The sequence below is a fragment of the Flavobacterium ajazii genome (genome assembly GCF_010614725.1).
GTDB lineage: Bacteria > Bacteroidota > Bacteroidia > Flavobacteriales > Flavobacteriaceae > Flavobacterium > Flavobacterium ajazii.
This window is the reverse complement of sequence record NZ_JAAEHL010000001.1, coordinates 57,672-115,342: the sequence shown is the minus strand read 5'-3', so window position 1 is coordinate 115,342 and position 57,671 is coordinate 57,672. Positions and strand designations below refer to the sequence as shown.

At 33.5% G+C, this 57,671-nt stretch carries 47 protein-coding genes (1 of these 47 only partly in view); 31 read left to right on the top strand and 16 right to left on the bottom strand.

All coding sequences use genetic code 11. The annotated features are described in order from the left end of the window. Positions 1–27: 27 nt before the first annotated feature. From tsaE to GWR14_RS00385, 3 genes are all read left to right on the top strand, one after another. Positions 28–435 carry a tRNA (adenosine(37)-N6)-threonylcarbamoyltransferase complex ATPase subunit type 1 TsaE gene (gene tsaE / locus GWR14_RS00395; protein WP_163406970.1) on the top strand — a complete coding sequence of 136 codons (408 nt, stop codon included), beginning with the start codon at positions 28–30 and terminating at the stop codon, positions 433–435. 124 nt (positions 436–559) lie between these two features. Then, positions 560–1,759: an alanine dehydrogenase gene (locus GWR14_RS00390; protein ID WP_163406969.1), complete on the top strand. Its 1,200-nt coding sequence runs from the start codon at positions 560–562 to the stop codon at positions 1,757–1,759. A 36-nt stretch (positions 1,760–1,795) separates the two neighbouring features. Then, positions 1,796–2,170 (top strand): DUF4258 domain-containing protein, encoded by a 375-nt coding sequence (locus GWR14_RS00385; protein ID WP_163406968.1) that lies wholly within the window; start codon positions 1,796–1,798, stop codon positions 2,168–2,170. 326 nt (positions 2,171–2,496) lie between these two features. Here the strand turns inward: GWR14_RS00385 and ccsA are convergent, their stop codons facing one another. After that, positions 2,497–5,712, bottom strand: coding sequence for a cytochrome c biogenesis protein CcsA (ccsA, locus tag GWR14_RS00380; protein WP_163406967.1), 3,216 nt, complete (start codon positions 5,710–5,712; stop codon positions 2,497–2,499). Positions 5,713–5,963: 251 nt separating this feature from the next. On the opposite strand from ccsA, the gene GWR14_RS00375 reads away from it, so the two are divergent. The 9 genes from GWR14_RS00375 (at position 5,964) to GWR14_RS00335 (ending at position 15,012) form a co-directional block, all read left to right on the top strand. After that, positions 5,964–6,725 carry a Rossmann-like and DUF2520 domain-containing protein gene (locus tag GWR14_RS00375; protein WP_163406966.1) on the top strand — a complete coding sequence of 254 codons (762 nt, stop codon included), beginning with the start codon at positions 5,964–5,966 and terminating at the stop codon, positions 6,723–6,725. After that, a complete protein-coding gene (locus tag GWR14_RS00370) occupies positions 6,709–7,236 on the top strand; it encodes a KdsC family phosphatase (RefSeq protein ID WP_163406965.1) in 528 nt (175 codons plus the stop codon). The genes GWR14_RS00375 and GWR14_RS00370 overlap by 17 nt, the downstream gene beginning before the upstream one ends. An 84-nt stretch (positions 7,237–7,320) precedes the next feature. Next, positions 7,321–8,247 (top strand): geranylgeranylglycerol-phosphate geranylgeranyltransferase, encoded by a 927-nt coding sequence (locus GWR14_RS00365; protein ID WP_163406964.1) that lies wholly within the window; start codon positions 7,321–7,323, stop codon positions 8,245–8,247. Beyond that, positions 8,240–8,824: a Maf-like protein gene (locus GWR14_RS00360; RefSeq protein WP_163406963.1), complete on the top strand. Its 585-nt coding sequence runs from the start codon at positions 8,240–8,242 to the stop codon at positions 8,822–8,824. The genes GWR14_RS00365 and GWR14_RS00360 overlap by 8 nt, the downstream gene beginning before the upstream one ends. Positions 8,825–8,834: 10 nt before the next feature. Beyond that, a complete protein-coding gene (locus tag GWR14_RS00355; protein ID WP_163406962.1) occupies positions 8,835–9,365 on the top strand; it encodes a mechanosensitive ion channel domain-containing protein in 531 nt (176 codons plus the stop codon). A gap of 99 nt (positions 9,366–9,464) precedes the next feature. Further along, the gene (locus GWR14_RS00350) at positions 9,465–10,565 is read left to right on the top strand and encodes an AI-2E family transporter (protein ID WP_163406961.1); all 1,101 of its coding nucleotides are present in this window, start codon (positions 9,465–9,467) and stop codon (positions 10,563–10,565) included. Positions 10,566–10,635: 70 nt separating this feature from the next. Then, positions 10,636–12,465: a BamA/TamA family outer membrane protein gene (locus GWR14_RS00345; protein WP_163406960.1), complete on the top strand. Its 1,830-nt coding sequence runs from the start codon at positions 10,636–10,638 to the stop codon at positions 12,463–12,465. Positions 12,466–12,646: 181 nt separating this feature from the next. Continuing rightward, positions 12,647–13,144 (top strand): hypothetical protein, encoded by a 498-nt coding sequence (locus tag GWR14_RS00340; RefSeq protein ID WP_163406959.1) that lies wholly within the window; start codon positions 12,647–12,649, stop codon positions 13,142–13,144. Between the two features lie 212 nt (positions 13,145–13,356). Further along, a complete protein-coding gene (locus GWR14_RS00335; RefSeq protein WP_163406958.1) occupies positions 13,357–15,012 on the top strand; it encodes an LVIVD repeat-containing protein in 1,656 nt (551 codons plus the stop codon). A 208-nt stretch (positions 15,013–15,220) separates the two neighbouring features. On the opposite strand, the gene GWR14_RS00330 is transcribed toward GWR14_RS00335, so the two are convergent. Beyond that, positions 15,221–16,489, bottom strand: a complete 1,269-nt coding sequence (locus GWR14_RS00330; protein WP_163406957.1) for a tetratricopeptide repeat protein — start codon at positions 16,487–16,489, stop codon at positions 15,221–15,223. A gap of 44 nt (positions 16,490–16,533) precedes the next feature. Beyond that, on the bottom strand, positions 16,534–19,176 hold the full coding sequence (gene gyrA, locus GWR14_RS00325) for a DNA gyrase subunit A (protein WP_163406956.1): 2,643 nt from the start codon (positions 19,174–19,176) through the stop codon (positions 16,534–16,536). A gap of 258 nt (positions 19,177–19,434) precedes the next feature. Here gyrA and GWR14_RS00320 point away from each other — a divergent pair, with 258 nt between their 5' ends. The 3 genes from GWR14_RS00320 (at position 19,435) to GWR14_RS00310 (ending at position 24,091) form a co-directional block, all read left to right on the top strand. Continuing rightward, positions 19,435–21,981 (top strand): ATP-dependent Clp protease ATP-binding subunit, encoded by a 2,547-nt coding sequence (locus GWR14_RS00320; protein ID WP_163406955.1) that lies wholly within the window; start codon positions 19,435–19,437, stop codon positions 21,979–21,981. A gap of 139 nt (positions 21,982–22,120) precedes the next feature. After that, positions 22,121–23,488, top strand: a complete 1,368-nt coding sequence (gene rimK / locus GWR14_RS00315; RefSeq protein ID WP_163406954.1) for a 30S ribosomal protein S6--L-glutamate ligase — start codon at positions 22,121–22,123, stop codon at positions 23,486–23,488. Between the two features lie 87 nt (positions 23,489–23,575). Next, positions 23,576–24,091, top strand: a complete 516-nt coding sequence (locus tag GWR14_RS00310; protein ID WP_163406953.1) for a DUF421 domain-containing protein — start codon at positions 23,576–23,578, stop codon at positions 24,089–24,091. 74 nt (positions 24,092–24,165) lie between these two features. Here the strand turns inward: GWR14_RS00310 and GWR14_RS00305 are convergent, their stop codons facing one another. Further along, positions 24,166–24,615: a hypothetical protein gene (locus GWR14_RS00305; protein ID WP_163406952.1), complete on the bottom strand. Its 450-nt coding sequence runs from the start codon at positions 24,613–24,615 to the stop codon at positions 24,166–24,168. Between the two features lie 224 nt (positions 24,616–24,839). Continuing rightward, the gene (locus GWR14_RS00300; RefSeq protein WP_163406951.1) at positions 24,840–26,189 is read right to left on the bottom strand and encodes a DEAD/DEAH box helicase; all 1,350 of its coding nucleotides are present in this window, start codon (positions 26,187–26,189) and stop codon (positions 24,840–24,842) included. A 218-nt stretch (positions 26,190–26,407) separates the two neighbouring features. Between GWR14_RS00300 and GWR14_RS00295 the strand changes: the two genes are divergently transcribed. Further along, the gene (locus tag GWR14_RS00295) at positions 26,408–27,529 is read left to right on the top strand and encodes a DUF4236 domain-containing protein (protein ID WP_163406950.1); all 1,122 of its coding nucleotides are present in this window, start codon (positions 26,408–26,410) and stop codon (positions 27,527–27,529) included. 121 nt (positions 27,530–27,650) lie between these two features. Here the strand turns inward: GWR14_RS00295 and GWR14_RS00290 are convergent, their stop codons facing one another. After that, positions 27,651–28,055, bottom strand: coding sequence for a helix-turn-helix domain-containing protein (locus GWR14_RS00290; protein ID WP_163406949.1), 405 nt, complete (start codon positions 28,053–28,055; stop codon positions 27,651–27,653). Between the two features lie 184 nt (positions 28,056–28,239). On the opposite strand from GWR14_RS00290, the gene GWR14_RS00285 reads away from it, so the two are divergent. Next, positions 28,240–28,980, top strand: a complete 741-nt coding sequence (locus GWR14_RS00285) for a DUF6882 domain-containing protein (protein WP_163406948.1) — start codon at positions 28,240–28,242, stop codon at positions 28,978–28,980. A 210-nt stretch (positions 28,981–29,190) separates the two neighbouring features. On the opposite strand, the gene GWR14_RS00280 is transcribed toward GWR14_RS00285, so the two are convergent. After that, complete coding sequence (locus GWR14_RS00280; RefSeq protein WP_163406947.1) at positions 29,191–29,814, bottom strand: NUDIX hydrolase; 624 nt, start codon at positions 29,812–29,814, stop codon at positions 29,191–29,193. 7 nt (positions 29,815–29,821) lie between these two features. On the opposite strand from GWR14_RS00280, the gene pyrE reads away from it, so the two are divergent. Together pyrE and GWR14_RS00270 are read left to right on the top strand one after the other, a co-directional pair. After that, the gene (gene pyrE / locus GWR14_RS00275; RefSeq protein ID WP_163406946.1) at positions 29,822–30,466 is read left to right on the top strand and encodes an orotate phosphoribosyltransferase; all 645 of its coding nucleotides are present in this window, start codon (positions 29,822–29,824) and stop codon (positions 30,464–30,466) included. A 77-nt stretch (positions 30,467–30,543) separates the two neighbouring features. Further along, the gene (locus GWR14_RS00270; protein WP_163406945.1) at positions 30,544–30,936 is read left to right on the top strand and encodes an SRPBCC family protein; all 393 of its coding nucleotides are present in this window, start codon (positions 30,544–30,546) and stop codon (positions 30,934–30,936) included. A 120-nt stretch (positions 30,937–31,056) separates the two neighbouring features. On the opposite strand, the gene GWR14_RS00265 is transcribed toward GWR14_RS00270, so the two are convergent. Continuing rightward, complete coding sequence (locus GWR14_RS00265) at positions 31,057–31,785, bottom strand: biotin--[acetyl-CoA-carboxylase] ligase (protein ID WP_163406944.1); 729 nt, start codon at positions 31,783–31,785, stop codon at positions 31,057–31,059. A gap of 93 nt (positions 31,786–31,878) precedes the next feature. Here GWR14_RS00265 and rsfS point away from each other — a divergent pair, with 93 nt between their 5' ends. The 7 genes from rsfS to GWR14_RS00230 all read left to right on the top strand — a co-directional run bounded on the left by rsfS (position 31,879) and on the right by GWR14_RS00230 (position 37,507). Continuing rightward, positions 31,879–32,250, top strand: a complete 372-nt coding sequence (rsfS, locus tag GWR14_RS00260) for a ribosome silencing factor (RefSeq protein WP_007809313.1) — start codon at positions 31,879–31,881, stop codon at positions 32,248–32,250. Positions 32,251–32,270: 20 nt separating this feature from the next. Continuing rightward, the gene (gene ftsH, locus GWR14_RS00255; protein ID WP_163406943.1) at positions 32,271–34,196 is read left to right on the top strand and encodes an ATP-dependent zinc metalloprotease FtsH; all 1,926 of its coding nucleotides are present in this window, start codon (positions 32,271–32,273) and stop codon (positions 34,194–34,196) included. A 114-nt stretch (positions 34,197–34,310) separates the two neighbouring features. Next, positions 34,311–34,916, top strand: a complete 606-nt coding sequence (locus GWR14_RS00250) for a lactate utilization protein B/C (RefSeq protein WP_163406942.1) — start codon at positions 34,311–34,313, stop codon at positions 34,914–34,916. Between the two features lies 1 nt (position 34,917). Further along, positions 34,918–35,808 carry a phosphatidate cytidylyltransferase gene (locus tag GWR14_RS00245; protein WP_163406941.1) on the top strand — a complete coding sequence of 297 codons (891 nt, stop codon included), beginning with the start codon at positions 34,918–34,920 and terminating at the stop codon, positions 35,806–35,808. Continuing rightward, the gene (locus GWR14_RS00240) at positions 35,798–36,451 is read left to right on the top strand and encodes a phosphatidylserine decarboxylase family protein (protein ID WP_163406940.1); all 654 of its coding nucleotides are present in this window, start codon (positions 35,798–35,800) and stop codon (positions 36,449–36,451) included. Before GWR14_RS00245 ends, GWR14_RS00240 begins: the two co-directional genes overlap by 11 nt. Beyond that, positions 36,451–36,717 (top strand): acyl-CoA-binding protein, encoded by a 267-nt coding sequence (locus GWR14_RS00235; protein ID WP_163406939.1) that lies wholly within the window; start codon positions 36,451–36,453, stop codon positions 36,715–36,717. The genes GWR14_RS00240 and GWR14_RS00235 overlap by 1 nt, the downstream gene beginning before the upstream one ends. Before the next feature lie 10 nt (positions 36,718–36,727). Further along, the gene (locus tag GWR14_RS00230; RefSeq protein ID WP_163406938.1) at positions 36,728–37,507 is read left to right on the top strand and encodes a superoxide dismutase; all 780 of its coding nucleotides are present in this window, start codon (positions 36,728–36,730) and stop codon (positions 37,505–37,507) included. A 77-nt stretch (positions 37,508–37,584) separates the two neighbouring features. Here GWR14_RS00230 and glmM read toward each other — a convergent pair whose 3' ends face one another. Then, positions 37,585–38,973: a phosphoglucosamine mutase gene (gene glmM, locus GWR14_RS00225; protein ID WP_163406937.1), complete on the bottom strand. Its 1,389-nt coding sequence runs from the start codon at positions 38,971–38,973 to the stop codon at positions 37,585–37,587. Positions 38,974–39,180: 207 nt separating this feature from the next. On the opposite strand from glmM, the gene GWR14_RS00220 reads away from it, so the two are divergent. From GWR14_RS00220 to uvrA, 5 genes are all read left to right on the top strand, one after another. After that, on the top strand, positions 39,181–39,765 hold the full coding sequence (locus GWR14_RS00220; protein WP_163406936.1) for an acyl carrier protein phosphodiesterase: 585 nt from the start codon (positions 39,181–39,183) through the stop codon (positions 39,763–39,765). A gap of 31 nt (positions 39,766–39,796) precedes the next feature. After that, the gene (gene ggt / locus GWR14_RS00215; protein ID WP_163406935.1) at positions 39,797–41,479 is read left to right on the top strand and encodes a gamma-glutamyltransferase; all 1,683 of its coding nucleotides are present in this window, start codon (positions 39,797–39,799) and stop codon (positions 41,477–41,479) included. Positions 41,480–41,564: 85 nt separating this feature from the next. After that, entirely contained in the window at positions 41,565–43,349 is a 1,785-nt protein-coding gene (locus GWR14_RS00210) for a chloride channel protein (RefSeq protein ID WP_163406934.1), read from the top strand. A gap of 62 nt (positions 43,350–43,411) precedes the next feature. Continuing rightward, on the top strand, positions 43,412–44,365 hold the full coding sequence (locus GWR14_RS00205) for a Fic family protein (protein WP_163406933.1): 954 nt from the start codon (positions 43,412–43,414) through the stop codon (positions 44,363–44,365). Positions 44,366–44,465: 100 nt separating this feature from the next. Then, complete coding sequence (gene uvrA / locus GWR14_RS00200) at positions 44,466–47,297, top strand: excinuclease ABC subunit UvrA (RefSeq protein WP_163406932.1); 2,832 nt, start codon at positions 44,466–44,468, stop codon at positions 47,295–47,297. A gap of 74 nt (positions 47,298–47,371) precedes the next feature. Here the strand turns inward: uvrA and GWR14_RS00195 are convergent, their stop codons facing one another. The 7 genes from GWR14_RS00195 to GWR14_RS00165 form a co-directional block, all read right to left on the bottom strand. Then, a complete protein-coding gene (locus tag GWR14_RS00195; protein ID WP_163406931.1) occupies positions 47,372–49,759 on the bottom strand; it encodes a TonB-dependent receptor in 2,388 nt (795 codons plus the stop codon). A 158-nt stretch (positions 49,760–49,917) separates the two neighbouring features. After that, a complete protein-coding gene (locus GWR14_RS00190; protein ID WP_163406930.1) occupies positions 49,918–50,394 on the bottom strand; it encodes a DinB family protein in 477 nt (158 codons plus the stop codon). Between the two features lie 145 nt (positions 50,395–50,539). Further along, entirely contained in the window at positions 50,540–51,460 is a 921-nt protein-coding gene (locus tag GWR14_RS00185) for a hypothetical protein (protein ID WP_163406929.1), read from the bottom strand. 183 nt (positions 51,461–51,643) lie between these two features. Beyond that, a complete protein-coding gene (locus GWR14_RS00180) occupies positions 51,644–52,234 on the bottom strand; it encodes a hypothetical protein (RefSeq protein ID WP_163406928.1) in 591 nt (196 codons plus the stop codon). 194 nt (positions 52,235–52,428) lie between these two features. Continuing rightward, entirely contained in the window at positions 52,429–52,884 is a 456-nt protein-coding gene (locus GWR14_RS00175) for a hypothetical protein (protein WP_163406927.1), read from the bottom strand. A gap of 426 nt (positions 52,885–53,310) precedes the next feature. Further along, a complete protein-coding gene (locus tag GWR14_RS00170) occupies positions 53,311–55,242 on the bottom strand; it encodes a family 43 glycosylhydrolase (protein WP_163406926.1) in 1,932 nt (643 codons plus the stop codon). Positions 55,243–55,290: 48 nt separating this feature from the next. Continuing rightward, positions 55,291–57,671, bottom strand: the 3' portion of a protein-coding gene (locus GWR14_RS00165) for an alpha-L-arabinofuranosidase C-terminal domain-containing protein (protein WP_163406925.1). The gene runs 193 nt beyond the window's last position; 2,381 of the gene's 2,574 nt are visible here — the last part of the coding sequence; its start codon lies off the right edge, out of view — the gene reads right to left on this strand; it ends in the stop codon at positions 55,291–55,293.

Sequence of the window (57,671 nt, the reverse complement as noted above, 5' to 3'; positions counted from 1 at the left end):
TGATTCAAATTAAAGAAATACAAACCAATGAATATCATTTTTTCATTAGATCAGATTCAGGAAACAGCTGAACAAATTATTACCCAGAAACCAAAAAAAATCATTCTTTTTAACGGAGAAATGGGTGTGGGAAAAACTACTTTAATAAAACAGTTATGCAAAGTTTTAGGAGTTGAAGACGCTACTAGCAGTCCTACTTTTTCTTTAGTTAATGAATATCATACTTCTAACAATCAAACTGTTTATCATTTTGACTTTTATCGTCTAAACAAAGAGACTGAAGCGCTGGATATGGGGGTTGATGATTATTTATATTCCGGAAACTGGTGTTTTATAGAATGGTCGGAGAAAATAGTAAGTTTACTTCCTGACGAAACCTCCACAATTACGATTGAGTTATTAGCAGATGGGAAAAGAAAATTAGATTTAACATAAACACCTGAGCCTCTTTAATCTGTATTATTAAATCTCTGCAAAAATATACCACAGTATTAGCAGAATTTTTACATTGATTTTAAAACTTTTTACGTAATTTGTACTCTTAATTATTTCACACCCCATGTCAATAACCCTAACTCCATTTACGAAACAGCAATTGTTGCCACAAGAAGAAAAACTTGAAATTGGCCGATTTAAAAGAGAGCTTTTCATAGGGATCCCAAAAGAAACAAGCTATCAGGAACGTCGTATTTGTCTGACTCCCGACGCAGTAAACTCTCTGACTTATGAAGGTCACCGCGTTATGATTGAATCAGGGGCAGGAGAAAGTTCTAGTTATACTGACAAGGAATACAGTGATGCAGGAGCAGAAGTTACTAAAGACACTAAAAGAGTTTTCGGCTGTCCGCTATTATTAAAGGTTGAACCACCTACTTTGGCTGAAATTGAGATGATTAATCCGGAAACGACTATAATATCCGCTATTCAGTTAAAAACCAAAAAGAAAGCTTATTTTGAAGCACTGGCCCAGAAAAAAATCACAGCTCTGGCTTTCGAATATATTAAAGACGAAGACGGATCCTATCCTGCGGTAAAATCATTAAGTGAAATTGCTGGTACAGCTTCGATTCTTATTGCTGCCGAACTGATGATTACAGACGAATTTGGAAAAGGACTATTGTTTGGCAATATTACTGGCGTTCCTCCGACAGAAGTTGTAATACTGGGTGCAGGAACAGTTGGCGAATTTGCTGCTAAAACTGCAATTGGTTTAGGTGCAAACGTTAAAGTATTTGACAACTCGATTACCAAGCTTCGTCGTTTACAGAATAATCTTAGCCAACGTATTTTTACTTCAACTATTCAGCAAAAAGCATTATTGAAAGCTTTAAGACGTTGTGATGTTGCGATTGGTGCCATGCGTGGAAAAGAACGTTGCCCAATTGTGGTAACAGAAACTATGGTTGAACACATGAAAAAAGGTGCCGTGATTGTCGATGTGAGCATTGATACCGGTGGCTGTTTTGAAAGTTCTGAAGTAACCACTCACGAAAAACCTACTTTTATAAAAAATAATGTTTTACACTATTGTGTCCCAAACATTCCTTCACGTTATTCTAAAACCGCTTCACTTTCTATAAGCAATATCCTAACCCCTTACCTGCATCAAATAGCCGAAGATGGTGGTTTGGAAAGTGCTATCAGATGCAATAAAGGCTTAAAAAACGGAATTTATCTTTATCATGGAATTTTAACCAACAAAGCGATTGGCGAATGGTTTGATTTACCTGATAACGACATTAATTTACTTGTTTTCTAAAGCAACTTTAGCGTACCTTTGCAAAAAATTTAATTCATGAAATTCGTACATCGTTTTGCTTATTATTTAGTAGGTTTAGTTATGGGATGCTTTTTTGTAGCCCTTGTATTTAGTGGAAAAGACACCCGCTGTAATTACTTTCCGAATGCCAGGGTTTTGAATAATTTAAGAACAAAACCTTTTCAATATTCTGAAAAAGCAATTCAAACGCTGAACGAAAAATGGATTGACACAGCTGATATAAAAAATACACTGCAATTTGGTGATGTAGATTTCGACCAAAGCAATGTTCCTTACAAAAAAGGAAAACTATATGTTATTGAAGGAAAAACAGTCAAAAATCAGGAAATTATCCTAAAAGTAACCAACTACGAAAACAAAGCTGTTTTAGAAGAAATCATAAAAAAATAATGACTTTTTATTAGTTATTGAAAAGGATAGTATTAATGCTATCCTTTTTTTATGTCTAAAAATGATTTAATCGTTTATTAAAAACAAATCTAAAGTTTAGTCAAAAGTTTTAACTAAAAAAGGGCTTCGACTCCGCTCAGCCTGACACATGTTTGTCATTATGAAAACTAAAGCCCTAGCCCTGATGGGAATGGCATCCTTTTGTGGTGGGGTTCACCACAAAAGATATAGTGAACAGCAGGAACAAGCTCCTCATGTCCTACAATCTATTTTATTCAAAAATTAATTCAAAAAAAAGGTTCAACTTTTCAGATGAACCCTCTCTTCTAATTATTTTTTTTCACTTGCTTCTTATAATATTTTTGGTATTTCGGATATGTTATCGCTCCTATTACTGAAATCGTAATTAGTGAATAATATATCCAATCCAGAGATTTTGCCTCACCGCTTGCATAAGAATGCAAACCTACCAAGTGAAAATTCACACCATAATAAGTAAACAAAATCGATACAAAACCAAACATACTCATTAAGTTGAATGTCCATTTTCCACGTAGAGCAGGTACAAAACGAGCGTGAATTATAAAAGCATATACCATAATTGAGATCAATGCCCAGGTTTCTTTTGGATCCCAACCCCAGTAACGTCCCCAGCTTTCATTAGCCCATTGTCCTCCAAGGAAGTTTCCTATTGTCAACATAATCAAACCAATAGTTAATGCCATTTCGTTGATGTATGTAATCTCCTTAATATTCAGGTCCATTTTAGCTTTGTTTTTTGCATTGGTAAAGAAAATCAACACCAATGACACAAAACCTAAAATCATTCCGAGTGCAAATGGCCCATAACTTGCTACAATTACTGCTACGTGAATCATCAACCAGTATGAATTAAGAACAGGCTGTAAATTGGCGATTTCAGGATCGATCCAGTTCATATAGGCTGCAGCTAAAATCATCGCTGTCACAAAAGCAGAGGATGCAACGGTAAGTTTTGATTTTCTGTCAAAAGCCAATCCAAAGAACATTGTAGCCCAAGCTACATAGACAATTGATTCGTAAGCATTACTCCATGGGGCATGTCCTGAAATATACCAGCGGGCAATTAACCCTAAAGTATGCAATCCAAATAAAATTCCGATAATGATATGAAAACCATTTATGGTAATACGAAGCCATTTTTTCTCAAAAAAGATATTTACAATCGTAAAAATCAACATCAAAATGGATGCTCCAAGATACCAAAACGGTAGTTTTTTGAAAACATCGTATTTATTGTATGCGATTTCGGCATCAATTTTTTCTTCACTTGGGCGTACTTTAACACCAAATTTCTTTTGAAAACCATTAATACTTTCTACTAAATCATCAGCAGTTTTAAAATCTTTAGAAATAGAACCATCGTTTAAAGCTCTGAAATATAAAGGTAAAATCTGCTTTGTATAAGTTGCCTCCATTCCTTTTAACCCTGCGTGTTCCAATTCGAGATATGAAATCCATTTATTATTTGGATCATTCGGAACCGGGAATATTTTCAAAATACTTCCGCTTAAAGCAGATTCCATCAGGTTAACTCTTTTATCGGTTTCAATAAAATCTTTTTCAAACTGATTTGGATTTGCTGCTTTATAGGCTGCATCTAAATATGGAGACAATTTGTAGTTTCCGTTTTCATCAAAAAACTTTACAAAAGGTGCTTTTTTAACGTCTTTCTCTACCCCAATAATTTTTCTGATACTATCGTTTCCTGATCTCAAATGAATAAGTGGTACCTGAATCCAAACCTGAGCGTATTGCGTCATCGACAAAAAGACCTGGTCAGAATTCATTCCGTTATACGTATCACTCTGGCTTACTTTTCGCAATAATTCAGAGGAGAAAGTATTAATAGGCTTCATTCTTCCCCCGGCATCCTGAATGATCAAACGACCAAATTTAGCCGCATGAGATTCCGGAGCTTTGAAAATCGTTAATAATGAATCTATTTGCTTTTGGCTTGGCGGACGTGTTACATGATTGGCATGATCATTTGGATCATCTGTATGAGTGTGATTATGTCCCGGTGTATGAACATGAGGTTCTTGCGCAAAACCGTTAAAACTTAACATTAAAACTAAAATAGTAATTAGTTTTGCTTTTTTCTCTTTCACTTTATCAAGTTTACGTTTCAAATCTGTAAAACGGGAATCTTTGGTAAATAAAATTGCCAGCATACCAAAGAATAACATAAAGTATCCTAAATAAGTTATGGATGTTCCCCAGAAATCATGATTTACAGATAATACCGTTCCTTTTTCGTCAGGATCAAACGATGACTGGAAAAATCTATATCCTTTATGATCCAATACATGGTTCATGTAAATTCTGGCATCAAAAGTTTCTGCTGAATCCTGAACGGTAACTTTACTTTCAAAAGCCGAATAACTTTTCTCAGTTCCCGGATATTTTGTAGCAATAAAGTCGTTCAATTTAATTTTGAACGGTGTAATATAGGCCTTACTTCCGTAAAATAAACTGTACTCAATTTTTCCAATTTTAACCGTTTGCGGCTCTCCTACACTTCCTTTAGAACCAAATAGTCTTATTTCTTTTTCCTGACCATCAGCCTTAACTTTCACAATTAATGCATCTTTATGAGATTTGGCTTTATAATCATTATTCGATTCATAATCCACAACTCCTCTTATTGCAGGATCCGGGAATACAATTCGGATATCACCAATACTGTATAAAGAACGCATCATCAAAGGCTGTACATTGTCTTTGGTTACTTTTCCCTGAAGTTTGTCAGCCATTCGCATAAACTCACCCTCAAATGGCGTCTGAATCGTGTATTTTTCGCCAGTAGTATTGATATTGATAGCACCATCCGTTGGTTTATTCAAAGCAAATAAAACATTGTGGATATTTTGAACTTCTCCTTCTTTCAGAAAATGTTCTTCACGTCCACCGGCTCCAGCTTCGACTAATTTAATGTATAAAGTCCCTTTGGGATCTGGTTTTATAATTTCCTTCGCTCCCATTATGTAATTTACATAAGTTACTTCAAAAGGAGTTTCATCAAATTTACCTGAAAGAGTAAAATCATTATTGGTAACAGGCGAAAATAAAAGGCTTTTATCAAAAGTTCTGCGTTTCATTTCTCCCTTATATTCTCCATCTGCAAAAACAGTTAAGAATGTTTTATCTGAAAAAATTTGATTTTCAGCAGCACCTTCACGAATTGGCATCACTCCTTCATAACTGATGTATCGTGTAATGAATGCTCCTAAAAGAATAAAAATAAAGGCAATATGAAGTAATAAAGTTGCCCATTTTTCTTTTTTCAATAATTGATAGCGTTTAATATTTCCGAAGAAGTTTATCAGGAAAAACACCATTATTGCCTCGAACCACCAGGTGTTATAAATTAAAATACGGGCAGTGTCTGTATTGTACTTACTTTCGATAAAAGTTCCTATACCCATTGCAAGTGCAAATGCTAAAAAAAGAACGGCCATTAATCTTGTAGAAAACAAAAAAGAGAATATTTTTTTATCCATTTCGAAGGAATTACTGTGTATAAAAGTGGCACAAAAGTACTTAAAAATGTTGAGTTCTATTATTTGTCTTTTGTTAATTAAAACAAAAAATGACATCCATTTAGATTGAATTCTCAATGTTATCCTACAATATTTGATAATCTATAAATTCTGAACTTATTGTGCACTTTTTACGACAATTTAGATATAAAATGATTTTAATCTGTAAAACCTGAAGCTATCACTTTAAAAAATAATACTAATTTTGCGATATGATTCAAATATGTATAATTGGTTCCGGAAATGTCGCGCAGCATTTGATAAAGGCTTTCTCAAAAAGTGAGAAGGCAGAAATTGTACAAGTATTTTCAAGAAAAAAAGAATCACTGACACACCTCGTTGATTCTGATAAAATTGTAACTGATTTGTCAGATTTAAAGAAAGCCGATCTATATATTATTTCGATAACAGACGATGCGATTTCTGAAATTTCAAAACAATTACCTTTTGAAAATCAATTAGTAGTACACACATCAGGAACGTCTTCAATTGATTTTTTAGATTCAAAAAACCGGAAAGGTGTTTTTTATCCGTTACAGACTTTTTCTAAAGCAAAACCAGTTGATTTTTCGATAATACCGATTTGTCTGGAAGCTGAAAATGAAGCCGATTATCATATTTTGGAAACTATTGCCAAAAGTATTTCAAACGTAGTTTTTCCAATTAGTTCAGAGCAAAGAAAAGCGCTGCATGTTTCGGCTGTTTTTGTGAACAATTTTACAAATCATTTGTATCAGATGGGGCAAAAAATTTGCGAAGAACATAATGTTCCTTTCGAAATTTTAAAACCTCTTATTTTCGAAACTGCAGAAAAAATAAAAACACTTACTCCTGTTGAGGCACAAACAGGTCCGGCAAAACGTAATGATTCGATAACTATTGAAGCGCATCTCAATTACTTAACAGACGAAAATCAAAAAAATATCTACAAACTCTTAACACAATCTATACAAAATAATGGCAAAACACTTTAAAGAAATAATGAATGACATCACAACTTTTGTTTTTGATGTTGATGGCGTACTTACAGACAGCTCGGTTTTTGTAACCAACGAAGGAGAAATGCTTCGTACAATGAATATTAGAGATGGTTACGCTATGAAAGCTGCGATAGAAAGCGGTTTTAACGTTTGCATTATTTCCGGCGGAAGCAATGAAGGTGTTCGCATAAGATTGCGCAATTTAGGTATAAACGACATACATTTAGGATCTCCTGATAAAGTAGAAACTTTTAAAGAATACACCAATATTCACAATATAAAACCTGAAAATGTGTTGTACATGGGTGATGATATTCCTGATTTTCACGTTATGAAACTGGTAGGTTTACCAACTTGCCCTCAAGATGCTAGTCCGGAAATTAAGAACATTTGCCGCTATGTTTCGCACGTAAAAGGCGGAAGAGGTGCTGTTCGTGACGTTATCGAACAGGTTATGAAAGTACAGGGAAAATGGATGGAATACTTTAATGGAAAACATGATTAAAATTATTGGTTATCAGCTAAGCATCTCATTCTAAAAAACACATTTTCAATTAAAAATCTCATTTCAGCCCCAAGGATCTTAAAGATGAAATACCTAAAACTCATTCGCTATCAAAACCTTTTAATGCTTGCCTTTATGCAGCTTTTATTTCGTTATGCATTTTTAAAAGGACAAAACATTCCTTTGGCCTTGTCAGACTGGCAATATGCTTTATTAGTTTTAAGCACTGTTTTACTGGCAGCTGCCGGATATGTAATTAATAACGTTTTTGATACCGAAACTGATATTATTAATAAACCTCAAGATGTTATAATTGGCAAAAGCATTTCAGAAACGTCAGGTTATAACATTTATATAGCCTTAAATATTACTGGCGTTGCGATTGGTTTTTACATTTCAAATGTTATAGAAAGACCAGGATTTGCAACTATTTTTATACTGATGGCTTCTTTGCTTTATTTTTATTCCACAACCTTAAAGCAAATCATGATTTTAGGGAACTTTGTAGTAGCTTTATTGCTTGCAATGAGTGTTCTCATTATTGGTGTTTTTGATATTTTTCCGGCAACAATAGCAGAAAACAAAGCTCAAATGGCCAGTATGTTTTCTATTTTAACTGATTATGCCTTATTTGCGTTTATGATTAATTTTATCCGTGAAATAGTCAAAGACATTGAAGACGTTAACGGAGATTATAATCAGGGAATGAATACACTGCCTATTGCCATTGGAATTAGCAGAACAGCAAAAATTGTATCAATAATTTCCATTATTCCTTTTATTGTATCAATGCTTTACATTAAAAAATATTTTCTGGAAAACAGTCTTTTTATAGCAACTTTGTATTCATTTGCCTTAGTTTTGGCACCGCTTCTTTATTTTATAGTAAAAGTTTTTTCTGCCAAATCGCAAAAGGAATTTCATCATTTAAGCAGTGTATTAAAATTAATTTTACTTTTCGGAATTTTATCAATTGTGGTTATTACCTTAAACATTCATTATAATGCTTAAAGAAAAACTAAAAAAATACAACTTAATTCTTGCTTCGGGTTCGCCGAGAAGACAACAGTTTTTTAAAGATCTGGATTTAGATTTCGAAATCAGATTAAAAGATGTTGAAGAAATCTATCCACCTGAATTAAAAGCTTCAGAAATTACCGATTTTTTAGCGCTGTTAAAAGCAAATGCTTTTGAAGGAGAGCTAAAAGAAAATGAAATTTTAGTAACCAGCGACACTATTGTCTGGCACAATAACAAAGCATTAGGCAAACCCAAAAGCGCAGAAGAAGCTTTTGAAATGATAAAATCAATGTCAGGCACAACACATGACGTAATTACATCTGTTTGTTTTAAGACCAGTTCTTCTTCTACACTTTTAAACGATATCACAAAAGTAACTTTCAATAATTTATCTGACGAAGCTATCTTATATTATATTGAAAACTATAAACCTTATGACAAAGCTGGTGCTTACGGCATTCAGGAATGGTTTGGTTTTATGGCTGTTGCCAGGGTCGAAGGTTCATATACTAATGTTATTGGGCTTCCAACTGCAAAAGTTTACGAATATTTGAGTACATTAGAGTAAAATTTATTTTATGTTTTCATTTAAAGAATATAGCCAGGAAATATTAACGACTATAATTCTCCTAATTGTATTAGTAGCACTGCGAATTATTATTGCACAATTAGTACGCAGATATGCCAGTACAAGTCATTTACTTGAACATCGTACTAATCTGGTTATCAAATACATTCATATCTTAATGAATATTCTGGTAACTATATGCCTAATTGTGATTTGGGGTGTTGATACTAAGGACATTTTTATAACCGTTTCATCAATTGCTACTGTAATTGGTGTTGCGATGTTTGCCCAATGGTCGATTCTAAGCAATATTACTTCCGGAATGATTTTGTTTTTTTCTTTCCCTTTCCGGATTGGTGACACCATAAGAATACACGATAAAGATTTTCCTATTGAAGCAGAAATTGAAGACATTAGTGCTTTTCATGTTAATCTGAGAACAAAAGAAGGAGAGAAAATCATATTTCCGAACAATCTTTTATTACAAAAAGGAATTTCTATCATCCCTCCCACTTATGAAGAAAAGGAGTTCTTTGATTAATGGGAATTTTATAAACTAATAAAAATAAATTAGAACGAAATAATTTGATTTATACAGCAATTTTGTATAACAAATCTTAGTTATCAAAATTCAAAAGAAATGAATGAATCAATAAAATTACCTTTCTATGCAAAGTTAACTTGTATTTTATTAATTCTAATTTGTATTAGTGTAATTATATATATTGGAAGTAATATCATTACACCTGTAATGCTGGCATTTTTATTTACAGTTTTACTATTGCCAATACACACTTTTTTGTATACAAAATTACGTTTTCCCACCTACCTCGCCTCATTTGTAACTGTAGTTATTTTTGTATTAAGTATTGCTACAATTTTAACATTCATTTCTTATCAGATAAATGATATTGCGGATGACTTTGATATTATTAAAAAAAATGCAGTTTCTTTTTTCAATAATGCTCAGTCTTATATTAATGAAAAATTTCAAATCAGCATTTGGGAACAAAAAAAATATATTGAAAAAGTGACCCATGATTCTGTACAAAATGGTACCGGAACAATTGGAGCTGCAATTGGTTCATTAAGTGATGTCTTATTTGATAGTATGCTCGTGGTTGTTTTTACTTTTTTATTTCTTTTATACAAAACCCACTTTATACTTTTCCTTGCAAAATTGTTTCGTCATGAAAATCATGCTAAATTAAAAGAAATCATAACACAGGTAAAAATTTCTATAAACAATTATATCTTGGGATTAATTTTTGAAATGTTTGTTGTTTCTATCCTGACAGGCTTAGGTCTATGGATTATAGGCGTGAAGTATTTTATTTTGTTGGGACTTATTACCGGAATTTTAAATCTAATTCCTTATATCGGAATTATGATTGCAGGTATTTTAACTGTTCTGTCTTCACTTACGGCAACACCGGAAATTTCTATTTTCTTAAGCATTCTAATCGTTAATATAATTGTGCAGCTTATCGATAACAATATTCTTGTTCCTCTAATCATTAATTCAAATGTAGAAATTAATGCTTTCGTTTCAATAATAGGTATAATTCTTGGAGGCTCAGTGGCTGGTATTGCCGGAATGTTTCTGGCCATTCCGCTTTTAGCTATTTTAAAAATTATTTTTGACAGAATTGAACCATTAGAGCCTTGGGGTTATCTAATGGGAAATCACATGCCAAAAAAATTTTCATGGCGTATTAGAAAATTAAAAACTGAAAATTAAAATTGTTTTTTAATCTTAAGTATATTATTAAATTATAAAATCACCAATAATTTACGCTAACTTTATTAGCATGTATAGAAACTTTCTCAAAATAGTTTTCTTTTTTATCCTTCTTGGGAATTTTTCCCAAAGCGCATTTTCACAAGAAAAACAGACTAAAAAAGATAGTATAGAGAAATATCAGAAAATTAAGAAGCTTTCAGAAAAAAGTAAATTCACAACTTTTCTAAATAAGCTAATTTTTAAGCCCTCTAAAATTAAAAAGAAAAACGAAACTTTAGTCGAAAAAGAACATCTTCCTGATGTTGACGGTAAAATTATTCGTAATATCAAAATTATAACTTTAGATCCTTTCGGGCGCTCTGATACTGATTCGACAATGGTTCCAAAAAACTGGGGAGAAAGAACAGGAAACAAACTACACCTTAAAACTAAAAGATTTGCCATACAGAATTTATTGCTTTTTAGAAAAAATTCAGTTTACGACAGTTATAAAATAAAAGAAACCGAGCGTATTATCAGGTCGCAAAAATTTGTAAATAAAGTTAGTATAACCGAAGAATTGGTTCCTGCCAGTAATGATTCTGTTGATGTTACGATTCGGGTTTTGGATGCCTGGAGTTTAATTCCGAAATTTTCAATATCAAGCTCAAGAGTTGGCATTGGATTTAATGACCGTAATATTGTAGGAACAGGCCAGCAATTTGAATACAAGTTTACCAATAGGTTTGATGACGGACATAATGGTCATGACGCTTTATATACGATTCCTAATATCAAAAATACCTTTATCACTACAAAGTTCAGATATTACAGAGATCTAGATGATAATTACAACAAAAGTATTTCCATAGAACGCCCTTTTTATTCTCCTTTAGCAAAATGGGCAGGCGGAATTCTTTTAGGACAGCAATTTAGACGAGATACTTTACAAGATGCTACTCTAAAATATGAATTCCAGCCTTTTAAATACAATTCTCATGATTTTTGGGCGGGCAAAGCTTTTAATGTTAGTGGTGAAAATCCCAAAAATGAAAGAACAACTAATTTTGTTGTGACAGGTCGCTTTTTAAATGTGGATTATACTGAAAAACCAAGCATTGCATTTGATACCATTAACTTTTTTTCAGATGAAAAGCTAATATTAATGGGATTTGGATTAAATACCAGGGAATTCGTAAAAGATAATTATATTTTTAGAAACGGATATACCGAAGACGTACCGATTGGAAGAATCTACGGAATTACAGCCGGATATCAGTATAAAAATAAAATATGGAGGCCGTATATTGGGGCTCAGGCTTCATTTGGAGATTATTATAAATGGGGCTTTCTGAGTACGAACTTTGAAATTGGTACTTTTTTCCATCAGGGTAAAACTTACCAAACTTCTATTTCGGCCAAAGCTAATTATTTTACCAGTTTATTGACAATTGGAGACTGGAAATTGCGGCAATTCATCAAACCCGAAATAGTTATAGGAATAAACAGAGAATACTCAATAGGAGATCAGCTTACAATAAACGAAAATTACGGACTTCAGGGATTTAATGCCGCCCATTATGGAAAGAGCAAAATGGTCCTAACACTGCAAACCCAGACTTATGCGCCTGAAGAAGTTTTGGGTTTTAGGTTAAATCCTTATTTTAATTACTCCATAGCTGTGTTAGGAAGCAGTACTTCTGGTTTACTTCAAAATAAATATTATTCAAAATTCAGCCTGGGTTTACTGATAAGCAATGACTATCTTGTTTTTAGTGCTTTTCAACTTTCCATTTCATATTATCCAACTATTCCGTTTCAGGGCGATAGTATTTTTAAAACAAATACTCTGGAAACTTCAGATATCGGCCTTCAGTCGTTTGAATTAGGAAAACCGAGAATTGTTGAATATAAATAGCTCTTTTTTTTAAACTAAAAAAAAATACAATAACATTCTCACTATCAACAAATTTAGGCTATGACAGCTATTTTTATACTTTCAAAATGTACTTTTTTAGAAGGAAAATCGTTTTGGTATATTATTTTGGCACAGTATATGGATATTCCTAAACAAGATTAACATTAAATTTTTTTAAAAGATGAAAACTATAAAAATCGCAATCGTTGGATTATTTTTAATCATTGCAAATACAGCTCAGTCACAAGTATCTATTAACGTAAATATAGGAACTCCACCAGTATGGGGACCTGTAGGATACACTGAAATGGAATACTATTATTTACCCGACATTCAATGTTATTATGATGTAAGAGCTTCACAATTTATCTATTTTGGAGGCAGTACCTGGGTCAGATCAAGACATTTACCTAGACAATACAGAAACTATGATTTGTATGGAGGTTATAAAGTAGTATTAAATGATTATCACGGAAGAACTCCATATGTGTATTTTGACAGACATAAAACAAAATATTACAAAGGATATCATGGTGCGCCTCAAAGACCTTACAAAGCGAGACCTGTTTATGGTTATAATGATCGCAGACATGATAATCATAAAAATCATAAACACTACGATAAACATGACAGACATGACAGACATGATGATCATGATCATGGCCATGGAAGAAGATAAAACGTTATTAAATTTTACCAAAAGAGAGTATCAAAGTTTGTTACTCTCTTTTATTTTTCGGTAAAATGTTGAAAAAATCCGTCCAAATACAATTAAAGCTAAATTACTGTACAACAGTAAGTTTTATTAAAAAAATTTAACAAAACTACCCATATGATGTTACAGAAATAATTTACTTTTGCACCAAATTTTAAAACTAAATAATAAACTTTATGAAAAAGAGTGTTTATTTATTTTCATTTTTAGCTATATCCCTTTTAATAGGATGTGACAATAATGATGAAACCACAAATAATAATCAGTCAATAAATAACATTACAATTACTACAGATCAAAATTCTTTGAACCAAAGACTTGATTATACCAATTCTGGAGTAATTTCTATAGAAAATAATAATCCTACAGGAAAACTAGCAAACACTAGTGCTACTACAACTCTTCCTTTGGTACAGATTGCAGAAATAAATCCGCCCGTTGATAAAAATGGAAGAACCTTACAGGCAAGTCATATTACAGTAAATGGAAATTACGCTTATGTATCTTACATTATGAGAGGAGATATTTATTCAGGTGCAATTGATGTTATTGATGTTTCAGACCCTTACAAACCAAAATTAGTTACTTCGGCTTTAATTGCTGATACTGATATTACGTCTCTTACTTATTCTAATGGAAGTCTAATTATTGGAGCTGCAAAAGATGTAGATACAGATCCATTGCTTGTAAATCCTGCAATAGTAATCAACATGGAACTGAATTCTGGTTTACTTACAGATAAATATAAAATTAACTATTTAGAAAGCAGGGTAACAACGGATGTTGCAGCAAATGCTTCTTCATATTTTGCCGTGACAGGTGACAATGGAAGTTTATTCAAATTAAATACTTCGACTAAAGCAATAACTGGAAAAGTGGCTGAGGAAGATTTACGCTCTGTAGCATTAAGTAGCGACAAAGTTATAACGTTAAGTGGAACAAAAGGAGTAAATGTTTACAATCAATCAACACTGGCTTTGCAAAAGAACTTTAGCACCTCTACAGATGTAAGCGGAGCCAAAAGAACAATGGAAATTGACGGAACAAAACTTTTAGTTTCTGAAGGATATAATGGCTTAGGTGTTTATGATATTAATACCGGTTCAAAATTACAAACTATAAACATAGCTATAGCGGGAGAAGATAATGTTACTAATGCAGTTTCTATAAATGAAGGGTATGCTTTTGTTGCAAATGGTGCTGCAGGACTTAATGTTTATCAAAGTGGAAACCAGCTAAGTTTATTAGGCACCTTGGGAATTTCAGGATCTTCAAACTATGTAAAATCCAGTGGGAATTATATTTATGTAGCCAGTGGAAAAGGCGGTTTAAAAATCATTAAGATGGAAAAACCAAATACTACGTTTGCAAATTGCTCTCAATACGGAATCTATAACCAAGGCAAAGATTTGATTTTGAATTCAAACGAGATTAAATCATATGCCGGATCTACTGCTATTAATTCTACAATAGTAAATTCTGGAGCTGTTTTAACACATTGTGGGTCAATATCCATTCAAAATGGTTTAACCCTTAACAGCGGCAGTACTTTTAACATGACGGGAAGTTTAGCTCAGGGTAAATACCAGCTGTCAAATCCAACAGAACTTATTATTAATAACAATGCTTTATTACAAATTGAAGGATCAGTTGTAATTTGGGGAGATTTGAGACTTAATAGTGATGCGAAAATTAATTTTATTGGAAACAATTCTTCAATTACCATTTATGGTAAAGTAATCAAAAACAGCAATGTAACCATTACCGGAAATTATACTGACACTGAAAATAAATTATATTTAAATTTTCCTCTAAAAGAGAAAATATCATAAGAGACCATCATCCCATAATGGTCTTTTTTTATATAAAAGTCAATTATTTTATTTATCACAAATTAAGATTTAACAATGGAAAACAAAACTATATTTTATACCAATTAACTATAATGCAACAGAACTCAATTTAAACTAAATCAAACTTCTGCAAACAAAAAAACCGTCTAAATTTAGACGGTTTAATTTTACATTTATTTTTTTAAGCTTACATTGTAGCTTTTAAAGCTTTTGCTTCAGCAGTCATTTCAAGCGCTTTATACACCCCTAATAATGTTTTAGCAACATCCTGATTTTTAGGATCTAATTCATTTGCTTTTTTAAGATAAGGAATTACGCTTTTAAATACACTTTCTCTTTGAGCTTTAAGCACATCATAACGTTTCATATCTTTTGCAGAAGTACCCAATTTATTCATTTCATCGATAATTGGCTTTTCTGCTTCTAATTTTAACGCTGCCAGGTTAAGGTAAGCATTTGCATACTTAGGATCAATTTCAATAACTTTTAAATAATATTTTTCAGCATCGGCTTCATTTTTAGCATTTGCACTAAGTACTCCAAGGTTAAAAAGCAATTCTGTATTATTTGGATCTTTTTGTAAAGCTTCTCCAACTAATTTTTTATAAGTTTCATAATCTTTAGTTTCTAAGTACAAATTAGCTTCAGAAATAATTAGAGAGCTGTCATCCGGATTTGTTTTTCTTGCATCAGCAATTGCTTTTTTTGCATCTTCTTTACGTCCTTTTTGAAGCAAAATAAGAGCATAATTTTTATAGATTTCACCTCTTTTAGAAGGAATAGTTTCTGTTTTAGGTTTTTCATGCGTTCCTAATTTTACAGCCAAATCCCTGTCTTTTGCATTAGCAAAACCATCCTCATTTCCAGAAATTTTATTTACAGCAGTGTAACTTGTTCCTTTTCCAGAATAGTTGATGTTTTTCAATTCTTCATACATTGGCAAAGCAGCATCATAATCCTGCGCATTAACGTATGTAGAAGCAGCATAATACAAATTGATGGTGTCTTTTTTATCTAATAAATAAGCATCATATAATTTTTTAGCTCCTGATGCTGATTTGTTTGTCTGAGTATCTGCAATAGCAGAATTAATCAATTGACCTTTAATATTTGTAATTGATGTTGCAGCCTGAGTTGAGAATTTTTGTTTTCCCGAAGCCTTTTCAATATCAATAAGTTTTTTATAACTCTCTGCTGCTAAAGAAAGATTTTTACCTTCTTCAACTTTTTTATTTGCAAGATCCAAATAAGCATTTCCCTGGATAAAATAATATTGAGCCTGCTCTGTATCTTTTGCGTTTACAATAAGATTTTCAGCATCCTTTAATTGTGCGAGTGCTCCTTGAGCATCTCCACCTTTTAAAGCCTTCTCAGCATTTTTTATCTGATCTTTCTGAGCAAAAGTAGCTACCGAAATCAACAATGCTGATGCAAGTATTACATATTTACTTTTCATAATATTCAATTTGTATATTTAATTTAAATTTTGTGATTTAATATTTACTCTTCAGATTCATCTTCATCTGAATCATCTTCGTCTTCCGGTTCTGCATCCGTATCATCATCTTCATCATCTTCTGCTGACCCATCATCTTCAAGAACTTCCATATCTGGTTTAACTCTTTCGATTGCAGATTCAACAACATTTCCGTCTTCATCAACAACAACTTCTTCAGCGTCGTCTTTCATTACAGTTGTTACAGCAGCGATAGAATCTTTTCCTTTTAAGTTAATCAATCTTACTCCCTGAGTTGCACGTCCCATAACACGTAAATCCTCAATAGCCATTCTAATTGTTAATCCTGATTTATTGATAATCATTAAGTCATCAGAATCTGTAACAGCATTTATTGAGATTAATTTTCCTGTTTTCTCAGTAATATTAAGAGTTTTAACACCTTTACCTCCACGGTTTGTTATTCTGTACACATCTTCTCCGTCATCGTCAACTAATTTAGTACGTTTTCCATATCCATTTTCAGTAACAACTAAAATTTGAGATTCAGCAATATCATTTTTATCAACCGTCACCATTCCAATCACTTCATCGGTCTCATCTTTTAAGGTAATTCCACGAACCCCAGAAGCAGTTCTTCCCATCGGACGTGTTTTAGTTTCTTCAAAACGAACCAATTTACCAGATTTAACGGCCAAGATAATTTGACTTTCTCCATTTGTTAACTGAGCTCCCATTAGCTCATCACCTTCTTTAATTGTGATAGCCGCAACACCATTTACACGTGGTTTAGAATATTTCTCTAAAGAAGTTTTCTTCACCTGACCTTGTTTCGTTACCATTACAAGGTTATGCGTATTAATATAATCTTTGTCTTTTAAATCTTGTGTACAAATGAAAGCTTTTACTTTATCATCGCTCTCAATATTCACCAGGTTCTGAATTGCTCTACCTTTTGCTGTTTTGCTTCCTTCCGGAATTTCATAAACACGCATCCAGAAACATTTTCCTTTCTGCGTAAAGAACATCATGTATTGGTGGTTGGTTGCAACAAACATATGCTCCAGAAAATCCTGGTCTCTTGTTCCTGCACTTTTTTGTCCAACTCCTCCTCTATTTTGAGTCTTATATTCCGTCAAGTTTGTACGTTTGATGTAACCTGCATGGGAAATGGTAATAACTACATTTTCGTCAGCAATTAAGTCTTCGATACTTACATCACCTCCAGAATACTCAATTTGTGAGCGACGGTCATCTCCGTATTTATCACGAATTTCCGATAGCTCTTCTTTAATCAAATCAATTCTTAAATTAATATCGGCTAATAAAGCTTTCAAATGCTCAATCAACTTCATTAATTCTTCAAACTCAGCTCTTAACTTATCCTGCTCCAGACCTGTCAATTGACGCAAACGCATCTCAACAATAGCACGAGCCTGAATATCAGACAATTTAAATCTTTCGATTAATTTTTCTCTTGCCTCATCAGTATTTTTAGAACCTCTAATTAACGCGATTACTTCATCGATATTATCAGAAGCAATAATTAATCCTTCCAAAATATGAGCTCTTTCTTCTGCTTTACGCAATTCAAACTGCGTTCTTCTTACCACTACATCATGACGGTGCTCAATAAAGTAGTGAATCATATCTTTTAGATTCAACAATTGAGGACGTCCTTTTACCAATGCAATATTATTTACACTAAAAGAAGATTGTAACTGAGTGTATTTATATAAAGTATTTAATACTACATTTGGAGTAGCATCACGTTTTAAGATATAAACGATACGCATACCGCTTCTATCCGATTCGTCACGGATATTGGCAATACCTTCAATTTTTTTCTCGTTAACCAAATCAGCCGTACGTTTAATCATTTCGGCTTTGTTAACCTGGTATGGAATTTCAGTAACGATAATGCATTCTCTTCCGTCAACTTCTTCAAAACCAACTTTTGCACGCATTACGATACGTCCTCTACCTGTTTTAAAGGCTTCACGAACACCTTCATATCCATATATTATACCTCCTGTTGGAAAATCAGGAGCTTTAATATGAGTCATTAACTCATCTACTTCGATATCGTTATTATCAAGATACGCCAAAGTACCATTGATAACTTCAGTTAAATTGTGTGGCGGCATATTAGTTGCCATACCAACTGCAATACCTGTTGCTCCGTTTACCAATAAAGTCGGAACTCTTGTGGGCATTACTTTTGGTTCATATATAGTATCGTCAAAGTTTAGTTGAAAATCAACTGTCTCTTTTTCAATATCGGCCATAATTTCTTCTGAAATCTTTTTCATTCTGGCCTCAGTATAACGCATTGCCGCGGGACTATCACCATCTACAGAACCAAAGTTACCCTGACCATCAACTAATAAATATCGCATACTCCATTCCTGAGCCATACGTACCATTGCGTCATAAACAGAAGTATCTCCATGCGGGTGATACTTACCAAGAACTTCCCCCACAATTCTCGCAGACTTTTTGTGGGCAGATCTTGAAGTTACACCTAAATCATACATTCCGTAAAGAACTCTTCGATGCACTGGTTTCAAGCCATCTCTAACATCCGGAAGTGCTCTCGATACGATTACTGACATCGAATAATCGATGTAAGCTGATTTCATTTCATCTTCGATGTTAATAGGAATTAACTTTTCTCCTTCAGACATAAGTTGTTATATTAAATATTATATTTTAGTTTCAAAGCGTGCCAAGATACGTTTTTTTGAAATTTTTTCAGCTATTTCCTTACAGTTATTTCAATGATTTATTAACAACTTTTTTTTAGCATTTAGTTGATAAATTAAGCCTTTTTTAACTGTTTTATTACTTTTTTTTTTGTCTATTAGCTGACAGGTGTTTCTGAAAGGTATGGTTTTTGTTTTTCAATCACTAATTCATTAAATTTACAATACCAATTATATATTATGGATGATAATTTTTCACCAAGAGTAAAAGATGTTATTACATACAGTAAAGAAGAGGCCCTTCGTTTAGGACACGACTTTATTGGTACTGAACATCTCATGCTGGGCATTTTAAGAGATGGTAACGGAAAAGCTATTCATATACTTAATAACCTGGCAGTTGATTTAGACCATTTACGCAGGAAAGTAGAAATACTGAGTCCAGCCAATCACAGCGTTGAAGTAAATGCAGAAAAGAAAAATCTTCATCTTACCCGACAGGCCGAAAGAGCCCTGAAGACAACCTTTCTTGAAGCAAAAGTATTTCAAAGCTCATCAATTAGCACAGCTCACCTGCTTTTATGCATCTTAAGAAACGAAAACGATCCAACAACCAAGCTATTGAATAAGCTAAAAATAGATTACGATATAGCTAAAGAACAGTATTTAAATATGACTCCAAACGAAGAAGAATTCTTAGATAACTTGCCAAAAAACGAATCATACAATGATGATTCAGGACAAGATGACAGTTTAAAAGAAAGCAGTTTTAACAATCCAGCCAATAAGTCAAACAAAAAATCCAAAACTCCGGTATTAGATAATTTTGGGAGAGATTTAACAGAAATGGCCGAAGAAGGGAAACTGGATCCTGTAGTGGGACGCGAAAAAGAAATTGAACGTGTTTCGCAAATTCTGAGCCGTAGAAAAAAGAACAACCCTCTTCTTATTGGAGAACCCGGAGTTGGTAAATCTGCTATTGCAGAAGGACTAGCACTACGTATCATTCAAAAGAAAGTATCACGTATTCTTTTTCACAAACGTGTAGTAACTCTTGACTTAGCCAGCTTAGTTGCCGGAACAAAATACAGAGGACAATTTGAGGAAAGAATGAAAGCCGTAATGAACGAGCTTGAGAAAAACGATGATATTATTCTTTTTATTGATGAAATTCACACTATAGTAGGTGCAGGTGGAGCAACAGGTTCTCTTGATGCTTCAAACATGTTCAAACCTGCTTTAGCTAGAGGAGAAATTCAATGCATTGGCGCCACTACTCTTGATGAGTACAGACAATATATTGAAAAAGACGGCGCTTTGGAAAGACGTTTTCAAAAAGTAATTGTTGAACCAACTTCTGTTGAAGAAACAATCGCAATTTTGAACAATGTAAAAGACAAATATGAAGATCATCATAATGTAACCTATACTCCTGAAGCAATTGAAGCCTGTGTTAAATTAACAAACAGATATATGTCTGAGCGTTTTTTACCGGACAAAGCTATCGATGCCATGGATGAAGCCGGATCTCGTGTACATATCACCAATATTGACGTTCCAAAACAAATTTTGGATTTAGAACGCCAGTTAGAAGAAGTTCGTGAGAACAAAAATATGGTAGTTAAAAAACAGAAATACGAAGAAGCTGCCAAACTTCGCGATGATGAAAAACGTATCGAAAAAGACCTTGCTCTAGCACAAGAACAATGGGAAGAAGATTCTAAAAACAATAGAATTGAAGTTACAGAAGATAACGTAGCCGATGTTGTTTCTATGATGACAGGAATTCCTGTAAACCGAATTGCACAAACAGAAAGCAACAAACTGGCTAAATTACCTGAGTTGATTCAGAACAAAGTAATCGGACAAAATGATGCAGTCCTTAAAATTGCACGTTCTATTCAACGTAACAGAGCCGGACTTAAAGATCCTAACAAACCAATTGGTTCATTTATTTTCTTAGGCCAGACTGGTGTTGGTAAAACGCAATTAGCTAAAGTATTAGCAAAAGAATTGTTTGACTCTGAAGACGCTTTAGTTCGTATCGATATGAGTGAATACATGGAAAAATTTGCTATCTCTCGTTTAGTTGGAGCACCTCCGGGATATGTTGGTTACGAAGAAGGTGGTCAATTGACTGAAAAAGTTCGAAGAAAACCATATTGCGTGGTTCTTTTAGACGAGATCGAAAAAGCACATCCAGATGTATTCAACATGATGCTTCAGGTTTTAGATGACGGATATTTGACTGATAGTTTAGGTCGTAAAATTGACTTTAAAAACACTATCATTATCATGACATCTAACGTTGGTGCACGTCAGCTGAAAGACTTCGGACAAGGCGTTGGATTCGGAACTGCTGCAAAAGTGGCACAGGCTGATGAAAATTCAAAAAGCATTATCGAAAATGCATTGAAGAAAACATTCGCTCCTGAGTTCTTAAACAGAATTGATGATGTAATCGTATTTAATGCATTAGAAAAAGCTGATATCGATTTAATTATAGAAATTGAACTTAAAAAACTTTATTCTCGTATTGCAGAATTAGGCTACAACCTAAGTCTTACTGATAAAGCAAAAGCATTTATTGCTGAAAAAGGATTTGACAGACAATTTGGAGCAAGACCTCTAAAAAGAGCCATCCAGAAATATGTTGAAGATTTGTTAGCAGAAGAAATCATAACTTCAAAAATACATTCTGGTGATGAAATCTTAATGGATTTAAAAGATGATGCTCAGGAACTTTCTGTAGAAATACATAAAGCCGAAGAACCGACAAATCAGTAAATTAGTTTAAATTTATAACACAAATAACTTACCCGTTACGTTTTCATAACATAACGGGTATTTTTTTTAGATAAATCACTATCTTTAGTAAAAGCAAATAACTATTTTTGGATATTAAATTCTATAATAAAAACAACGTATGCTTCAAAACAAAGTCATTTTAGGCAGTGAAGAATGGTGCTCATTTCCAGAGCTGGGAATCCCTACAATCAAGGCTCGTGTGGATTCCGGCGCAAAGACTTCGGCAATGCACGCTATAAACATAGCTCCTTTTATAAAAAATGATGCCAATTGGGTAAAATTTGATATTAATCCAATCCAGAATAATATAAAAACCATCATTCATTGCGAAGCTCCGTTGGTGGATAAAAGAATTGTAAAAAGCTCAAGCGGCTTTAGAGAACATCGTTACGTAATACAAACGAGCCTGAAAATTGGAGATACAAAATGGCCAATCGAAATGACTTTAACCAATCGGGATTCTATGGGATTTCGAATGCTTCTAGGAAGAGAAGCCATGAGTGGACGTGTATTAGTCGATCCTGAACAAAAATATTTATTAGGTCAGCCAACTACAGAATCCTTAAAAGAATTATATCAAAACTCCGAAAAAGCAAGCTCCGGTTTGCGTATTGGCCTTTTAGCCAGCAATCCCGAATTATACAGTAACAAAAGAATCATGGAAGCTGGCGAAATGCGGGGTCACGAAATGCACTTTCTAAACATTAAGGAGTGCTACATGAAACTGGATGCCAAAACTCCTGAGATTCATTACCGTGGTGGCAAAATCTTAAATCAGTTTGATGCTATCATTCCGAGAATTCGTCCAAGCATTACTTTTTACGGTTGCGCCTTAACACGCCAGTTTGAAGCTTTGAAAGTTTTCTGTTTAAATTCGGCTACAGCCATAACACAATCTCGAGATAAATTATATTCGTTACAATTGCTTTTAAATAGTGGTATCGATATTCCAACGACCGGTTTTGCTAACTCCCCTTTGGATACAGATAATTTAATTAAAATGGTTGGTGGCTCACCTTTAATTGTAAAGTTATTAGAAGGAACACAAGGGAAAGGAGTTGTTTTAGCAGAAACCAAAAAAGCCGCAGAAAGTGTAATCAACGCTTTTAAAAGTCTAAATGCAAACATTTTAGTTCAGGAATTCATCAAAGAAGCTAATGGAAAAGACATTCGATGTTTTGTAATTGATGGTAAGGTGGTTGCTGCCATTCAGCGGGAGGCAATGCCTGGCGAATTTAGGGCTAATATTCATCTTGGCGGAACCGCATCGGTAATCAAAATTACTTCTGAAGAAAAAAAGATTGCCATTAAAGCTGCAAAAGCAATGGATTTAAAAGTAGCTGGTGTTGACATCATTCGTTCTTCAAAAGGGCCTTTATTGCTTGAAGTAAATTCTTCCCCTGGTCTTGAAGGAATTGAAGGCGCTACAAACAAAGATGTTGCCGGAGAAATGATCAAAGCAATTGAAAAGAATTTTAAGTTATAGAGTTTTTAAAATCACTTATTTAAATTAAAAAGCTTCATCGAAATATATTTTTGATGAAGCTTTTTTTTAACTTTAAAATAAAAAACCATGCTTTTTCCTTATTTAGACATTATTTTAAGAAGTACTGCCGTCTATTTTTTTATGACAATTGCTTTGCGAATATTCGGCAAAAAAGAACTATCCCAATTAAATACCGCTGACATTATCCTGATTTTACTGATTAGTAATTCGGTCCAAAATGCGATGGTAGGTCCCGACACAAGTCTTTGGGGAGGTTTAGTTGCTGCTTTGGTATTATTTGTAATTAATTTTACAATCAAAAAACTAACAAATAAATACAAGATTCTAAATGATTTGCTTTTAGACAAACCTGAAGTTTTAATTCATAATGGAAAACTAGAATTTAAAGCTTTAAGCAGACTGGACATTTCCAACGACGAATTAAAAGAAGCAATGCGAGAACATGGTTTAGAACATTTTTCAGATGTAAAACTTTGCATGCTTGAAATTGACGGAACAATTAGTGTAATTTCTGAAGACAAAAAACACCTGAAACAGACACATTACAAACGAAAACATAATCATAAGAATTTTAGAAAGTAATATTTACTGCAATTCATAAACTAAAAAAGGCTATTCAAATTCTGAATAGCCTTTCAATTATTTTTTTTAGCAAATTATTTTTGGAATAATTTATTAATCTGATCTTTTACAAAAGGCTCAGAAACACTGCTCGCTCCAGAAGAAGGATCTTTACTTGAAACCATAAACTGAACTGTCGCTTTGTCTGGAAGTGTATTTCCTGTGTAATGCAACCAGATGTAATTGTTAGGTAATTCTAGTTTTATATCATACAAAGGAGAAGCACTAAAGCCATTCATAATAATACTGTAAAGACCAGCATAATCATTATTAACATTTTTGAAAGAGAATTTTCTCAAACTTGAAGTATCATCATCATCACTCACAATACTTGTATAATAAACAGTATATTCATCTCCAATTTTCTGAATATAGTTGTTGTTTACTTTTCCTAGTTTTTCAACCGGTACAGTTTCAATAACTTTAATCTGAGCAACTGAAACAAAACTAAAGAACAAAATGGCAAGGGTAATAATTTTTTTCATACTTAATTTGGGGTTAATTTTTACTACTATTAATGAACGCCGAAATTATGAAAAATTACTTCTAAAATTACGCTTCCGACAACATAAAATTGTGAATTTTATATAAAATAAGATTGCTCAACAACAAACAAAACGTATTATGTTAAAAATCAATAAAATACAATTATAAATCAATTTAAACATCTGGTATTTTTTTTCTCATGAGCTAAAAAAATATAAGAATATTATTTACAATCTTCCTTTTTTACCACCTTTCGTGCAATTTCAATTTTAAATTTTCTTCCTTTCATCTTCTCATCCTTTATATTCTTAAGCAAATCTTTTACTTTATTATATCTCACGGCAGCAAATGAAACGAAGTCCTTTACTTCAACCAGACCTAAATCATCTTTTTCAAGTTTGCCTTTTTGCGAAAAAAAGCCAACTATATCAAACTTGTTCAGTTTTGTTTTCTTTCCTCCACTGATGTAAATCGTTTGAAACTGTGGCGGTTTGGGTAAAATTGTTGCGTTTTCAACATTCAGAACTTCCATTTCATAATTTACATAATCAAGTTGCTTTTCGCTTTCATGAACAATTATATAAGCGGTTCCAGAAGCCTGCATACGAGCTGTACGACCGTTTCGATGAGTGAACTCGTCTTCTTTTAGAGGTAAATGATAATGAATTACGTGTTTCATCTCCGGAATATCCAGACCACGCGCTGCTAAATCAGTCGTAATTAAATAACTCATGCTTCCGTTTCTGAACTGAGTTAAAGCACGCTCACGTTCTTCCTGGTCCATTCCTCCGTGATAATAAACAGAATAAATTCCTTTTTCATTTAAAGTATCACTGATTCGTTCAGCAGCATCTCTGTGGTTACAAAATATAATTGCTGACTGGGATTTTAACGAACAAATCAAATTGAATAAACTCTGTAGTTTATCTTTAGCAGGTGAAATCACCATTTTCATTGATAGGTTTACATTCTCTTCTTCTTCCGGAATAAAATCTAAAACTGTTGGATTGACCACCCGTGTATATTTTGGGATTTCAATATCTGAAGTTGCCGAAACCAAAACTCTTTTATTCACTTTTAGCAGTCTTCCAATTATAAAAGACATTTGCTCATGAAAACCTAATTGCAGGGATTTATCAAACTCATCTAAAATCAGCGTTTGAATCTTATCTGTCCTGAAAGTTTCTCTATCAATATGATCTGCAATTCTTCCGGGAGTTCCAATTAAAATCGCGGGCGGATTGCTTAAATTTTTAATTTCAGTATCGATTGAATGCCCTCCATAACAGATGTTTACTTTGTATTGCGTTCCCATTTTTTTCCAAACCTGTTCAATTTGTAATCCAAGTTCACGGGACGGCACCAAAATCAGACACTGTATCGATAAAATTTCAGGCTGCAATAGTTCTAAAATAGGAAGCAAAAAAGCCAATGTCTTTCCTGAACCCGTTGGAGAAAGTAATAAAACATTATTTTCGTTTAAAATAGCATCCTGTGCCATTTCCTGCATTTCGTTCAGGTTCTGAATCCCTAAATTCGAAAGTATGTTATTGGAATGGTGTTTTTTATTCATTTTGCAAAAGTAGGGAAAATTTATTTCAGTTTTTTTTGTTTCAGATTTGCAGGTTGAAGTGCTAATAAAAAATCCGCTTCGGCTAATGATTTTTCATACGTTAAGTTTTAGTAAAATTGATAGATTTTATGAAATTCAAGCTATTATGGATTTCCGTAATTTTTAAATTTTATATGTCTTTATTTTTGAATATTCATTAATTCAAAAATAAAAAAATTATGGCTTGGAGTTTTCGTAAACGCATCAAAATTATTCCGGGAGTTCATCTTAATGTTAGTAAAAGCGGTATTTCAACCTCAATAGGTATTAGAGGGGCAAACATGACCTTTGGAAATTCCGGAAGTTATTTAAACACCAGTATTCCTGCATTAGGAATCAACAACAGACAGAGATTGTATTCTTCAAATTCTAATTCTAATCCTGAAATTTACAATGAAACATTAGAACTCTCAGATAACATTTTTAGTTCTGACATTCATGAAATCACAAGTCAAAATATGCAGGGAATCAAAGAAGCAATAATTTTGGCTTACGAACAAAGAAAGGATTTGAAAAAAGATCTTTTAAAATTACAAACAATTTTAAATTCCACAAGATTAAAACTAAGTCTAAGTTATTTTCTAATATATGGTTTTGTAAAAAAAACTATACCTGAAAATTTAAAAATAGATATTGAAGAACAAAAAAAAGCAATTATACAAACTGAAAAGCATCTTCAAAATTGTTTTGTAAAACTTGATATTGATTTTGATTCGGAAATAAGAGAAAAATACGAAATTCTTTTACAAGTATTTACCAAATTAATGGGCTCACAAAAAATTTGGGATGTTACAAGTGCTTATTTTCAGGATAGAGTTGCAGCCAGATCATCAGCAAGTACAATAGTTAAAAAAAGAGAGGTAAGATTTTCTATCAAATCGCTTCCTGATATAAAATCAGATTTTAATGCTTTGTATTTTCAGAATGCAAATGGTGCGGATCTGTATTTTTATCCAAGTTTTATAGTTATGTATTCAAACAACTCAAATTTTGCTTTAATCGGAATAGATGAAATAACTTTTGATCAAAGTTATGTCAGGTTCACTGAAACTGGAACTATTCCAAAAGATTCTAAAATAATTGACCGAACCTGGGCTAAAGTGAATAAAAATGGTACTCCTGATAAAAGATTTAAAGGTAATTATCAAATTCCTGTTGTCAAATACGGAGAAATTAAACTTAGAACAAATACTGGATTAAATGAAGAATACGAATTCAGTAATTATGAATTTACTGAAGAGTTTGGCAAGGCCTTCAAAGATTACCAGTCCACAATACAATCTTTAAAACAACTCAATTAATGTTACAGATAATCAAGAGTTAGATACTCATATCAGTAAAAAACACAAAACCAAACAGAACCATAAAAGCCTGATAAATATGAATTTATCAGGCTTTTAAATTATAAAGTTGAATAAATAATTATTTATCCTTCAATATTTTCTCTAAAAACTCAACTTTCTCTTTTTCAGCCTGAACCAAACGCTCGTAAAGCTTTTTATTCTCCTCGTAAGTTTCAATTAATTTATCTAATGGATTGAATGTACAATGATTATTAAACGTACCAGCACTATTATCTGTAAAACTATTAAAATAATTAATCGCCGCTTCATCTGAAAAATTCCTTATAGCTTCAACACTTACTCCCAAAGCTTTTGCGACAGCATTAAGCTTTTCATCATCTATCGTTTCACTGTTTTCCAAAGCAGATATAGCTTGTTGGTTTGTTCCTAAAGCCTGAGCCAAAGCTTCTTGCTTCATGTCTCTAAGTTCACGAATTCGGCTAATTTTTCGCCCTATATGGCTTGGTTTTGCAAATGTGCTCATAATTCAAAAGTATAACTTGTGAAACAAAAATACGATTTTTAAGACATGAAATAGTTAAAAACAGAAAATTGTATAAAAACCACAAACTATATTGATTGGCTTTAATTTAATTTTTTTTTCTTACTTATTTTAAAAATCCTACATTTAAAACATTAATTTTACAACTCTAAAAAATCATAAAGAAATGGGACTATTCAATATTTTTTTTAAAAAGAAAGAAGAAAACACAGAATCAACTACTAATCAGTTAAATATTGCTAAACATTTTAGTTCAGAAAATGATTTTTTAGAGAAACATGGCGCTTTGGCTTTAGAAAAACAAAGAAATTTTTTTGAAATAACTGGCGGTCTTTCCTGGAATGTAGATATGGATAAAGAAGAAATAACTTTTGGAGACAGTATAACTTTTCCGATACAGGTTTTGGGTTCTTTTTCACATTCTTCTGAAACCTGGCTTTGGCTTTGGGAAAATAAAGCCGGCGGTTATGCTGAATCAGTTATGAAACAAGCACTTTTATTGAAACAATACGGAGAAGAAAATAATATTGATTTATTAAGCATTGGAAAATTTGACGCTGTACAAAATGATTTGCATTTAATTGGAATGATTGCAACAGAAATGTTTAACGGAAGCGGTTATTATCTTGGAAATTACGGTCAGGGAACAATGGTGGTTACGATTAAATCTGATGTAATTGATAAAGTTGAAAGTGAGGAATTCTCCAGAATTTTAACAGTTTTCCCAGAACTGATTTCAACATTTGAAATTCAGAATCACAAAAATGCTTTTACAAATTATCTTACTCAAAAAGGTTACGAACTAACTTCGAATGGAAACGAAGTTAACGCAGAAAAAAATCGAAAAGTCATTACAGCCGTTTTTAACGAAAATAATCTTTTGACAAACTTAAATGGTAATTCTTAAACCTAGAATAATTAATAATAAAAAAGACCTTCTGAAAATGAGGGATAGAAGCTGGCTACCGAAGTAGCGCGAATAGCCCGACAAGCATCCCGATAAGAGGGAGAATATACGCACAGTGATTACACCCTCTTATCGGGATGCTGTCACGCCCTAATAATTAAATTTCTTTTAAGATCTAAATTCCAATTTAAAAACCTTAAAATCTGTCAATTAATTGGAGCTTGGAATTTTAAATATTGGTTTTTCCTCCTCTTCAAATAATAATTTAATGTTTTCGTAGGAGTTTTTAAGTGCCTCTGTAATCTGTTCCGGATTTAGCCAGGCTACTTTTTCGATGCCTTCTTCGAGTTGTCCTTGCGGAGTTCCTTCAAAATCAGTGTGCATTTCGAACCAATGGGTGATCTTGAGTTTATATTTTCCGTTGCGTTTAAAGACGTGATATGTTTTTTGAAGTTTATTGGTAATTCGAAGGCCGTTTACACCGGTTTCTTCTTCGACCTCACGCATAGCGGTAGCTTCAATCTCCTCGCCTTTTTCGATTCCGCCTTTTGGCAGATCCCACTTTCCGTTTCTGAAAATAAATAAAACTTCACCTTTTTTATTATACACAAAACCTCCGCCCGCTTTATTCACAGGAATCTTGGCTTTCAGAGTCTTCATGATTTCCTTTTCGTCAGGATGATATAAATAAGCCTTCTGAATTTTATTCTGAAATATTTTAACAATAATTTGCTCTATATCAATACTCTCCAACAAAAACAATTGAAAATTAGTCTCTCTTGAGATTTCATTTGTCAAAAAAAGTGGTTTGTCGTTCACAAAAACTTTATACATTTGTACTATGATTTTTAATAAAGATACCGCCGAAAAAACAGCAGAATTGCTTTTGCAAATAAATGCAATTAAATTGAATCCTGAAAGTCCTTTTACCTGGGCTTCAGGGTGGAAATCACCTATTTATTGTGATAATAGGTTAATTCTTTCATTTCCAATTATTCGAAATTATGTTCGTGATGAATTTGCTAAGAATATAGAGAAACAATTTGGTAAGCCAGATGTCATAGCCGGAGTTGCAACCGGAGCAATCGGGATTGGAATTCTTGTTGCCGAAAGCCTTGGATTACCATTCGTATACGTACGCCCGGAACCAAAAAAACACGGAAGACAAAATCAGGTTGAAGGCTTTTTACAAAAAGGTCAGAATGTTGTTGTTGTGGAAGATTTAATCAGCACAGGAAACAGTAGTTTGATGGCTGTAGAGGCTTTACGTAATGAAGGAGCTAATATCAAAGGTATGGCAGCCATTTTTACTTATGGCTTTGGTGTTGCTGAAGAAAACTTCAAAAATGCAAATATTGATTTATTTACTTTAAGCAACTACGAGAACTTACTTAATTTAGCTGTCCAAAAACAATATATCAGTGAAGACCAGCAAACGGCTTTACAGGATTGGAGTCTTAGCCCGTCGACCTGGAGGCAGGAATAATTAAGATTTTAAAGTCTTAGAATTTAATTAGCCTTTAGTCACTTTACCTGAAAAAACAATAAAAAACGATAAAATATATGAACTTAGAAAGTCCAAAAGTTACTGTTCAGAAATCAGCTCAGGAATTATTTGATTTACTGTCTGATGTAAAGAATTTTGAAAAATTAATGCCGGATAATATTGCTAAATTTGAAGTAACTGGCGAAGATGCTTTTATTTTTGGACTAAAGGGAATGCCTGAAATAAAACTTAAAATGAAAGACAAAGTAGCTCCTAACAAAATTGTTTTGGGTGCTGCAAGTGACAAACTTCCTTTTACTTTAGTTTCAAATATTGATAGTGTTACTGATTCAGAAAGTGCTGTTCAGTTATTTTTTGAAGGAGAATTCAATGCTATGATGGCAATGATGGTTAAAGGTCCTATAAGCAAGTTTATTGAGACTTTAGCTAATAATATGAATAAATTATAATTACAGCTAGTTTATTGTAAACATATAAAGTCCGATTTAAAAGATCGGACTTTTTTTTAGAAAGCGGTCTAAAATACAAGTTTTAATTCAGAAACTCTTTTAAACTTCTCAATATATTTTCTAATAAAGCATTTGGACCTCCTTAATATCAAATTCCGAAACCGAATCATCCTCGAGTAAAACCTGTAACTTACCAATAGAAGACACACCCTGAATGATTCCCATGAAGTTTTGGTTTTTGGTATTTTTGAAAGGAACAGGAATACCTTTTTTGAATAAACTATTAAAATATTTATTCCAAAAATCAGTTGATTTTGTTTCCCAGAATTCTATTATTTGTTGAATTTTTTCAACAAATAATTCAGGAAGAAGATTCTTATCAAATGAATTCCCAGTGATTACAGCCAAAGATGAGGCATTGGGTAAATGTTCAAAATTTGTCTGATTAACATTTAACCCTAATCCTACTACTGACACGATTCTGCCATCACTTTTTATGGTATTTTCTATAAGTATGCCACCAATTTTTTTATTATATGACATAATGTCGTTTGGCCATTTTATACTTAAATTTGGAATATCTAAACCCATTAATGTTTCAATTACAGCTAATGAAACAACAATATTCATACTAAATACTTGTTCATTATCCTGTAAAAAATCCTTAATCAAAACACTCATAATTAAGTTTTTACCTGATTCAGACACCCATTTAGCCCCCATCTGACCTTTTCCTTTTGTCTGGTTTTCAGCAGTTACCACCGTAAAATTATTTAGTTCGTCCTGAGCAGCTAATGCTTTAAGAAAATCGTTTGTTGAATCTATGGCATCGAGTTTGATTAACTTCATTTAGTAATTTAAATAACTTAATTTAATATTTTGTTAAGGTTCAAAAATAATGACAAAATTTGGTAACTTTACAAATTCATATAAAAATAATTCATGGCGAAAAAGACTATTAATAATGATGTTCTATTAGCGAACATAATTAAAGGGATTGAAGAAGTAAAAGGAAATGATATCGATATTCTTGACTTAAGAGAAATAGACACTGCAGTTTGTGACTATTTTGTGATATGCAACGGAAGTTCAAACACCCAGGTTAATGCCATCGTAAACTCAATACAAAAAACTGTATCCAAAGACTTAAAAGATAAACCTTGGCACGTTGAAGGAACCGATAATGCAGAATGGGTTCTTATGGATTATGTACACATCGTCGTACATGTTTTCCAAAAACACATTCGTGAATACTACAACATCGAAAGCCTTTGGGGTGACGCCAAAATAACTACAATCGAAAACAAATATTAAAAAAGAAACCTTTTCTACTAATGGCTAAAGATAATAATCCAAATCCGAGTAAATTTAAATTAAGTCCCTGGTTAATATACACCGCAATACTTTTGGTTTTTTTATTTATAAGTTTTGCAACAGGAGGTTCAAACCTAAGCGAACCTGCACAGCTTAAATCATCTGACATAGACAATATGTTGGCGAAAGGGCAAATTAAAAATGTTATCATTTTCAATAATAAAGACGCTGAAATCTACCTGACAGAAGCTGCTTTGAAAGATCCTGCAAACAAAAAAGTTGCCAAAGATATGTTTGACAGACTTAATAAAGGTCCTCATTACACTACTAAATTTGGTGATCTTAAGTCTTTTCAGGAAAAATTAGACAAAGCTAAAGCAGAAAAAAAATTAGTTGATTATGATTTTAAGGAAGCTAGCAACTGGAGTGATATTTTTGTAAGCCTTCTTCCTATCATTATTATCATAGGAGTGTGGATTTTCATTATGCGAAAAATGTCTGGCGGAGGCGCTGGTGGAGGTGGACAGATTTTCAATATTGGAAAATCAAAAGCTAAACTTTTTGATGAAAAAACAGATATTAAAACAACTTTCAAAGATGTTGCTGGATTAGAAGGCGCAAAAGAAGAAATTCAGGAAATTGTTGAATTTCTTAAAAACCCTGAAAAATACACCAATCTTGGAGGTAAAATTCCTAAAGGAGCATTACTTGTAGGTCCTCCGGGAACTGGGAAAACTTTATTAGCAAAAGCAGTAGCAGGAGAAGCACAGGTACCTTTCTTCTCTTTATCAGGATCTGATTTCGTAGAAATGTTTGTTGGAGTTGGTGCATCCCGTGTACGTGACTTATTCAAACAGGCAAAAGAAAAATCACCTGCTATTATTTTCATTGATGAAATTGATGCTGTTGGTAGAGCGAGAGGAAAAAGCAATATGTCTGGTGGAAATGACGAAAGAGAAAATACTCTGAATCAATTACTAACAGAAATGGATGGTTTTGGCACAAACTCAAATGTGATTGTTTTAGCCGCAACTAACAGAGCAGATGTTCTTGATAAAGCACTGATGCGAGCAGGCCGTTTTGACAGACAAATTTTTGTTGACTTGCCAGACATTCGTGAAAGAGCAGAAATTTTCGCTGTGCACCTTGCTCCTATTAAAAAAGTTGAAGGTCTTGATTTAGATTTCTTAGCTAAACAAACTCCGGGATTCTCAGGTGCCGATATCGCTAATGTTTGTAACGAAGCAGCTTTAATTGCCGCTCGTAATAACAAAGCCGCTGTAGACAGACAAGATTTTCTAGATGCTGTTGACAGAATTATTGGTGGCCTTGAAAAGAAAAATAAAATTATTACACCGGACGAAAAAAGAGCAATCGCAATTCACGAAGCAGGGCATGCAACTGTAAGCTGGATGTTGGAACATGCTGCTCCGCTTATTAAAGTGACCATTGTTCCTCGTGGGCAAAGTTTAGGAGCCGCATGGTATTTACCTGAAGAAAGACAAATTGTAAGAACAGACCAAATGCTGGATGAAATGTGTGCTACTATGGGCGGAAGAGCTGCTGAAAAAGTGACTTTTGACAGAATTTCAACTGGAGCATTGAGCGATTTAGAAAAAGTAACTCGTCAGGCTCGTGCTATGGTAACGATTTATGGTTTGAATGATAAAATCGGAAACGTTACTTATTATGATTCGAGCGGACAAAGCGAGTACAGCTTCTCTAAACCATATTCTGATGAAACCGCAAAAATTATTGATGCCGAAATTTCAGAATTAATTGAGGGTCAATACCAAAGAGCAATTCAAATTTTAGAAGAAAACAAAGACAAACTGAACCAGCTTGCCGATATATTAATTGAAAAAGAGGTTATTTTTAAAGACGACTTAGAAAACATCTTTGGAAAACGTACTTTTGATAAAAATCTTGGAGAAGTAGTTTCATAAATCTTCAGCAAAATATTTAATATTTTTTAAAATCTTAATTCAAAAGAGGCTTTTGAATTAAGATTTTTTTATCTTTGAACGTTTTCAATTAACATGTAAAGTATTTCATATATAATGAGCTTTTTCAAAAAAATATTTGGTTCTGCCAACGCTTCATCTGATGAAGAAAATGAAAGCGAGTACGCAAACAAGCCTGCTTCTAACAGTCATTTATCCATAGATGAACAATTCATTTTTAATTTCAAAAAAAATGGAGGTAAATTCTTGTATTGTGAAAACAGACAAGAAGTTGAAGAACAATTTGAAAATATTCTGGAAGAAAACGACTGGTTTGAAAATGAAGTTTTATGTTATGAACCGGCACTTTTCCCTTTGCTAGAAGAAAACAAATTATTTTACCATTCTCCTGCACAGCCAAAGTTTTTGTTGGCCAGTTGCGAAAATTTGATTGCCGATGAAGGCTCCATTTTATTTTCATCTAAACAAATAAAACAAAACAAACCAAACGAACTACCCGCTAATATTGTAATTATTGCAACAACAAGCCAAATTCTCCCGATGAAAAGTGATGGGTTAAGTGCTATTAAAAGAAAATACGAGAGAGACTATCCTACAAATATTACTACGATCAAATATTTCGAAAAAGCTAAAGAGGAAGATTTTACGCAATACGGAAGTGTTGCAAAAAATTTATACTTATTGCTCTTAGAAGACCTTTAAGATGAATGAAACACTTAAGAGGGCCATTTCTGGCGCTGTTTACATTGCTTTATTACTAACTTCTATTCTGTTTTCTACTGAAAGCTTTATTATTCTTTTTGGTATTTTTTTAATTATTACCATTTATGAATTTTGTAGTTTGGTCAGCTTAAACAAAGTATTCTCTATTCTTTTTGGAACTATATTGTATTCGGGTATTATATTGGTAAGCCATTATAATAAAGAAACAAGTAGATTTTTAGAAGATTCTTTTAATACAGAAATAAATCTCAACATAAACATACAGCAACTGGATTTAATACTGCTTGCTGTTAATATCGTCATATCTATTAAATGTATTTTATTTTTATTTTATGATAGTGTTCAAAAAGTAAGTATTTCATCAAAATACTTGTATTTGCTAGGCTACATTACCCTGCCTTTTATATTCATTATTAAAATTTCTTTTGGAGCTAATGACTATAATCCGAAAATCATTATCGGATTATTTGTTTTAATCTGGACCAATGACACATTTGCTTATTTGGTTGGAAAATCCATTGGAAAGCATAAATTATTTGAACGCATTTCACCAAAAAAAACCATTGAAGGTTTTCTTGGCGGAGTTATTTTTGCAGCTTTTGCAGGCTTTTTGATTTCAAAATTATACATTCAGCCCAACCCTGATTTTAGCAGCAGATCTATTTTAATCTGGACAATTATTGCTTTAATTGCCAGTATTTTTGGAACCATCGGCGATCTGATTGAGTCTAAATTTAAAAGAATTGCGGGCGTAAAAGACAGCGGAGCAATAATGCCTGGACACGGAGGTATTTTAGATCGATTAGATAGTGTTATATTTGTAGCACCTGTTATATTTTTATTTTATCAAATTTTATATTATGTTTCATAAAGAAGGAGGCCCATCCATTTTATTAGGTACCGTATTTGCTGTTGCAGTACTTTTAATTGCTGAAAAATTTATTGATATCAATTGGCTTAGAATAGTTATTCAGTCAGCTGGTTTACTGATATTGATTATCATTTTACAATTTTTTAGAAACCCTAAAAGAATTGCAATCAGGAATAACAACCAAATCCTTGCTCCTGTTGACGGAAAAGTTGTAGTTATTGAAGAAGTTTATGAAAGTGAATTTTTCAAAGACAAACGTCTACAGGTTTCTATTTTTATGTCACCTATAAATGTACACGTAACGCGTTATGCAATGGATGGAATTATAAAATTCAGTAAATATCATCCTGGGAAATTTTTAGTGGCATGGCATCCAAAAGCAAGCGAAGAAAACGAAAGGACTACTGTAGTAATTGAAAACGAAACTTTCGGACAAATACTTTACAGACAAATTGCAGGTGCATTGGCACGCCGAATTGTAAATTATGCTCAGGAAGGAATGCAGGTTGTTCAGGGAACTGATGCAGGCTTTATTAAATTTGGTTCGAGAGTAGATTTATTTCTACCTTTAGGTACTCCAATCGATGTGGTTTTAGGTCAAAAAGCAATTGGAGGTAAAACTATCATCGCTACAAAAGCTTAATGAGTAAAAAAGATTTAGATATTCGTTTTTCAGAGGCTGTAGAAACTGCTATGAAAATGACACAAGCCTCACTGCCGCAAGATGTGCAGTTAAGACTTTATGCGTATTATAAGCAAGCTACATTTGGAACTGCTGTATACAATCAATCTGAAAATTTTGGTTTGCGCGATGCATTCAAAACAAATGCATGGATGCAAATCAGTCATATATCTATTGAAGAAGCAAAAGAAAATTACATTGAAATAATCAATTCATTAACATCATAATAATTAAATTATGAAGAAAAACATCATTTGTTTTACTTTCACAGCTTCATTACTGATGTTATTTTCCTGTAATGACAACAAGCTAACTGAAGTTGTTGAAGTTCCTTTACCTACAAAGGAAGAAAAAATTACAATTGGCACTCCTTCTGATGTAAAAGCTGATGAAGGTTCATTTGCTCTAACCAAACTTCCTTTTGGATATGACGCTTTAGCACCCGGAATAAGGTCATTGACTTTAGAAACTCATTATTCTAAGCATTATTTAACATATACCAATAATTTAAATAAAGAAATTGCTTCAACCGAATTTGAAAATGCTTCCATTGAAGATATTCTAAAAAAAATGGATATGAATAATGCGAAACTTCGTCAAAATGCAGGAGGTTATTACAATCATACTCTTTATTTTAATATTCTAACTCCAAAAGAGCAAACTCCAAAAGATACTTTGGCAGGCTCAATCAATAAAGAATTTGGATCTTTTAACAATCTTACAACTCAATTTAAAAATGAAGCAACTAAGCAATTCGGTTCAGGATGGGTTTGGCTGGTTGTTGATAAGGCCGGAAAATTACAGATTACAACTACCGAAAATCAAGATAATCCCTTAATGAGAAATGCTTTGATTCCAGGAACTCCAATTTTAGGAATAGATTTATGGGAACACGCCTACTATCTGGATTATCAAAACAGAAAAGGAAGCTACATTGATGCTTTTTATAAATTGATCAATTGGGAAAAGGTAAACGAAAACTACAAAACTGCTCTGACCAAAGTTAAAAAATATTAAAAAATCAATTTAAAAATAAAAAAAGTTTGATGAAAAAATATCATCAAACTTTTTTTATTTCAATAGAATTATAAAGCTTAAATACCTGCAATAGCTTTTATTTCATCAATTATTCGAAGTGCCAAAATATCAGCTTTTTCCTGAGAAGGAGCTTCTGTATAAATACGAATGATTGGTTCTGTATTTGATTTTCTTAGATGTACCCATTCTGTTGCAAAATCGATTTTCACACCATCAATTGTTGAAATATCTTCATTTTTATACTTATCTGTCATTGCTTCTAAAATAGCATCAACATCAATTTGCGGTGTCAATTCAATTTTATTTTTGCTCATATAATATTCCGGATATGAAGCACGCAATGCAGAAGCCGATATTTTTTTATTTGCCAAATGTGTTAAAAACAAAGCAACCCCAACTAAACTGTCTCTTCCGTAATGCAATTCCGGATAAATAATCCCACCGTTACCTTCTCCACCAATAATAGCATTATTTTTTTTCATCAGTTCAACAACATTCACTTCTCCTACTGCGCTTGCTTCGTAGCTTCCGCCATGAGCTTTGGTAACATCTCTTAAAGCACGGGAAGATGACATATTAGAAACTGTGTTTCCAGGAGTTTTACTCAAAACATAATCTGCACAGGCTACCAAAGTATACTCTTCACCGAACATTTCGCCATCTTCACTTATGAAAGCCAAACGATCCACATCCGGATCTACTACAATTCCTAAATGAGCCTTTTCTTTTACAACTAACTCCGAAATATCAGTTAAATGTTCTTTCAATGGTTCTGGATTATGGGGAAAATGTCCATTGGGTTCGCAGTACAATTTTACCACTTCAACTCCCATTTGTTCTAATAGTTTTGGAATAATGATTCCGCCAGACGAATTTACCCCGTCAACTACTACTTTAAATTTGGCTTCTTTTACTGCTTCAATATCTACTAATGGCAAATTCAATACTTCATCAATATGAATGTCCATGTAAGCATCATTCAAAATAACCTCGCCTAAACTATCAACATCAGAAAAATCGAAAGCTTCAGCTTCTGCAATTTCAAGAATTTTTGTCCCATCAGCACCACTTAAAAATTCTCCTTTATCGTTTAATAATTTTAAGGCATTCCATTGTTTTGGATTATGAGAAGCAGTCAGAATTATTCCTCCATCAGCTTTTTCTAAAGGCACAGCAACTTCTACAGTTGGTGTCGTTGAAAGTCCAAGATCAATTACATCAATTCCTAAACCTACCAGCGTATTTACAACCAGATTATGAATCATTGGGCCTGAAATTCTGGCGTCACGACCAATCACAACCGTTAGTTTTTCTTTCTGGATATTATTTTTAAGGAAAGTTCCGTAAGCCGATGCAAATTTTACAGCATCAACTGGAGTCAGGTTATCTCCTACTTTTCCACCGATTGTTCCTCGTATACCTGAAATCGATTTTATTAAAGTCATTTGTGTGAGTTATGGTTATTTATTACAAATATAAAAAAGTTGCTGAGTTACTGAGATGCTGAGGCACTAAGATTTTAAAATAATCGTTAAATAGTATGATAAACTACTACTGTTTTTTTAAACAAAAATGATTTAAAAAGTTTTTTATACATTTACAATAATGCTCTTAGTATTTTAAAGCCTTTAAAATTATAATACCACAAAACAATGAATTTCCTTGCCCATATATATCTTTCTGGTGAAAATGATTTAATTAAAATTGGCAATTTTATGGCCGATGGAATCCGCGGAAAACAATTTGAACACTTTCCTGCCGATGTACAAAAAGGAATCCTATTACATCGTTTTATAGACACTTACACCGACTCTCATGACATCTTCAGACAGAGTACGAAACGGTTACACGAAAAATACCATCATTACGCTGGTGTTATTGTAGACATTATTTACGATCATTTTTTAGCAAAAAACTGGATACAATATTCTGATGAAAAACTGGAAATTTTCATCAATAGATTCTATAGGTCATTACATGAAAATTATTCTATTCTAAGTGAAAAAACACAAGATTTAATGCCTTATATGATTGAAAGAAACTGGCTTTTGAGTTATCAGACAGTTGAAGGAATCCATCAAATTTTGACTCAAATGGACAGAAGATCAAAAAATATATCTAAAATGCAGTTTGCAAGTGAAGATTTAAAGGAATTTTATAAGGAATTTGAACAGGAATTCACTCTTTTTTTTGAAGATATTCAGCAAAAATCCAGACAAAAGCTACTTTCATTATAAAATCAAATTGATTTTGTAAAATTTCATTCAAATGAAAAAAATAACACTATTATTCATATTCATTTCCGTTTTTGGTTTTTCACAACAAACCATGAAACCAACCGGATTAGTAACTTCAAAAGCTATGGTAGTTTCAGCACGTGCAGAAGCTTCTAAAATTGGTGTTGAAATAATGAAAAAAGGCGGCAATGCTTTTGATGCAATGGTTGCTACAGAACTGGCTTTGGCTGTAGCCTATCCTTATGCCGGAAATATTGGTGGTGGAGGATTTATGGTATACAGAAAAGCAAATGGCGAAGTAGGAGGCTTAGATTATCGTGAAAAAGCCCCCATTGCAGCAACAAAGGACATGTTTTTAGATAAAGACAAAAATGTAATTAAAGGAAAAAGCACTGAAACAGCATTGGCTATTGGAGTTCCCGGAACTATTGCCGGTGTTTTTGCAGTACATAAAAAACTAGGTTCTCTGCCTATGTCTGAAATTTTAAAACCTGTTATTGCACTTGCAGAACGAGGCGTTATTGTTACTCAAAAACAACAAAAACAGCTTGAAGCTTATCATGATGCAATTGTAAAAGCAAACGGCCCCAATACTCTTATGGCTGGACAATTCAAAGAAAATGACACTATCAAATATCCTGCACTTTCCAAAACTCTAAAACGAATTTTAAAAAACGGCAAAAATGAGTTTTACAAAGGTGAAACAGCAAAAATTTTAGTTGATTATCTACAGAAAAAGGGAGGAATCATCACACTAAAAGATTTAGCAGGGTATGAAGCAAAATGGAGAAAACCACTACAATTTAATTACAAGGAATTAAAAATCATCTCGATGTCACCACCAAGCAGCGGTGGTATTTGTCTTGCTCAAATTATGAAAATGATTGCTCCTTATAATCTATCAAAAATGGGTCATAATTCAGAACAGTCGATTCAGGTAATTGTTGAAGCCGAAAGAAGAGCTTATGCAGACCGAAGCCAATTTTTAGGTGATCCTGATTTTGTTAAGATTCCGATAAATGGATTATTGTCAGATTCTTATTTAAAAGAAAGAATGTCAAATTTTAGTTTTGACAAAGCAAGTTTATCATCAGAAATAAAAGAAGGGAAAGTAAACTATAATGAAAGTACAGAAACGACTCACTATTCAATCGTAGATCAGTTTGGGAACGCAGTTGCTGCAACTACAACTATTAACGACGGTTTTGGATCTAAATATTATTGCGATGAGTTAGGCTTTTTTTTAAATAACGAAATGGATGATTTTAGTGCAAAACCCGGATCTCCAAATATGTTCGGATTAGTAGGAAATGAAGCCAATAGTATTGCACCACAAAAAAGAATGTTAAGTTCTATGACACCAACTATTGTAGAAAGAAACGGAAAATTATTTATGGTAGTTGGCTCTCCTGGTGGTTCCACAATTATAACTTCAGTTTTACAAGCTATTTTAAATGTCTACGAATACAATTTAAGCATGCAGGAAGCGGTAAATGCCCCTCGTTTTCACCATCAATGGCTTCCGGATTTAGTTACATTTGAACCCAATACATTCGATAATCATACAATTGACACACTAAAAGCGAAGGGATATCTAATCAATGAAAAAACAACTCCAGTTATTGGAAAATTAGACTGTATTTTAGTTCTCCCAAATAATAATCTTGAAGGAGGCGCAGACTTTAGAGGTGATGATAAGGCGGATGGTTTTTAATTTTATGCAAATTCGCTAAAGAAAATTATACAATTTTGATTTGTATAAACTAAATTTGTAATATCCCTTAATTTTCACAATCAGAATGCTCAAAAAATATTTTAGAAAACTTGAAAGTATAATTGCTCTGGCTCAATCTGTATTGACACCAAAGCAGTTTATATTTTTATCAAGCGTTCTAATTGGTATCTCATGCTCCCTGGCTGTAATTGTATTAAAAACTTTTGCGCACAGTGTATTTTCTTTCGCCACCTATATTAGTGGAATTTTAAAATGGAGTTTCATCTCCGGTATTTTACCTATTATTGGTATTCTGCTTACTGTCTTTGTAGTAAACAAAATATTAAACGGAAGTATTGAGAAAGGAACTTCACAAATTTTATATGCAGTTGCAAAAAAAGCAGGCATAATTCCGAAAAAGCAAATGTATGCACAAATTATAACCAGTTCCTTAACAGTTGGTTTAGGAGGTTCTGCCGGTCTTGAAAGTCCAATTGTGATTACAGGAGCAGCATTTGGATCAAACTTCGCACAAAACTATAAATTAGCTTATAAAGACAGGACACTGCTCATTGGATGTGGAGTTGCTGCAGGAATTGGATCAGCTTTTAATGCACCTATTGCCGGAGTATTATTTGCAATTGAAGTTTTATTAGTCGATGTTAGCATTTCTGCCTTCACTCCTATTATGATTTCTGCTGCAACAGGTGCTTTGGTTTCTGCTATTGTATTAGACGAAAGTATTTTGTTATCTTTCAAAAAACAAGAAGCTTTTGATTATCATAACATCCCTTTTTATGTATTCCTGGGAATATTAACCGGATTTATGGCCGTTTATTATGCACGAAATTTTCAAAGGGTCGAGCATTATTTTTCGAGATTGAAAATGAATGCTTACAAAAAAGCTTTATTTGGTTCATCACTTCTGGCATTACTAATTTTTATTTTCCCTACTCTTTTTGGGGAGGGTTACGAAAGCATTAAAACCTTATCAGAAACTGATCCTGGAAAATTATTAGATAATACTCTGTTTGAAAGCTTCAGGAATAATCAATGGGTTTTACTTCTTTTTATAGGACTTACAATGATGCTAAAAGTATTTGCATCCGGGTTGACTATTGGAAGCGGTGGAAATGGAGGTAATTTTGCGCCATCCTTATTTTTAGGATCCTACTTAGGCTATTTTTTTTCAAAATCTATCAGTCTGATTGGTTTGTCAAAACTTCCAATTACTAATTTTACAATGGTAGGAATGGCAGGAATTTTGAGCGGATTATTTCACGCCCCACTGACTGCCATGTTCTTAATTGCCGAAATTACAGGAGGCTATGGCTTAATGATTCCGTTAATGATTGTTTCTTCTATAAGTTTTGCAATTTCAAAACGCTTTGAAAGATATTCCCTTGATGTAAAAAATCTTGCTAAAAAAGGCCATGCGTTTACCAGTAATAAGGATTCCAATATTTTATCTACACTTGATATCGATTCTATCATTCAATGCGATTATCTAACCGTTCATCCTGATGAAAATTTAAGCAAATTAGTCGATCTTATTTCACATTCCAATCAAGTTGTTTTTGCTGTTGTTACTCAGGAAAAAGAACTTGTTGGTATCGTACATTTTAATGATATCAGGGAAATTATTTTCAATTCATACCGTGTAAAATATACTTTAATTAAAGATGTAATGAAAACACCTCAAGCCTCTATTTCATCTTATGACAGTATGGAAATTGTAATGACCAAATTTGAAAAGACCAAATCTGCTTTTCTTCCTGTTATCCGAAATGACAAATACTACGGCTTTATTTCCAAATCTATAGCGCTTGAAGCTTACAGAATGAAACTGCGTTCTATGACTATTGAATAAATTTAATATCGGATAGGATTAAATTTTTATTATCCGATATTAAGAAGTATCTTTGGGGCGTAATGTGGAATATAGATTTAACATATAGAACTGAATTTCAATCAACTTTTGATCGATTGTACCAAAAAAGACAAGATCTGCAAACCAGCAGACCTTTGCCTAATATCGCATTGCATAAAATCCGGGAAAGTTTATCTTTAGAATGGACATACAATTCAAACAGTATTGAAGGCAATACACTTAGTTTACGAGAGACTCAAATGGTTATTCAGGAAGGAATAACTATTAAAGGAAAATCCCTTCGAGAGCATTTTGAAACCCACAATCATGATAAAGCTATTGATTATTTATATTCAATTGTAAATGATACGTACAAACTTAGAAGTATTGATATCCTTTCTATTCATGGTTTAGTTTTACGATCAATCGAAGATGATTTTGCGGGAAGATTAAGAAATGGCGGCGTTCGAATTTCAGGAGCTAATTTTATGCCTCCAAACGCCAACAAAGTTTCAGACTATCTGGATGAACTGATTGATTTTGTCAATACAAATCCTCTCAATTTAAACGATATTGAACTTGCTACAATTTATCATCATAAGCTGGTCTGGATACATCCTTTTTTTGATGGAAATGGACGTACAGTACGTTTGAGTATGAATTTATTATTAATGCGTTGTGGTTTTCCTCCGGCAATTATTCTTAAAAATGACAGAAAAAAATATTACGAGGCGCTAAATCAGGCTAATAATGGCAATTATCAGAAACTAACACTTTTAATGTGTCAGGCGTTAGAACGCACACTTAACATTTACCTGAGCGCCATGCCAGGAAGTAATTATGATTATCAAAGTATCTCTGATATTGTAAACGAACCTGAAAGTCCTTATGGCCAGGAATATGTTAGTTTACTTGCCAGAACTGGAAAAATAGATGCTTATAAAGAAGGTCGAAACTGGTATACAACCAAAGAAGCTATTGAAGAATATATGGCAACCCGAAAACGAAAACGCTAGCTTAGGTTAGCGTTTTTTGTTACAATTTTTAACATAAACTTCTGCACCGTAGCATAAAAAGAACAAATCAAAGTGGTAACTTTGCGTTTTGCTCAAATTTATGCTAGATAAAGACAATACTATTGAAGTTCTTGGCGCAAGAGTTCATAATCTAAAAAATATCGATATATCTATTCCTCGTGAAAAACTGGTTGTAATTACCGGTTTATCAGGTTCTGGAAAATCTTCTTTGGCATTTGATACGATTTATGCTGAAGGTCAGCGCCGCTATGTTGAAACTTTTTCAGCTTATGCAAGACAGTTTCTTGGCGGTTTGGAACGACCAGACGTTGATAAAATTGATGGACTCTCCCCAGTTATTGCAATTGAACAAAAAACGACCAGTAAAAGTCCGCGTTCAACCGTTGGAACGATTACTGAAATATATGATTTCCTTAGACTTTTATACGCCCGTGGTGCTGACGCATACAGTTACAACACAGGTGAAAAAATGGTTTCTTATTCTGACGAACAAATTAAAGATTTGATTATTCAGGATTATAACGGAAAAAGAATCAATATTCTGGCTCCGGTTATTAAAGCCAGAAAAGGACATTATGCTGAACTTTTCCAACAAATTACAAAACAAGGATTTTTAAAAGTTCGTGTAAATGGTGAAGTTCAGGATTTGGTGGCCGGAATGAAACTGGATCGTTACAAAACTCATGATATAGAAATTGTTGTTGATCGAATGGTAATCGAAGATAATCCCGACACTCAAAAAAGATTATCTGAAAGCATTAATACAGCCATGCATCATGGCGAAGATGTTTTAATGATTTTAGATCAGGATTCGAATGAAGTACGTTATTTCAGTAGAAATTTAATGTGCCCGTCTACCGGAATATCTTATCAAAATCCGGAACCGAATTTATTTTCGTTCAACTCACCAAAAGGTGCGTGCCCACATTGTAACGGACTGGGAACTGTCCACGAAATCAATGTTAAAAAGATTATTCCAAATCCGAAATTATCAATCAAAAGTGGTGGTTTTGCTCCACTTGGCGAATACAAATCTTCATGGATTTTCAAACAGCTGGAAACCATCGGAGAAAAATTCGGATTTAAAATTACAGATCCAATTGAGAAAATTCCAGAAGAAGCGATGGAAATGATTTTGTATGGTGGGAAAGATAAATTTTCTATCAATTCAAAAGATCTTGGCGTAACAAGAGAGTATAAAATCGATTTTGAAGGAATTTCTAATTTCATCAAAAATCAGTACGACGAAAGTGCAACAACCAGTATAAAACGCTGGGCAAAAGACTTCATGGATGAAATTGACTGTCCGGTTTGTGAAGGTTTCCGCTTGAAAAAAGAAGCTTTATTTTTTAGGGTAAATGAAAAGAACATCACCGAATTGTGTGATATGGATATTTCTGATTTAACCGCCTGGTTTCTGGATTTAGAAAATCATCTGACTGATAAACAGCTTTTAATTGCTTCTGAAGTCGTAAAAGAAATCAAAGACCGTTTGAACTTTCTAATGAATGTTGGTTTAAATTATCTGGCTTTAAGCCGAAGTTCAAAATCGCTTTCGGGAGGTGAAGCACAGCGTATTCGATTAGCAACACAAATTGGTTCACAATTAGTTGGTGTTTTATATATTTTGGACGAACCAAGTATTGGCTTACATCAAAGAGACAACGAAAAACTGATTCAATCATTAGAACAATTACGCGATATTGGAAATTCAGTTATCGTAGTTGAGCATGATAAAGACATGATCGAAACAGCTGATTATGTAATTGATATTGGTCCAAAAGCCGGAAAATATGGAGGAGAAATCATTAGCATTGGAACTCCGGCAGAAACTTTAAAATCTAATACAATTACTGCTCAATATTTGAACGGTAAAATGAAATTTGACATTCCGAAAGAAAGAAGAAAAGGAAACGGAAAATTCTTAAAACTTACCGGAGCAACAGGAAACAATCTAAAAAATGTTTCGATTGAGGTTCCGCTTGGACAAATGACTTGCGTTACGGGAGTTTCCGGAAGCGGTAAATCAACTTTGATTAACGAAACACTCTACCCGATTCTAAATGCTTATTATTTTAACGGAGTTAAGAAACCACAACCATATAAAAAAATTGAAGGTTTAGAACATATTGACAAAGTTATCGATATTGACCAAAGCCCAATTGGAAGAACGCCACGTTCTAATCCAGCCACTTACACAGAGGTTTTTAGTGAAATACGAAACTTGTTTACAATGACTTCTGAAAGTATGATTCGAGGTTATAAAGCAGGACGTTTTAGTTTTAACGTAAAAGGCGGACGTTGTGAAACATGCGAAGGTTCTGGTGTCAGAACTATCGAAATGAACTTTTTACCAGACGTTTATGTAGAATGCGAAACTTGTCAAGGAAAACGTTTTAACAGAGAAACTTTAGAAATCAGATATAAAGGAAAATCTATTTCGGATGTTTTAGATATGACGGTCGATGAAGCAGTTCCGTTTTTTGAGAACATTCCAAAAATTCACAGAAAAATCAAAACCATTCAGGATGTTGGTTTGGGATATATCACTCTAGGCCAACAAAGTACAACACTTTCCGGTGGTGAAGCACAACGTATTAAATTAGCCGGAGAATTATCTAAAAAAGATACTGGAAATACTTTTTATATCCTGGATGAACCAACAACAGGACTGCATTTTGAAGACATTCGCGTTTTGATGGAAGTAATTAATAAGCTGGTTGATAAAGGAAATACAATTTTGGTTATCGAACATAACATGGACGTTATCAAACTAGCCGATTATATTATCGATATTGGTCCCGAAGGTGGAAAAGGCGGTGGACAATTGGTTGCCAAAGGAACCCCAGAAGAAGTTGCCCAAAACAAAAAAAGCTATACTGCTAAGTTTTTGAAAAAAGAGTTAGTTTAAAATCGGCACAAATAAAAAACAGTAGCAAACCTGAATTCGCTACTGTTTTTTTATCAATCCTAATTATTTTAGAATCAAAATTTAAACGTAATACCTGCCAATATGTTTATTGGCTTTTGTGGCATTCCTGTTGCATTCCAATATTGTTCATCCAAGAGATTATTCCCTTTTAAAGAGATCCTGTATTTAGGCTGATCATAAAACAAAGCAGCGTTTAACAGCGTGTAAGAAGGCAGAACAAATGTATTTGATGTTTCAAACCATGAATCACTTACATAATTCCCTCCAACTCCAAAACCAAGACCTTTGCTTTTACCACCGGTAAGTGTATAACTCGCCCAGATATTTGCTGTGTTTTTAGGACTGGCTGCAAGAGATTTCCCTTCTAAAGCTGTCGAAGCATTTGTATATTCATTTTCATTATACGCATATCCTGCAACTATATTTAAACCCGGAACAGGATTTGTTATAATTTCAACTTCAAAACCTTTACTCCTTTGAGTTCCATCCTGTACTGTATAATTTGCTGCATCCTTATAAGTTGAATTTGTTACTTCAATGTTATAATAACTAACAGTAGCATTTAACTTATTTTGTATCACATCCAGTTTAACTCCACCTTCCCATTGTGTGCCGTATTGAGGCTTTAGTTTTGAGAAGACTCCATCACTTACTTCTTGTGGTGCCAAATTTACAAATCCGTTCATATAATTGGCAAATATAGAAACCTTGTCTATAACTGGCTGGTATACTAGTCCAATTTTAGGTGCTAATGAAGTCTGATTATATGCTTCATTAACTCCATAAATTCCTGTGGCCGGATAATAAGTTCCTTTTGTAGAGAATCTGTCAACGCGTAAACTTAGCATCGCCATTAAAGAAGGTGTAAAATTAATTACATCTGAAACATACAAACTGTAAGTTTCTGTTTCGGTCGTAGTAGCGGCAAAACCTTTTTGGTACGAAAGATCTTTAATTTTCTCTTTATTAAAATCATTTAACGGCTGATTAATATCAATTTTATCGTAAATTAAATTAACGACGCGATTCAACTCATTGTAATTTTTATTATAATCCAGTCCGATAAGCATTCTGTTTCTAAAAGATCCTATCTTAAAATCTCCCGTGAAATTTTGCTGCAACTCTGTATTCCCAAATGTTTCAGGCGTCTGATTTCTAATAACTCTGTTTGCTGTTTCATCCGTTAATAAAGTTAAAGTCATCCAAAGTAAATGCTTGTAATAACCTACAGAGCTCAGGAATTTAGTTTCAGATTTCCATTGATCTGATATTTTATAATCGATTTGTGCTCCTACATTATTAACTCCAATTTCTGCATCCACATCATTATTTGCATAAGAACGCTCATAATCTAACTTCAAATCCTTAAAATTCCTTGCTGTAATATTTGCAAAAGAAGAAGCAGGAATCGCTACCGTTGTCATTGTATAATTACTTCTTGTAATATCTACATCTACAGATAACTTTAATCGATCTGTTACCTGATATGAAAAGGAAGGTGCAAAAACATAATTTTTAGCAAAACCCTGGTCCTGAAAAGAACCTTCCGACTGTCCTGCAACATTTAATCTCAACAAGGCCGTTTTTTCTTTATTTAATGGTGTATTCACATCTGCAGTAACTCTTGAGAAATTAAAACTTCCTCCAACATACCCAACTTCCCCGCCAAAATTCTGATAAGGCTTCTTGGTTACATAATTATAAACCCCGCCAAAAGAAGTATTTCTATTACCTCCATACAAAGTACCTGATGGCCCTTTGAGAAATTCTATACGTTCTAAAATCGCAGTATTCATAGGGTAAACAGCACTTGTGTTCAATCCATTAAGCATACCACTCGTATTTGAAAAACCTCTCATAGTTAGTCCCTGAGATCCTCCCGCAGAATAATTCGGAACCGCTCCAGGAACATTTCTGTATACATCTGTACGTTCTAAAACAACCTGTTCCATCATTAGGTCTTTACCTACAACATTATAAACCTGAGGATTTTCCAGATTTTTAATCGGTAAACGTGCAATAGACTGCGTCTCTTTTCTGGCAAATTTATTTTGACCGCTTACAATATTTACTTCATCCAGTTGATTCACATCTTCTGACAAAACAATATCAGGAATCGTTATGGTTTCTCCTGATATTACTTCAACACTCGTTTCCGATGTTGTATACCCTAATCCCTGAACAACAATTACAACATTCCCAGCAGTAACATTTTTTAGAATAAATTTACCATTATCGTCTGTATAGTTGCTTTTGTTTCCCTTTTTAAGAGCCACTAAAGTATATTCGATTGGTTTCCCTGCTGCATCTTTTACAATTCCAGTGATAGTTCCTTTAGCTGTTTGTGAATAGCTATTAAACATTGACAAAGTAGCAAATAGCAATAAAAAACATTTTAAAAAACTGATTTTTATTGATTTACGAATAAAAACATAACTCATATCTGATTTTTTTTTAATTACAGGCGCGAAATTATGTAATAAAGAGAGTTTTGACAAGTTACATTTAAACATTCTAAATAAAAATAATTAAATGTAACAAAAAAGCCACTCTGTGTAAAACAAGGCGGCTTAAGTTACGATTTCTAAAAAAGTTCAAATTATCTCATAATATCGGTATCAATAGGAATGTAATTTAAATGCCTGCTAAGCGATAATATTTGTCCTTTATGATGGTATTCGTGAGTGATTACGTGTGTAAATAATTTTAACGGCACTGCTGTACTTTTTATGTTTTGGATTTCGTACTCTATATCATCAAGACTGTCGATATTCCCAATAAATACATTCATGAATTTATCTATCTGACTGAATAATTTTATTACATCAGACATGTTATTATTTTCTTCATATTTAGCATAAATAATATCATTTTTCAATACAACATTACCAATCCAATATTCATATGTGTTGGCAATATGAACTAATAGATTTCTGATACTTCCTCCCCTGCCAAAAGAAGTATTTTGGTTAACAAAATCATCAGGAGAAATTGTAGCACAAAAATCGAATAAAACATTACGTGAATTTTTCACCAATTCATATTGCTCTTCTGTATATTTTAAAATTGATGTCATTTAGTAAGAATTTGAATTTGCAGAAATGTTTTGATCACTATATTATCTGTAGTCCACTATAAAAATCATTTTAATGTCCAATCCTCTAATAATCTAAAACTTCTAAACCCAAATGGTGATAAAATCAGACTAACTTTCTTTTATATCACAGCCCCAAATTAGGCAGCACAAAAGATTTAGTATTAGAATGTAATCTTATCCATAAACCTGGATTTGTATTTAATTGCTGTAAAGCTTCATCTTTATCAGAACTCAGGGATGTATTAAGCACCTTTGCATAAGTTTGGATTTTGGCAGGAGCAGAATCTGCATCTACTACAGACTGAACGATTTTTTGAGCTTGTAATATAGCAGCTGGCCCTAAAGTGAGAATATACTCAGCAGATCTACATTCCTTTTCATCACTTTCACTTACAAGGCTTCCTCCGGCTTTAAATTTACTAATATGGTGTTCCAGAATACTGTTTGAAATCGGGATTATCCCTGCAACATGACGAGGCTGCGCTCCGGAGAAAGGTTTAATATAAGCAAGATGCGATGCCTGATTTTCTTCCGGACCATGGCCAATAAAAAATATATCCAAACCCCCTAATTCTTCCAATTTAGTCAAATAATCTATAAGTGCAGACTCTAAATCTTTTGTATCTGTTCGCATTGGTGTAAAGCTTTTTATTTTTTTGAAAAAGGCATCACCTAAAATACGTTCAAAATCCCTCACAAAACTAAAACCATTATCCATGCTCAAAGGTGCAAGTGCATCCTGAGTAAATACATTCAACCTTGCTAGTAACTGGTCCTGTTCTGTAGTTTTAGCTAACTCCCCAAGCAAACGATGTAACTCCTGAGCTCCTCTCCCACCAAGAAGCGCAATATTAATATCTCCTTCTTTTGAAGCTGCAGTGCTGTAAAGTTCATTTAACATTGCCTTACCTACTTCTGCTTCACTATTAAGGACAGTGGGTACTATACCATAATCAATAAAATTAAATTCCTTGTCGTTCTTTTTAGACAGCCATACATTATTGTTGTCTACATCTCTTGTAAATTGTGAATTTTGTGTATTCATTATAATTATCTTTTATTCTAATTCGTTACTATTACAGATCTTAAAGTTCTTAGACGTACTTAAACCCGTTGGGACTAAATTAAGCCCATTCCTCGGATTTGCCAAATGATACCAAATACAAAACCATCATTCCATTCTGCCTATTGCCCAAATCCGTTGTAGTAGCTGTTACCAGTAGTAGCTTTATACGATTATTTTTATTCTGTCTTTATTTTCAAAACCTAAAGAACAGTTATTAGTTATAATTTCAAATTTTTTAAAACTACCTCTAATTTCTAAAACATTATTTGTATCTATAATAATTTCTATTTTTTTTTCAACTTTTAGAGGACTCCACCAATAGTTTTTTTTATAGTTAACATGAATTATAGAAAATTTTTTTCCGATTGGGTATTCGGTGTATGATTCTCCCAAATAATCATTTACCAAACTTTCTTCAAACGTTCTATTGTCTAGTAAAAAAAACTCTTTATTTTCTATGCAGAAATCGTTAAGAATGTTCCAACAATTATCTTTTGCTTCTTTTTCAGTTAATTTAAAATGGAGCCATTTTAATTTAAATTCTTCTTTAGATTCTACAGAAATTTGTTTTAAAGCTTTTATGTAAAGTGCTATTTTTTCTTTATACTCTTCAGAATTTTTTCGCAAACTTTTCATCAACCAATAAGCATAATTTTCTGAATCATCATCTTTTTCAAAAAGTGCTTTTTCGTGTAGTTTTTTATAATTTTCCCAAGTAAGAAAAATTTCAGTATTGTTTAATTTTACAATCATAATTGCTTTTTAACCGAATTATGTGGTACTATTACTGGTAAAGTTTCCCGGCTTTGCGAGGTTGCGAACTTCATAACCAAGTATTTTCGACTAGGATAATATTTCTTGCGTAATGAAAACGTGAATTAACCACAAAATTCGCAATCTCGCAAAACCGCTGTTACCAGATGTAGTTTTTTTAGCTTATTATTATATTACTTATACTTAATTTCCATATTATAATTAGTGGAATTCCAAACTCCTTCGACCATTTCAATAAGTGCATTAATTACTTTTATTAACTCCGAAACAGGAAAAGGAGTTCTATAAAAAAGTTTAAAATCTTCATCTTCAGTTTTTATGTCTTGTAATTCATTAACTTTTATGTAATCTCCTTTAAGCTTGAGCATTGATTTAGTATTCTCCAAAACTAATAGAATATTTTTTTTGTCTGATTTGCTTTGGACATAGTCAAACCAGCCTAGAGACATAATTCCCGTTGACCAACCATCTATATGAAATTTAATTGAATAAAGCATATCATCTTTCTTTGTAATACTATATTCAGACTTAGACAATTCTGTATATATATAGCAGTAAACTAACTGCATATAAATTTCGTGAATCCAAAATCCCTTATTGTTTTCAAATACTATTTTTGATTCTGGCATAATGTCGCATTTTTTTTGCTATATCTGCTAACTTCTTTATATGTGTAACAAAATCACACAGAGCTAGCTTATTTTGGTCAGGTATGTGTGATTTTATCACTACTATTCATTTCAGCGAATATAGGAAAAACTTTGATAATTTATAAACATACTTTTAAATCAGGAAGGGCTTCGACTCCGCTCAGCCAGACAGCTGTTGTAATTTTACCAAAAAATTTTAAGACTAAAAAACTCTTTATGAAACCCAAAAGCCCTAGCCCTGACAGAAGCGGCATCTTTTTGTAGCGTCCCGACAACTATCGGGAGCCACAAAAGATACAGCGGATGGCAGGAACAGCTTCTAATTTAAAAACGGATACTTCTTAAAACAAAAAAAAGCTGCTCCGGGGCAAAGTAGAGCAGCTTTTTACAACTAAATAATCCGCATTACTTAATTGGTTGTATTCCTGTATGTGTTGGGGTTACCTGTTTAATGGTTCCGTTCGGATTGAATTCTAGTTTGTCAATGCAGACTTCGCGGTGAAAACCTCCGGCTCTTCCCATTTTTATTCCGGTTGGGTATGAAAATCGATGGTAGGTGATATACCATTCGTCTTTGTTTGGAATCTGTAAAACCGAATTGTGTCCTGTTGCATAGATTCCCTGATCCGGGATTCCCTGAATTACGATGTTGTTTTCGGGAATTTCAATTGGTCCCAAAGGCGATTTTGAAGTTCCGTAGCGCACTTTGTAATTCGGGCTTCTGGTGTCGTCTTCGCTCCACATGAAATAGTAAGTTCCTTTTCTGTAAATAACATAAGTTCCTTCACGGAAAGTCTTATCTACTTTAATCAATTTTACATCGCCTTTGAAAGAAATCATATCGTCATTCAGTTCGGCTACAGCCATGTATCCGTTCCCCCAGTACAAATAGCTTTTGCCGGTTTTAGGATCAGTAAAAACATCCGGATCGATTTCCTGACCGCCTTTTGCTCCTTCGGGTTTGGTGGCTACCAACGCCTTTCCGCTGTCTTTGAAAGGTCCCGTCGGACTGTCTGAAACGGCAACGCCAATTTTTTGCACTGCGGTGAAATAATAAAAATATTTGTATTTTCCTTTTACCTTTTTCTCCACAATACAAGGCGCCCAGGCATTTCTGTTGGCCCAGCTCACGTCTTTTGGCAAGTCTAAAATAACGCCTTCGTCTTTCCAGTCGACTAAATCAGCTGAAGAAAAGGTTTTAAAATATGTTCCGGACCAGCCGTCAAAACCATCACTGGTTGGGTAGATGTAATATTTTTTGGTTTTGTTTGAATACAAAATATCAGGATCGGCATAATAACCTTCTAAAACCGGATTGTTATTCAGTTTTGGCAATTTTTCAGGAGTTCCCCATTTGGCAAGCAGCCTTTTTAATTCGGAACGGGTGATTGGCAAAATAGTTCCGTGGCGCGGTTTAAAATCCATTGAAATCTCATCATCAATTGCTTTGAAATTCTCTAAATCAGAACTTTTTGTGAACTGATATCTTCCTTTTTTGTAAACATCATACATAAGGATATACTCATCCGAATTATTTAGTTTGAAAACACTGGAACCTTCTACAGATTCTTTGGTCTGCTGCAGGTAATTGTCGTTTTCTGTCCATTTTCCGGAAGTCAAATCGGTTGTAGTAGCCACTTTGATACCCGGATTTTCAGTTTCAGTTTTATAAAAAAGATGATAAACACCGTCTTTTTCAATGATATCGCCATCAATACAGGCTTTTTCAGATTTTGGAACGAATAATAATTTTGGTTCACTTTCCAGTGCTGTAAAATCTTTATTCGCGTAGGCGTAGTAAATTTTATCAGCATCTTTGTTGTGCTGCATGCTGAAGTAAATCAGATATTTTCCGGCTTTGGCATCGTAAATCGTCTGCGGTGCCCATACACGTTTCAGGTTTTCATTGCCCTGAAATGCTTTCTGAATATTCACAATACTGGTTTTCCAGTTTACAAGGTCGGTACTTTTTAGCAAAACCATGGCACGGTTGCTGTCCCAGCCTTTTGATGACGTCATATCGGTCAACACCATATAAAATGTTTTACCATCATCACCTCGCAAAATATGAGGATCGCGTACCCCTCCTGTTGAACTGATGACCTTGCTGTCTATAACCGGTTTGTTGTTATTGAGATGGTAATAATGGTATCCATCGGTGCTGACTGCGTAACGAACGGCTTCGTCTTCGACAGCGTTTCCGGTAAAGTAAACAAACAAATAAGCGGTTAAATCCTTTCCGGCAATAACGGGCGGAGTTCCTGCTGCGGGCTGCTGTGCTTGTAGCATATTAAAAAACGCTACTAGTGCTACAATACAAAAATGTGTTTTTTTCATTATCAATTGATTTTATTTACTGTTTTAAATTATACCATGAAGCAAAATTTAAAAGCTTTCCTTTAAAAGTGTTTTAGAACTGATCTTCACGCGGATTACTGCGAAAGAATACGGAGGCAATTCTTTTGAAAATGCTTCTTTGGCTGTCAGTTTCTGAGTCGTCGGTCTCGCGGCTGTTTTATCCGGTTTTCCTGTCATCAGCGTATAAGTTGTATTTTCAGCAGTTGAAAGATTAGTCAAATCTATGGAAGGCGTTACCGCAACCGGAAGCAGATTAACCAATTTTACGATCAAATCCCCGGTGGCATTGTCCTGAACTGCCGATACTCCGAAACGTTTGCTGACATCGTTATTGGTATCTGACAGTTTTATAGTATTTTGCAGATAAACATCACCCGGATTCTGACCATACAATTGCTGTACATAATAATTCACCGTTGGTTTTACTTCGCTTCCGGTAAAATAAATCAAATCCGGATTCCATTGTGTATGCTTTTCACGAGCCAATAACGGTGCATAAGAAGCCATTGCCACCACATCTCCGTTACGTTCAACGGCTGTCAGATATATGGCTTCCGCCAAAGCGTTATAGAATTTATTAGAACGTGAAGCATATTCACCCAAATATACTTTTGATTTTGAGCGGTCATAGCCATCATAAAAATCCTGATTGTTGATGAACCAGCCCGGACTCTGGTAATAATGTTCGTCTACAATTGGCAGTTTCATATCGTCTGCAAGCGCCCATCCTTCTTCATAATCGGATCCTTCGTTAAAAGGTCCAACGGTACCAATTACAATGATTTCAGGATATTTTTGCTGTACGGCTTTTACGATCATTCGGTAACGTTCTTCGAAAACATCACTAATCAGGTCTTCATTTCCGATTCCGACATATTTTAAATTGAAAGGTTTTGGATGTCCTGCTTCGGCACGTTTTTTTCCCCAGACACTGGTTACACTTCCATTTGCATATTCAATTAAATCCAAAACATCCTGCACATACTCGTCCATGTCTTGCATCGGAATTCCAAATTGCTGTCCGGCACCACCGTCAGAAGAATTCTGGCATGGAACACCTGCTGCTAAAACCGGAACCGGCTCTGCTCCCAGATCTTCACAAAACTGAAAATATTCGAAATATCCCAATCCCATTGACTGATGGTAGTTCCAGATATTTCTTGACGGAATACGGCTTTCTAAAGGTCCAATCGTATTTTTCCATTTGTAAATATTGTGGATTCCGTCTCCGTGCGCTACACAGCCACCCGGAAAACGAACAAACTTAGGATGCATTGCTGCAATGGTTTCTGCCAAATCTGCACGAAGACCATTTTTGCGGTTTTTGAAAGTCTTTTGCGGGAAAAGCGAAATCATATCAACAGCTGTTTCGCCGGTTGTACTGATTTCCAAATGTGCATCGGTTACCGTTTTGGATGGTTTTAGGACTGCACTTACTTTTTTCCATGACGCGGTTGGTTTTAAAGAGGCTTCCGCTAAAGTTTCTCCCGAAGCCGATTTTAGTCTTACGACAAAAACCGCACCTTTGGCAAATACGCTAAAATCATATTTTTCATTGACTTTAAGCGGAATGCCATCAAATCCGGTGTTGCTGATGGTTCCCTTTGTAACCACTGCATAATTGGGATTGTTGATATGAATCGGATTTTCTTTTGCAATTTTAAAATCACCGCTCCACGCCATTGTTGCGTTCCATTTTTCATCCCTGCCTTTTTTATCATGAACCGTATATTCGAAACCACGATTTTGAATCAGTTCTCCGTATAGACCGCCATCTGCCGCATAATTAATATCTTCAAAAAATACGCCTGTAAGCATATTGCTGATTTTCTTAGCATCTTTCGCAGAAATACTAATTTGAGCCGCTACAGGTTTTAAACCATCAAATAATATACTGTCATTTTTGGGAGAAGCATCGTTTTGTGTGTCCCTGAATTTTGAAGCTTCCATATTTCTGATCAGTGAATCAACCAGACTCCACTCAACTTCTGTTATTGTTCCTTTTACATTTTGTCCCTGCAGGATAATCTCAGTTCGTAAAGGAAGACTTTCAGTATCAATTGTTGTAGCTGAATAGTTTTTGAAATCTTTAGTGGTATTCGAATAGTTTTTATTATCCGATGTCCAGTGAATGACATACTGCCCGTTTTTACGGCTTACTTTTACATCTTTAATAATTGGCTTCTCTCCTGTTTCTAGACCTTTCATCGCCTGAACGTAATTCTGGCTTTTCCAGTTAATTAGATTTTTGCTTGAAGCATGCGCAAAAACATCATCATTTACACTCCATAAACAATGAAAAATACCGTTTTCATCTTTTATAAAAAACGGTTCCGTCATGCATTTGCCTGTTGGTCCCCAGCTGCCGTAATCTGATTTTAAAAAAGAATGTTCAGGTCCTATCGCAA

Coding starts and splice junctions, on each gene's coding strand:
- GWR14_RS00175 (WP_163406927.1), bottom strand. CDS start 52,884: ATGCCAGAATCAAAAATAGTATTTGAAAACAATAAGGGATTTTGGATT.
- GWR14_RS00370 (WP_163406965.1), top strand. CDS start 6,709: ATGGCAAAACACTTTAAAGAAATAATGAATGACATCACAACTTTTGTT.
- GWR14_RS00180 (WP_163406928.1), bottom strand. CDS start 52,234: ATGATTGTAAAATTAAACAATACTGAAATTTTTCTTACTTGGGAAAAT.
- GWR14_RS00305 (WP_163406952.1), bottom strand. CDS start 24,615: ATGAAAAAAATTATTACCCTTGCCATTTTGTTCTTTAGTTTTGTTTCA.
- GWR14_RS00340 (WP_163406959.1), top strand. CDS start 12,647: ATGAAAACTATAAAAATCGCAATCGTTGGATTATTTTTAATCATTGCA.
- GWR14_RS00235 (WP_163406939.1), top strand. CDS start 36,451: ATGAGTAAAAAAGATTTAGATATTCGTTTTTCAGAGGCTGTAGAAACT.
- GWR14_RS00285 (WP_163406948.1), top strand. CDS start 28,240: ATGGGACTATTCAATATTTTTTTTAAAAAGAAAGAAGAAAACACAGAA.
- GWR14_RS00300 (WP_163406951.1), bottom strand. CDS start 26,189: ATGAATAAAAAACACCATTCCAATAACATACTTTCGAATTTAGGGATT.
- GWR14_RS00190 (WP_163406930.1), bottom strand. CDS start 50,394: ATGACATCAATTTTAAAATATACAGAAGAGCAATATGAATTGGTGAAA.
- ccsA (WP_163406967.1), bottom strand. CDS start 5,712: ATGGATAAAAAAATATTCTCTTTTTTGTTTTCTACAAGATTAATGGCC.
- ggt (WP_163406935.1), top strand. CDS start 39,797: ATGAAAAAAATAACACTATTATTCATATTCATTTCCGTTTTTGGTTTT.
- gyrA (WP_163406956.1), bottom strand. CDS start 19,176: ATGTCTGAAGGAGAAAAGTTAATTCCTATTAACATCGAAGATGAAATG.
- GWR14_RS00335 (WP_163406958.1), top strand. CDS start 13,357: ATGAAAAAGAGTGTTTATTTATTTTCATTTTTAGCTATATCCCTTTTA.
- GWR14_RS00210 (WP_163406934.1), top strand. CDS start 41,565: ATGCTCAAAAAATATTTTAGAAAACTTGAAAGTATAATTGCTCTGGCT.
- GWR14_RS00195 (WP_163406931.1), bottom strand. CDS start 49,759: ATGAGTTATGTTTTTATTCGTAAATCAATAAAAATCAGTTTTTTAAAA.
- GWR14_RS00230 (WP_163406938.1), top strand. CDS start 36,728: ATGAAGAAAAACATCATTTGTTTTACTTTCACAGCTTCATTACTGATG.
- GWR14_RS00280 (WP_163406947.1), bottom strand. CDS start 29,814: ATGTATAAAGTTTTTGTGAACGACAAACCACTTTTTTTGACAAATGAA.
- GWR14_RS00320 (WP_163406955.1), top strand. CDS start 19,435: ATGGATGATAATTTTTCACCAAGAGTAAAAGATGTTATTACATACAGT.
- GWR14_RS00205 (WP_163406933.1), top strand. CDS start 43,412: ATGTGGAATATAGATTTAACATATAGAACTGAATTTCAATCAACTTTT.
- GWR14_RS00170 (WP_163406926.1), bottom strand. CDS start 55,242: ATGAAAAAAACACATTTTTGTATTGTAGCACTAGTAGCGTTTTTTAAT.
- GWR14_RS00360 (WP_163406963.1), top strand. CDS start 8,240: ATGCTTAAAGAAAAACTAAAAAAATACAACTTAATTCTTGCTTCGGGT.
- GWR14_RS00385 (WP_163406968.1), top strand. CDS start 1,796: ATGAAATTCGTACATCGTTTTGCTTATTATTTAGTAGGTTTAGTTATG.
- GWR14_RS00250 (WP_163406942.1), top strand. CDS start 34,311: ATGAGCTTTTTCAAAAAAATATTTGGTTCTGCCAACGCTTCATCTGAT.
- GWR14_RS00330 (WP_163406957.1), bottom strand. CDS start 16,489: ATGAAAAGTAAATATGTAATACTTGCATCAGCATTGTTGATTTCGGTA.
- glmM (WP_163406937.1), bottom strand. CDS start 38,973: ATGACTTTAATAAAATCGATTTCAGGTATACGAGGAACAATCGGTGGA.
- rsfS (WP_007809313.1), top strand. CDS start 31,879: ATGGCGAAAAAGACTATTAATAATGATGTTCTATTAGCGAACATAATT.
- GWR14_RS00345 (WP_163406960.1), top strand. CDS start 10,636: ATGTATAGAAACTTTCTCAAAATAGTTTTCTTTTTTATCCTTCTTGGG.
- uvrA (WP_163406932.1), top strand. CDS start 44,466: ATGCTAGATAAAGACAATACTATTGAAGTTCTTGGCGCAAGAGTTCAT.
- GWR14_RS00185 (WP_163406929.1), bottom strand. CDS start 51,460: ATGAATACACAAAATTCACAATTTACAAGAGATGTAGACAACAATAAT.
- rimK (WP_163406954.1), top strand. CDS start 22,121: ATGCTTCAAAACAAAGTCATTTTAGGCAGTGAAGAATGGTGCTCATTT.
- GWR14_RS00355 (WP_163406962.1), top strand. CDS start 8,835: ATGTTTTCATTTAAAGAATATAGCCAGGAAATATTAACGACTATAATT.
- GWR14_RS00290 (WP_163406949.1), bottom strand. CDS start 28,055: ATGAGCACATTTGCAAAACCAAGCCATATAGGGCGAAAAATTAGCCGA.
- pyrE (WP_163406946.1), top strand. CDS start 29,822: ATGATTTTTAATAAAGATACCGCCGAAAAAACAGCAGAATTGCTTTTG.
- tsaE (WP_163406970.1), top strand. CDS start 28: ATGAATATCATTTTTTCATTAGATCAGATTCAGGAAACAGCTGAACAA.
- GWR14_RS00270 (WP_163406945.1), top strand. CDS start 30,544: ATGAACTTAGAAAGTCCAAAAGTTACTGTTCAGAAATCAGCTCAGGAA.
- GWR14_RS00375 (WP_163406966.1), top strand. CDS start 5,964: ATGATTCAAATATGTATAATTGGTTCCGGAAATGTCGCGCAGCATTTG.
- GWR14_RS00265 (WP_163406944.1), bottom strand. CDS start 31,785: ATGAAGTTAATCAAACTCGATGCCATAGATTCAACAAACGATTTTCTT.
- GWR14_RS00295 (WP_163406950.1), top strand. CDS start 26,408: ATGGCTTGGAGTTTTCGTAAACGCATCAAAATTATTCCGGGAGTTCAT.
- GWR14_RS00220 (WP_163406936.1), top strand. CDS start 39,181: ATGAATTTCCTTGCCCATATATATCTTTCTGGTGAAAATGATTTAATT.
- GWR14_RS00310 (WP_163406953.1), top strand. CDS start 23,576: ATGCTTTTTCCTTATTTAGACATTATTTTAAGAAGTACTGCCGTCTAT.
- GWR14_RS00245 (WP_163406941.1), top strand. CDS start 34,918: ATGAATGAAACACTTAAGAGGGCCATTTCTGGCGCTGTTTACATTGCT.
- GWR14_RS00390 (WP_163406969.1), top strand. CDS start 560: ATGTCAATAACCCTAACTCCATTTACGAAACAGCAATTGTTGCCACAA.
- GWR14_RS00350 (WP_163406961.1), top strand. CDS start 9,465: ATGAATGAATCAATAAAATTACCTTTCTATGCAAAGTTAACTTGTATT.
- GWR14_RS00365 (WP_163406964.1), top strand. CDS start 7,321: ATGAAATACCTAAAACTCATTCGCTATCAAAACCTTTTAATGCTTGCC.
- ftsH (WP_163406943.1), top strand. CDS start 32,271: ATGGCTAAAGATAATAATCCAAATCCGAGTAAATTTAAATTAAGTCCC.
- GWR14_RS00240 (WP_163406940.1), top strand. CDS start 35,798: ATGTTTCATAAAGAAGGAGGCCCATCCATTTTATTAGGTACCGTATTT.